Annotated in this window: 50 protein-coding genes, 1 tRNA gene and 1 pseudogene (2 of these 52 running past the window's edge); 31 read left to right on the top strand and 21 right to left on the bottom strand. The window is 59.4% G+C overall.

All coding sequences use genetic code 11. The features are described from left to right. Positions 1–1051: the 5' portion of a transglycosylase SLT domain-containing protein gene (locus tag EQV96_RS05990; RefSeq protein WP_095019371.1), read on the bottom strand. Its footprint begins 878 nt before the window's first position; the window shows 1051 of its 1929 coding nt (coding positions 1–1051); it begins with the start codon at positions 1049–1051; the stop codon falls past the left edge of the window. A gap of 215 nt (positions 1052–1266) precedes the next feature. On the opposite strand from EQV96_RS05990, the gene EQV96_RS05985 reads away from it, so the two are divergent. Then, positions 1267–3183 carry an ATP-binding cassette domain-containing protein gene (locus tag EQV96_RS05985; RefSeq protein ID WP_016780043.1) on the top strand — a complete coding sequence of 639 codons (1917 nt, stop codon included), beginning with the start codon at positions 1267–1269 and terminating at the stop codon, positions 3181–3183. A 76-nt stretch (positions 3184–3259) separates the two neighbouring features. On the opposite strand, the gene EQV96_RS05980 is transcribed toward EQV96_RS05985, so the two are convergent. Beyond that, positions 3260–3700 (bottom strand): universal stress protein, encoded by a 441-nt coding sequence (locus EQV96_RS05980; protein ID WP_016780044.1) that lies wholly within the window; start codon positions 3698–3700, stop codon positions 3260–3262. A gap of 103 nt (positions 3701–3803) precedes the next feature. On the opposite strand from EQV96_RS05980, the gene EQV96_RS05975 reads away from it, so the two are divergent. The 7 genes from EQV96_RS05975 (at position 3804) to EQV96_RS05945 (ending at position 12159) form a co-directional block, all read left to right on the top strand. Further along, positions 3804–4241, top strand: coding sequence for a hypothetical protein (locus tag EQV96_RS05975; protein ID WP_088379313.1), 438 nt, complete (start codon positions 3804–3806; stop codon positions 4239–4241). Between the two features lie 406 nt (positions 4242–4647). Next, positions 4648–6795, top strand: a complete 2148-nt coding sequence (fadB, locus tag EQV96_RS05970; protein ID WP_240881560.1) for a fatty acid oxidation complex subunit alpha FadB — start codon at positions 4648–4650, stop codon at positions 6793–6795. A 27-nt stretch (positions 6796–6822) separates the two neighbouring features. After that, positions 6823–7998, top strand: a complete 1176-nt coding sequence (gene fadA / locus EQV96_RS05965) for an acetyl-CoA C-acyltransferase FadA (protein WP_095002214.1) — start codon at positions 6823–6825, stop codon at positions 7996–7998. A gap of 87 nt (positions 7999–8085) precedes the next feature. Continuing rightward, a complete protein-coding gene (locus tag EQV96_RS05960) occupies positions 8086–8322 on the top strand; it encodes a DUF1653 domain-containing protein (RefSeq protein WP_095002213.1) in 237 nt (78 codons plus the stop codon). A gap of 114 nt (positions 8323–8436) precedes the next feature. Then, on the top strand, positions 8437–11064 hold the full coding sequence (gene topA, locus EQV96_RS05955; protein ID WP_095019369.1) for a type I DNA topoisomerase: 2628 nt from the start codon (positions 8437–8439) through the stop codon (positions 11062–11064). 221 nt (positions 11065–11285) lie between these two features. After that, positions 11286–11807, top strand: coding sequence for a DUF6586 family protein (locus EQV96_RS05950; RefSeq protein WP_095020292.1), 522 nt, complete (start codon positions 11286–11288; stop codon positions 11805–11807). A gap of 118 nt (positions 11808–11925) precedes the next feature. Beyond that, a complete protein-coding gene (locus tag EQV96_RS05945) occupies positions 11926–12159 on the top strand; it encodes a hypothetical protein (protein WP_003446620.1) in 234 nt (77 codons plus the stop codon). Positions 12160–12228: 69 nt separating this feature from the next. Here EQV96_RS05945 and sulA read toward each other — a convergent pair whose 3' ends face one another. Together sulA and lexA are read right to left on the bottom strand one after the other, a co-directional pair. Continuing rightward, the gene (gene sulA / locus EQV96_RS05940; protein WP_095002210.1) at positions 12229–12702 is read right to left on the bottom strand and encodes an SOS-induced cell division inhibitor SulA; all 474 of its coding nucleotides are present in this window, start codon (positions 12700–12702) and stop codon (positions 12229–12231) included. 11 nt (positions 12703–12713) lie between these two features. Then, positions 12714–13322, bottom strand: a complete 609-nt coding sequence (gene lexA, locus EQV96_RS05935; protein ID WP_029611310.1) for a transcriptional repressor LexA — start codon at positions 13320–13322, stop codon at positions 12714–12716. Positions 13323–13582: 260 nt separating this feature from the next. Here lexA and EQV96_RS05930 point away from each other — a divergent pair, with 260 nt between their 5' ends. From EQV96_RS05930 to EQV96_RS05920, 3 genes are all read left to right on the top strand, one after another. After that, positions 13583–14290, top strand: coding sequence for a TetR/AcrR family transcriptional regulator (locus EQV96_RS05930; protein WP_095002208.1), 708 nt, complete (start codon positions 13583–13585; stop codon positions 14288–14290). Between the two features lie 183 nt (positions 14291–14473). Beyond that, on the top strand, positions 14474–15472 hold the full coding sequence (gene nagZ / locus EQV96_RS05925) for a beta-N-acetylhexosaminidase (RefSeq protein WP_169916728.1): 999 nt from the start codon (positions 14474–14476) through the stop codon (positions 15470–15472). A gap of 13 nt (positions 15473–15485) precedes the next feature. Then, entirely contained in the window at positions 15486–16223 is a 738-nt protein-coding gene (locus tag EQV96_RS05920; protein ID WP_095002206.1) for an S-methyl-5'-thioinosine phosphorylase, read from the top strand. Between the two features lie 81 nt (positions 16224–16304). Here EQV96_RS05920 and EQV96_RS05915 read toward each other — a convergent pair whose 3' ends face one another. Continuing rightward, entirely contained in the window at positions 16305–19007 is a 2703-nt protein-coding gene (locus tag EQV96_RS05915) for a DEAD/DEAH box helicase (protein WP_240881558.1), read from the bottom strand. An 11-nt stretch (positions 19008–19018) separates the two neighbouring features. Then, the gene (gene mfd / locus EQV96_RS05910) at positions 19019–22468 is read right to left on the bottom strand and encodes a transcription-repair coupling factor (RefSeq protein ID WP_095019366.1); all 3450 of its coding nucleotides are present in this window, start codon (positions 22466–22468) and stop codon (positions 19019–19021) included. A gap of 285 nt (positions 22469–22753) precedes the next feature. On the opposite strand from mfd, the gene EQV96_RS05905 reads away from it, so the two are divergent. Next, complete coding sequence (locus tag EQV96_RS05905) at positions 22754–24217, top strand: glyceraldehyde-3-phosphate dehydrogenase (RefSeq protein ID WP_083369829.1); 1464 nt, start codon at positions 22754–22756, stop codon at positions 24215–24217. 152 nt (positions 24218–24369) lie between these two features. Here EQV96_RS05905 and EQV96_RS05900 read toward each other — a convergent pair whose 3' ends face one another. After that, positions 24370–25668: an MFS transporter gene (locus tag EQV96_RS05900; protein ID WP_095002202.1), complete on the bottom strand. Its 1299-nt coding sequence runs from the start codon at positions 25666–25668 to the stop codon at positions 24370–24372. A gap of 155 nt (positions 25669–25823) precedes the next feature. Next, positions 25824–26387, bottom strand: coding sequence for a chalcone isomerase family protein (locus EQV96_RS05895; RefSeq protein ID WP_095020289.1), 564 nt, complete (start codon positions 26385–26387; stop codon positions 25824–25826). A gap of 258 nt (positions 26388–26645) precedes the next feature. Here EQV96_RS05895 and sthA point away from each other — a divergent pair, with 258 nt between their 5' ends. Further along, a complete protein-coding gene (gene sthA, locus EQV96_RS05890; protein WP_095002200.1) occupies positions 26646–28040 on the top strand; it encodes a Si-specific NAD(P)(+) transhydrogenase in 1395 nt (464 codons plus the stop codon). A 42-nt stretch (positions 28041–28082) separates the two neighbouring features. Here sthA and EQV96_RS05885 read toward each other — a convergent pair whose 3' ends face one another. Together EQV96_RS05885 and EQV96_RS05880 are read right to left on the bottom strand one after the other, a co-directional pair. Beyond that, positions 28083–28805, bottom strand: a complete 723-nt coding sequence (locus tag EQV96_RS05885) for a glycerophosphodiester phosphodiesterase family protein (RefSeq protein ID WP_095002199.1) — start codon at positions 28803–28805, stop codon at positions 28083–28085. 36 nt (positions 28806–28841) lie between these two features. Further along, positions 28842–29426, bottom strand: a complete 585-nt coding sequence (locus tag EQV96_RS05880; protein ID WP_095026089.1) for a PilZ domain-containing protein — start codon at positions 29424–29426, stop codon at positions 28842–28844. Positions 29427–29520: 94 nt separating this feature from the next. Between EQV96_RS05880 and EQV96_RS05875 the strand changes: the two genes are divergently transcribed. The 3 genes from EQV96_RS05875 to EQV96_RS05865 all read left to right on the top strand — a co-directional run bounded on the left by EQV96_RS05875 (position 29521) and on the right by EQV96_RS05865 (position 32770). Beyond that, a complete protein-coding gene (locus tag EQV96_RS05875) occupies positions 29521–30771 on the top strand; it encodes a lipoprotein-releasing ABC transporter permease subunit (protein WP_095002197.1) in 1251 nt (416 codons plus the stop codon). A 7-nt stretch (positions 30772–30778) separates the two neighbouring features. Beyond that, positions 30779–31462 carry a lipoprotein-releasing ABC transporter ATP-binding protein LolD gene (lolD, locus tag EQV96_RS05870; protein ID WP_165446489.1) on the top strand — a complete coding sequence of 228 codons (684 nt, stop codon included), beginning with the start codon at positions 30779–30781 and terminating at the stop codon, positions 31460–31462. A 63-nt stretch (positions 31463–31525) separates the two neighbouring features. Continuing rightward, the gene (locus tag EQV96_RS05865; protein ID WP_095032163.1) at positions 31526–32770 is read left to right on the top strand and encodes a lipoprotein-releasing ABC transporter permease subunit; all 1245 of its coding nucleotides are present in this window, start codon (positions 31526–31528) and stop codon (positions 32768–32770) included. Positions 32771–32858: 88 nt separating this feature from the next. Here the strand turns inward: EQV96_RS05865 and EQV96_RS05860 are convergent, their stop codons facing one another. Both EQV96_RS05860 and EQV96_RS05855 read right to left on the bottom strand, forming a co-directional pair. Next, positions 32859–34250: a heavy metal sensor histidine kinase gene (locus tag EQV96_RS05860; protein WP_276616749.1), complete on the bottom strand. Its 1392-nt coding sequence runs from the start codon at positions 34248–34250 to the stop codon at positions 32859–32861. After that, positions 34250–34930: a heavy metal response regulator transcription factor gene (locus EQV96_RS05855; protein ID WP_095002193.1), complete on the bottom strand. Its 681-nt coding sequence runs from the start codon at positions 34928–34930 to the stop codon at positions 34250–34252. The genes EQV96_RS05860 and EQV96_RS05855 overlap by 1 nt, the downstream gene beginning before the upstream one ends. A gap of 155 nt (positions 34931–35085) precedes the next feature. On the opposite strand from EQV96_RS05855, the gene EQV96_RS05850 reads away from it, so the two are divergent. Both EQV96_RS05850 and queF read left to right on the top strand, forming a co-directional pair. Continuing rightward, positions 35086–35622, top strand: coding sequence for a cupredoxin family protein (locus tag EQV96_RS05850; protein ID WP_095019362.1), 537 nt, complete (start codon positions 35086–35088; stop codon positions 35620–35622). A gap of 81 nt (positions 35623–35703) precedes the next feature. Beyond that, positions 35704–36534 (top strand): NADPH-dependent 7-cyano-7-deazaguanine reductase QueF, encoded by an 831-nt coding sequence (gene queF / locus EQV96_RS05845; protein ID WP_240881554.1) that lies wholly within the window; start codon positions 35704–35706, stop codon positions 36532–36534. A gap of 109 nt (positions 36535–36643) precedes the next feature. On the opposite strand, the gene EQV96_RS05840 is transcribed toward queF, so the two are convergent. Together EQV96_RS05840 and EQV96_RS05835 are read right to left on the bottom strand one after the other, a co-directional pair. Next, a complete protein-coding gene (locus EQV96_RS05840; RefSeq protein ID WP_095002190.1) occupies positions 36644–37117 on the bottom strand; it encodes a peroxiredoxin in 474 nt (157 codons plus the stop codon). Between the two features lie 13 nt (positions 37118–37130). Beyond that, complete coding sequence (locus EQV96_RS05835; RefSeq protein ID WP_016780071.1) at positions 37131–37691, bottom strand: glycine cleavage system protein R; 561 nt, start codon at positions 37689–37691, stop codon at positions 37131–37133. 327 nt (positions 37692–38018) lie between these two features. Here EQV96_RS05835 and dapA point away from each other — a divergent pair, with 327 nt between their 5' ends. The 5 genes from dapA (at position 38019) to EQV96_RS05810 (ending at position 41716) form a co-directional block, all read left to right on the top strand. Further along, positions 38019–38897: a 4-hydroxy-tetrahydrodipicolinate synthase gene (dapA, locus tag EQV96_RS05830; RefSeq protein WP_095002189.1), complete on the top strand. Its 879-nt coding sequence runs from the start codon at positions 38019–38021 to the stop codon at positions 38895–38897. A gap of 17 nt (positions 38898–38914) precedes the next feature. Beyond that, positions 38915–40030, top strand: coding sequence for an outer membrane protein assembly factor BamC (gene bamC / locus EQV96_RS05825; protein WP_095002188.1), 1116 nt, complete (start codon positions 38915–38917; stop codon positions 40028–40030). A 4-nt stretch (positions 40031–40034) separates the two neighbouring features. Further along, on the top strand, positions 40035–40793 hold the full coding sequence (locus EQV96_RS05820; RefSeq protein WP_095002187.1) for an MBL fold metallo-hydrolase: 759 nt from the start codon (positions 40035–40037) through the stop codon (positions 40791–40793). Between the two features lie 28 nt (positions 40794–40821). After that, a complete protein-coding gene (gene purC, locus EQV96_RS05815) occupies positions 40822–41535 on the top strand; it encodes a phosphoribosylaminoimidazolesuccinocarboxamide synthase (RefSeq protein WP_019410660.1) in 714 nt (237 codons plus the stop codon). A gap of 91 nt (positions 41536–41626) precedes the next feature. Next, positions 41627–41716 (top strand) — tRNA-Ser (locus EQV96_RS05810). Between the two features lie 86 nt (positions 41717–41802). Here the strand turns inward: EQV96_RS05810 and EQV96_RS05805 are convergent. Further along, the gene (locus tag EQV96_RS05805; protein ID WP_095002184.1) at positions 41803–43377 is read right to left on the bottom strand and encodes a sensor domain-containing diguanylate cyclase; all 1575 of its coding nucleotides are present in this window, start codon (positions 43375–43377) and stop codon (positions 41803–41805) included. A gap of 329 nt (positions 43378–43706) precedes the next feature. Here EQV96_RS05805 and EQV96_RS05800 point away from each other — a divergent pair, with 329 nt between their 5' ends. Then, positions 43707–44756 (top strand): alpha/beta hydrolase, encoded by a 1050-nt coding sequence (locus EQV96_RS05800; RefSeq protein ID WP_240881551.1) that lies wholly within the window; start codon positions 43707–43709, stop codon positions 44754–44756. Positions 44757–44771: 15 nt separating this feature from the next. Then, a pseudogene (locus tag EQV96_RS05795) lies at positions 44772–45251 on the top strand (cupin domain-containing protein); the annotation flags it as partial. 74 nt (positions 45252–45325) lie between these two features. On the opposite strand, the gene EQV96_RS05790 reads toward EQV96_RS05795, so the two are convergent. From EQV96_RS05790 to poxB, 4 genes are all read right to left on the bottom strand, one after another. Next, positions 45326–46219, bottom strand: coding sequence for a LysR family transcriptional regulator (locus EQV96_RS05790; protein WP_095019351.1), 894 nt, complete (start codon positions 46217–46219; stop codon positions 45326–45328). 25 nt (positions 46220–46244) lie between these two features. After that, a complete protein-coding gene (gene map / locus EQV96_RS05785; RefSeq protein WP_240881550.1) occupies positions 46245–47036 on the bottom strand; it encodes a type I methionyl aminopeptidase in 792 nt (263 codons plus the stop codon). Continuing rightward, complete coding sequence (locus tag EQV96_RS05780; RefSeq protein WP_016780087.1) at positions 47033–47275, bottom strand: ParD-like family protein; 243 nt, start codon at positions 47273–47275, stop codon at positions 47033–47035. The genes map and EQV96_RS05780 overlap by 4 nt, the downstream gene beginning before the upstream one ends. Before the next feature lie 227 nt (positions 47276–47502). Beyond that, complete coding sequence (gene poxB / locus EQV96_RS05775) at positions 47503–49224, bottom strand: ubiquinone-dependent pyruvate dehydrogenase (RefSeq protein WP_240881549.1); 1722 nt, start codon at positions 49222–49224, stop codon at positions 47503–47505. Positions 49225–49572: 348 nt separating this feature from the next. On the opposite strand from poxB, the gene EQV96_RS05770 reads away from it, so the two are divergent. Both EQV96_RS05770 and EQV96_RS05765 read left to right on the top strand, forming a co-directional pair. Further along, entirely contained in the window at positions 49573–50952 is a 1380-nt protein-coding gene (locus tag EQV96_RS05770) for a glutamine synthetase family protein (protein ID WP_240881547.1), read from the top strand. Between the two features lie 93 nt (positions 50953–51045). Further along, positions 51046–51696, top strand: a complete 651-nt coding sequence (locus EQV96_RS05765; protein WP_095002177.1) for a class I SAM-dependent methyltransferase — start codon at positions 51046–51048, stop codon at positions 51694–51696. On the opposite strand, the gene ampC is transcribed toward EQV96_RS05765, so the two are convergent. Then, positions 51693–52847 carry a class C beta-lactamase gene (ampC, locus tag EQV96_RS05760; RefSeq protein ID WP_240881545.1) on the bottom strand — a complete coding sequence of 385 codons (1155 nt, stop codon included), beginning with the start codon at positions 52845–52847 and terminating at the stop codon, positions 51693–51695. The two genes, EQV96_RS05765 and ampC, sit on opposite strands and share 4 nt — an antisense overlap. Before the next feature lie 251 nt (positions 52848–53098). On the opposite strand from ampC, the gene rnd reads away from it, so the two are divergent. From rnd to EQV96_RS05745, 3 genes are all read left to right on the top strand, one after another. Then, positions 53099–54232 (top strand): ribonuclease D, encoded by a 1134-nt coding sequence (rnd, locus tag EQV96_RS05755; protein WP_095002175.1) that lies wholly within the window; start codon positions 53099–53101, stop codon positions 54230–54232. Next, positions 54229–54522 carry a YcgL domain-containing protein gene (locus EQV96_RS05750; protein WP_095002174.1) on the top strand — a complete coding sequence of 98 codons (294 nt, stop codon included), beginning with the start codon at positions 54229–54231 and terminating at the stop codon, positions 54520–54522. The genes rnd and EQV96_RS05750 overlap by 4 nt, the downstream gene beginning before the upstream one ends. A gap of 126 nt (positions 54523–54648) precedes the next feature. After that, positions 54649–55581, top strand: coding sequence for a D-2-hydroxyacid dehydrogenase (locus EQV96_RS05745; RefSeq protein WP_095002173.1), 933 nt, complete (start codon positions 54649–54651; stop codon positions 55579–55581). 111 nt (positions 55582–55692) lie between these two features. Here the strand turns inward: EQV96_RS05745 and EQV96_RS05740 are convergent, their stop codons facing one another. Beyond that, positions 55693–56286 carry a nitroreductase family protein gene (locus EQV96_RS05740; RefSeq protein WP_016780095.1) on the bottom strand — a complete coding sequence of 198 codons (594 nt, stop codon included), beginning with the start codon at positions 56284–56286 and terminating at the stop codon, positions 55693–55695. Between the two features lie 155 nt (positions 56287–56441). Between EQV96_RS05740 and EQV96_RS05735 the strand changes: the two genes are divergently transcribed. After that, a protein-coding gene (locus EQV96_RS05735; protein WP_016780096.1) for a YcgN family cysteine cluster protein crosses the window boundary here: on the top strand, positions 56442–56870 show its 5' portion. The gene runs 21 nt beyond the window's last position; 429 of the gene's 450 nt are visible here — the first part of the coding sequence; it begins with the start codon at positions 56442–56444; the stop codon falls past the right edge of the window.

The raw sequence follows: 56870 nt of genomic DNA, 5'->3' as shown, positions 1-56870 counted from the left end.
GGCTGCGGGCCTGCCAGTAGCGCCAGCGGCTGGTGGTTGCCAAGTCTTGTGGGAGTTTGCGGGTGAGCTGGTAGGCATCTTCCCAGCGGCCCAGACGCAGCAGCAGACGCAGGCGCCACTCGGTGACGGTATTGTCCCGCAGTTCGGGGTCGTACTGGGTCATGATGTCCAGGCCGCGGCTGTCGTAGCGGCGGGCGAACGTCAGGCCGATTTCCCGGGCGATGGCGACTTTTTCATCGCGGGAAAAATGCATGTTGGTGGCGTAGGTGTCGAGCAGGGACGCGGCTTTTTCCGGGTCCTGACGTGCCAGGCGGCGCAGGCCCAGGCCTACGGCGTCAGACATGGCCTCGCTGGCCGGGGCAAAACGTGACGGCTGGCTGAGCATGTCGGGTTTTTGCGCCACGTCAATCATCAGCCGGGCTTGTGGGCCAAGCGTATTGAGTCCGTTGGCGAGTTGCGTGGCCAGGGCGTAATTACGTGCTTCAGCGGCCAGTTTGACCCGCTGCCAGCGTTTTTGCTCGGTCAGCTGGCCTGCCGCGGCCCATTGGCTGAACAGGGCATCGCAGGCGGCCGGTTGCGCCTTGCCGACCATCCAGAGTTTTTCTGCGCTGGCATAACCCTCGGCCTTGCGGTTGTGTTGCAACTCATATTGGCCGTTGAGGCAGTCCAGCTCGGTGAAGTTGAGCTTGGGGTCGTAGTACTTTGCGAAAGTGGCCCAGTCGCCACGGTCTGCCAGCCAGCGCAGCCAGCGCAGTTTCATCCAGTTGGCTTGCGGCAGGTCGCCATGTGCGGCGAGAAACTGTTCGATTTCTGTGTTGCTTGCGGACTTCAGGCGTGCGGTCAACTCGTCATAGGCCAGATACGGCGTAAGCGGGTAGCTGCGCAAGGCTGCGGAATTTTGAAAGTAAGGGCCGGAATCGCCTTTGGCCAAGGCGCGCTTGGCCTGGTCGTAGAGCTGGCGTTGTTGGGTCAGGTCTGCGCCATGGGCGGCTTGCACGGCGCAGCTGGTGAGAAGCAGGCAGGATAAAAAGTTGAAGAGACGACTGCGCATGAGGCTTCCGTACTGATAAAAAACGTGACGAGCGCAGGCCGAACCTGCACTGATTATTTCGTAGCTTAGCCTTTTGCCAGCGACGCGTGAACGTCTTGGCGGCCAACCATAGCAACTTGGCACTAAATGAAGGCAAGACGGCACCGTACAAGAAATACCCGGCCGCCCGGGGGTTCAAATCAGGTAGAATGCGCGCCCAGTTTTTGGAGAAGCTCATGACCCTGCTCAAATTCAGCGATGTGTCCCTTGCTTTCGGCTCTATGCCGTTGTTGGACAAGGTGTCCTGGCAGATCGCCCGTGGAGAGCGGGTGTGCATCATCGGCCGCAACGGTACCGGCAAGTCCAGCATGATGAAGCTGGTTAAAGGTGATCAAAAACCCGATGACGGCTCTGTTTGGCGCGCGCCCGGCCTCAAGATTGGCGAATTGCCGCAAGAGTTGCCGGTTGCCGACGAGCGGACTGTATTCGACGTTGTGGCCGAAGGCCTGGACGGTGTTGGCGAGTTACTGGCCCAGTACCATCACTTGAGCCAGAACATCGTCACCGATGCTGACCTGGACAAGCTGATGCACGTCCAGCAAGACCTCGAAGCCCGTGATGGCTGGCGCTTGCAGCAATTGGTGGACAGCACCCTGAGCCGCCTGCAATTGCCTGCCGACAAAACCCTGGCCGAATTGTCCGGCGGCTGGCGTCGTCGCGTCCTGCTTGCACAGGCTCTGGTTTCCGAACCGGATCTGCTGCTGCTCGACGAACCGACCAACCACCTGGATATCGGCGCAATCGCGTGGCTGGAAGAGGCCCTCAAGGACTTCCAGGGCGCGGTTCTGTTTATTACTCATGACCGTTCATTCCTGCAGAACCTGGCCACCCGGATTCTGGAGCTGGACCGTGGCGGCCTGATCGACTGGAATGGCGACTACGCCAGTTTCCTGGTGCACAAGGAAGCCACCCTGGCCGCGGAAGAAACCGCCAATGCGCTGTTCGACAAGCGTCTGGCTCAGGAAGAAGTCTGGATCCGCCAGGGCATCAAGGCCCGCCGCACCCGTAACGAAGGCCGCGTGCGCGCCCTGAAAGAACTGCGCGTAGAGCGCAGCGAACGTCGCGAGCGTACCGGCAAGGCGAATATCCAGCTGGACACGGCAGACAAGTCCGGCAAGCAAGTGATGGTGCTGGAAAACGTCAGCTTTGCTCACCCGGGTGGTCCGTTCCTGCTCAAGGACTTCTCGATGGTGCTGCAGCGCGGCGACCGTATCGGTCTGCTGGGTGCCAACGGTACCGGTAAAACCACGCTGCTCAAGCTGATGCTGGGCGGCCTGGTGCCAACTGAAGGTACGGTTGAAGAGGGCACGCGTATCGACGTGGCTTACTTCGATCAGCTGCGCCATCAGCTGGATCTGGAAAAAACCGTGATCGACAACGTGGCCGAAGGCCGCGACTTTATCGATATCGACGGCCAGAGCCGTCACGTGCTCAGCTACCTGGGTGACTTCTTGTTCAGCCCTCAGCGTGCCCGCACGCCGGTCAAGGCGCTGTCGGGTGGTGAGCGTGCGCGTCTGTTGCTGGCCAAGCTGTTCAGCAAGCCGGCCAACCTGCTGGTGCTCGATGAGCCGACCAACGACCTCGACGTTGAAACCCTGGAGCTGCTTGAGGAGGTGCTGCTGACCTTCAAGGGCACTGTGCTGATGGTCAGTCACGACCGGGCATTCCTCGATAACGTGGTGACCAGCACCCTGGTTTTCCAGGGCGAAGGCAAGGTTCGCGAGTACGTGGGCGGTTATCAGGACTGGCTGCGTCAGGGCGGTTCACCGCGCCTGCTGGGCGTGACCGAGAGCAAGTCGGGCAAAGCCGACCTCAACTCGGCCGTGGTCGAGGCTGCACCGGCACCTGTGGCTGCTCAGCCGGCTCCTGCGGCGAAAAAGAAACTCAGCTACAAGCTGCAGCGTGAGCTGGAAGCCCTGCCGGCCGATATCGACGCCAAGGAACAGGCCATTGCTGCGGTTGAAGCAGAAATGGCTGACGCTGGTTTCTATCAACTGCCTGCGGCCAAAACCGCGGAAGTGATTGCCAAGCTTGAAACATTGCAAGCCGAGCTTGAGCAGCTGGTTGAGCGCTGGGCCGAGCTGGATGCCTGATTGACCCCGTGCTGAACTGAAAAAGCCCGGCCCTTTTATAAGGGGCCGGGCTTTTTTGTGGTTGCTGCAGATAAACTCAGTCAGGTTTTTTCAGGCTGACCGCCAGCACGTCGCACGGTGCGCCATGCAGTACGTCGTTGGCGGTCGAGCCCAGCAGCAGGGCGAGGCCGTGGCGGCCGTGGCTGCCAACCACGATCAGGTCGCAGTTTTGCGCTTTGGCCAGGGCATGGATTTCCTGGCGCGGCTGGCCGTAGTTCAGGTGGCAGTAGTCCTTGTGCAGCTGCGGGTATTTGGCGATCAGGCGTTCAAGGCGTTCCTTGGCCTGGTCGAACTGTTGCTGCTGCAATTGCGAGAGATCCATTGGCACATCGCCGCCGAACGCCATCGCCATCGGTTCGACGATATGGATCAGTGACAATTTGGCGCCGTTGGCCTTGGCGCTTTCACTGGCGCGGTTGATCACGGGGTCACATTCGTCGGTCAGGTCGACGGCGACCAGGATATGTTCGTAGGGCATGTGGGGTGCTCCTGTAGATGGCGATTAATTATGAGTATGGCCCTTTTCCAGAGCCTTGGTTCAAGTCTGGGTCATGCGTTTATCAAGCAGTGAGAGTACAGATATGACGGTATGGATAGTGGTGTCAATCCTGGCACTGGTTCTGAGTCCCCTGGCGTGGTTGCGCCCGTCCCGGGGGCAAAGTGGTCGGATGGACCTGCGCATGGAGGCGCGGCGCATGGGGTTGTCCATGCAGCTGGCGCCTCAGGAGTGGCCGCACTGGCTTGAGCCGCAACCGCCCGGTTCCTGCGCGCAGTACCACCGTCCGCGCCGCAGTACTAAACCTGATGTTTGGTGCTATTGGCAATCGGCACCGGGAAAATGGCTCAATCGCTGGCAGGAAGAATGCGAGGACGAGCGCCTGCTGGCGCAGTTTCGCAAGCTGCCAGCCAATGTCTACAAGGTTGAGGCCGATAAACAAATGATTGTGCTGGTCTGGGGCGAGAAGGGCGAGGCTCAGGTGCTCAAGGCCATTGACGAGGTGCTCAAGGCGCTGGCATGACCCTTGTGGGGGCGGGCTTGCCCGCGATGGAATCGGCGGGGTGTGGCAGACAAACCGCGGCGTCTGAATCCCGAGCAAGCCCGCTCCCACGCTTTTCACCTGCAAGGCGCCTTAATGGTTTCGGGCGCTCATAGCGCAGGTGTCTAAACTGACTGCCGGGTCGTTTTGTCATCATTGTTTTGGACAATTGACAATCGATCGCTTTTCCGTGAAGGTGTCGACACCCAAATCAAACGGGCGTATGAATTGAGTGTTTGTCGTGTCGGACGATGCTTGTTCAATCCCGATTATCGCGTTGGCGGGTGTGCCTGGCGGATTGGCAACAGCATTGACGCAAAGGTCAGTGACAGCCAGACGCTAGCTTCTGACGTGTACTGTTCAGCTTCCATATCCTGGAGATCAGTTGATGATTTACGAAGGTAAAGCCATCACGGTTACGGCTCTTGAAAGTGGCATCGTCGAACTCAAGTTCGACCTCAAGGGTGAGTCCGTCAACAAGTTCAACCGTCTAACCCTGAACGAATTGCGTCAGGCAGTAGATGCGATCAAGGCAGATGCTTCGGTCAAGGGTGTCATCGTTTCCAGCGGTAAAGACGTGTTTATCGTCGGCGCCGACATCACCGAATTCGTTGAAAACTTCAAATTGCCGGATGCCGAGCTGATTGCCGGCAACCTGGAAGCCAACAGAATCTTCAGCGATTTCGAAGACCTCAACGTACCGACCGTCGCTGCCATCAATGGCATCGCGTTGGGCGGCGGTCTGGAAATGTGCCTGGCAGCCGACTTCCGGGTCATGGCTGACAGCGCCAAGATCGGCCTGCCGGAAGTCAAGCTGGGTATCTACCCGGGCTTTGGCGGCACCGTGCGTCTGCCACGCCTGATCGGCGTTGATAACGCGGTTGAATGGATTGCCTCCGGCAAGGAAAACCGCGCAGAAGACGCTCTGAAAGTAGGTGCCGTTGATGCTGTGGTCACCGCTGACAAGCTGGGCGCAGCTGCCCTGGACCTGATCAAGCGCGCCATCAGTGGTGAGCTGGACTACAAGGCCAAGCGTCAGCCGAAGCTGGAAAAGCTCAAGCTCAACGCAATCGAACAAATGATGGCGTTCGAAACCGCCAAAGGTTTCGTGGCTGGCCAGGCCGGCCCGAACTACCCGGCCCCGGTTGAAGCGATCAAGACCATCCAGAAAGCCGCGAACTTCGGTCGTGACAAGGCGCTGGAAGTGGAAGCTGCAGGTTTTGCCAAACTGGCCAAGACCTCCGCTTCAAACTGTCTGATCGGCCTGTTCCTGAACGATCAGGAACTGAAGAAAAAAGCCAAGATCTACGACAAAATCGCCAAAGACGTGAAGCAGGCCGCCGTTCTGGGTGCAGGCATCATGGGTGGCGGTATTGCCTATCAGTCGGCCTCCAAAGGCACGCCGATCCTGATGAAGGACATCAACGAACACGGCATCGAGCAAGGGCTGGCTGAAGCCGCCAAGTTGCTGGTGGGTCGCGTTGATAAAGGTCGCATGACTCCGGCGAAAATGGCCGAAGTACTGAACGGTATTCGTCCTACTCTGTCCTACGGCGATTTCGGCAACGTCGACCTGGTGGTCGAAGCGGTAGTCGAGAACCCGAAGGTCAAGCAAGCGGTACTGGCGGAAGTGGAAAACCATGTTCGCGAAGACGCCATCCTGGCTTCCAACACTTCGACCATTTCCATCAGCCTGCTGGCCAAGGCCCTCAAGCGTCCGGAAAATTTCGTCGGCATGCACTTCTTCAACCCGGTGCACATGATGCCGCTGGTTGAAGTGATTCGTGGCGAGAAGTCCAGCGACCTGGCTGTTGCCACCACCGTTGCCTACGCCAAGAAAATGGGCAAGAACCCGATCGTGGTCAACGACTGCCCGGGCTTTTTGGTCAACCGCGTATTGTTCCCGTACTTCGGCGGTTTTGCCCGTCTGGTCAGTGCCGGTGTCGACTTTGTGCGCATCGACAAAGTAATGGAAAAATTCGGCTGGCCAATGGGCCCGGCGTACCTGATGGACGTGGTCGGCATCGACACCGGCCACCACGGTCGCGACGTGATGGCTGAAGGCTTCCCGGACCGCATGAAAGACGACCTCCGCTCGGCGATCGACGCTCTGTACGAGTCCAAGCGCCTGGGTCAGAAAAACGGCAAAGGCTTCTATGCCTACGAGGCTGACAAAAAGGGCAAGCAGAAGAAAGTCGTTGATTCCAGCGTACTTGAAGTGCTCAAGCCAATTGTTTACGAGCAGCGCGACGTGACCGACGAGGACATCATCAACTGGATGATGATTCCGTTGTGTCTGGAAACCGTACGCTGCCTGGAAGACGGCATCGTTGAAACCGCAGCCGAGGCCGATATGGGTCTGGTCTACGGTATTGGCTTCCCGCTGTTCCGTGGCGGCGCACTGCGCTACATCGATTCGATCGGTGTTGCAGAGTTCGTGGCCCTGGCCGATCAGTACGCTGAACTGGGCGCGCTGTACCACCCGACTGCGAAGCTGCGTGAGATGGCCAAGAACGGCCAGAGCTTCTTCGGTTAAGCGCCCCATTAGAGTGAGAGTGAAATTATGAGCTTGAATCCTAGAGACGTGGTGATTGTAGACTTCGGTCGCACCCCGATGGGCCGCTCCAAGGGTGGCATGCACCGCAACACCCGTGCTGAAGACATGTCTGCGCACTTGATCAGCAAAGTGCTGGAGCGCAACAACAAGGTTGACCCGAGCGAAGTGGAAGACGTGATCTGGGGCTGTGTGAACCAGACCCTGGAGCAGGGCTGGAACATCGCGCGCATGGCGTCGCTGATGACCCAGATCCCGCACACCAGCGCTGCACAGACCGTAAGCCGCCTGTGCGGCTCGTCCATGAGTGCCCTGCACACGGCTGCGCAAGCGATCATGACCGGCAACGGTGACGTTTTCGTGGTTGGCGGCGTCGAGCATATGGGCCACGTGAGCATGATGCACGGCGTTGACCCTAACCCGCACATGTCGCTGTACGCGGCGAAAGCCTCGGGCATGATGGGTTTGACCGCTGAAATGCTGGGCAAGATGCACGGCATCACCCGCGAACAGCAGGACGCATTTGCAGTGCGCTCGCACCAGTTGGCGCACAAGGCGACGATTGAAGGCAAGTTCAAAGACGAAATCATCCCGATGCAGGGATATGACGAAAACGGCTTCCTGAAGATTTTCGACTACGATGAAACTATTCGTCCAGATACCACCCTGGAAAGCCTGGCGGCGTTGAAACCTGCTTTCAACCCTAAAGGCGGTACAGTGACTGCGGGCACGTCGTCGCAGATCACCGATGGTGCTTCGTGCATGATCGTGATGTCGGCTCAGCGTGCAAAAGACCTGGGCCTGGAGCCTTTGGCCGTTATCCGCTCCATGGCCGTTGCCGGTGTGGATCCTGCGATCATGGGCTATGGTCCAGTACCGGCTACGCAAAAAGCGTTGAAGCGTGCGGGCTTGAATATGGCTGATATCGACTTCATCGAGCTTAACGAAGCTTTCGCTGCACAGGCCCTGCCAGTGCTGAAAGATTTGAAAGTGCTCGACAAGATGAATGAGAAGGTTAACCTGCACGGCGGTGCCATCGCTCTGGGTCACCCGTTTGGATGTTCGGGCGCTCGTATCTCTGGCACTTTGCTCAATGTAATGAAGCAAAATGGCGGCACCTTCGGGTTGTCCACCATGTGCATTGGTCTTGGCCAGGGCATTTCCACCGTCTTCGAACGCGTCTAAGCGTTGCGATGATGGAAGCCGGGGCCTTGTGCCCCGGTTTTTGTTTTTAAGCGTTTTTATTTTTTTATTTTGCAGAGGGGCCGCAACATGCCGCTACAACCCGGGCTCTATCAACATTACAAAGGCCCTCAATATCGGGTATTCAGTGTGGCTCGCCACTCCGAAACCGAAGAGGATGTAGTGTTCTACCAAGCCCTGTATGGCGATTACGGCTTTTGGGTGCGCCCGCTGAGCATGTTCCTGGAGTCAGTCATTGTCGAGGGCGAACAGGTCCCGCGCTTTGCCCTGATTCAGGCCGAACCCAGCGTTTTTTCCCGGCCATAAGGCATGGTCGCGCAGAACCCTGTGCTTGACCTCACCTTGTAGCCACTATATATAGCGGTGCCGCGTCAGGCGCGAACCGCCTTTCACTTCTAGAATTCAGGAATTTTCTGATCCATGGGCAAATCGCTGGTCATTGTGGAATCCCCGGCTAAGGCCAAGACCATCAACAAGTACTTGGGTAACGAGTACGTGGTGAAGTCGAGTATCGGCCATATCCGAGACCTGCCCACCAGCGGTTCGGCTAGCGCCAGCAAAGAACCTGCTGCCAAGCGTGGTAAGGCTGCGGCCGGCGAGGCGCCGGCCCTGTCGCCAAAAGAGAAAGCTCAAAAGCAGCTGATCTCGCGCATGGGCGTCGATCCGGAACATGGCTGGAAAGCCAAGTACGAGATCCTCCCGGGCAAGGAAAAGGTCATCGAAGAGCTGCGCCGGCTCGCCAAGGATGCTGACACCATCTATCTCGCAACCGACTTGGATCGCGAGGGGGAAGCCATTGCCTGGCACCTGCGCGAAGCCATCGGGGGTGATGACAGCCGCTACAAGCGCGTGGTGTTCAACGAAATCACCAAAAAGGCGATTCAGGAAGCTTTTTCCAAGCCGGGTGAACTGGATATCAACCGGGTCAACGCTCAGCAGGCACGCCGTTTTCTCGACCGTGTAGTGGGTTACATGGTTTCGCCGCTGCTGTGGGCCAAGGTTGCCCGTGGCCTGTCGGCAGGCCGTGTGCAATCGGTGGCGGTGAAGCTGGTGGTGGAGCGTGAGCGCGAAATTCGTGCGTTCAACCCCGAAGAATACTGGGAAATTCACGCCGACCTTGGCACCGCCAAGGGTGCCAAGGTGCGCTTCGACGTTGCCCGCGAAAAAGGCGAGGCGTTCAAGCCGCTGAACGAAACCCAGGCCATGGCTGCCCTGGAGAAGCTCAAGGCTTCCAGCTACAGCATCGTCAAGCGTGAAGACAAACCGACCAGCAGCAAGCCGTCGGCGCCGTTTATCACGTCCACCCTGCAGCAGGCAGCGAGCAATCGCCTGGGCTACGGGGTGAAGAAAACCATGATGATGGCCCAGCGCTTGTATGAAGCGGGCTACATCACGTACATGCGTACCGACTCCACCAACCTGTCGGCCGATGCGGTCGAAATGGCACGCACCTACATTGAAGGCGAGTTCGGCGCGGACTACCTGCCGCCGGCAGCCAACGTGTACAGCAGCAAGGAAGGCGCACAGGAGGCTCACGAAGCGATTCGTCCTTCCGACGTCAACATGCACCCGAGCAAGCTGACGGGCATGGAGCGCGACGCTGAGCGCCTTTACGAGCTGATCTGGCGCCAATTCGTGGCATGCCAGATGCTGCCGGCCAAATACCTGTCGACCACCGTCACTGTGGCGGCCGGTGATTTTGAGCTGCGTGCCAAAGGTCGCATCCTCAAATTCGACGGTTACACCCGTGTGATGCCGCAAATTGCCAAGCCGGGCGACGACGACGTGCTGCCGGACATGGCCCAGGGCGATAAGCTCAAGTTGATCGAGCTCGATCCGAGCCAGCACTTCACCAAGCCACCTGCGCGTTACTCCGAGGCCAGCCTGGTAAAAGAGATGGAAAAACGCGGTATCGGTCGTCCTTCGACCTATGCGGCGATTATCTCGACCATTCAGGATCGTGGTTACGTGGCGTTGCACAACCGCCGTTTCTACTCCGAAAAAATGGGCGATATCGTTACCGAGCGCCTGTCTGAAAGCTTCTCCGACCTGATGGACTACGGTTTTACCGCCGGCATGGAAGAGAACCTCGATGACGTTGCGCAAGGTGAGCGCGACTGGAAAAACGTCCTGGACGAGTTCTACGGCGACTTCAAGAAGAAGCTTGAAGTTGCTGCTGCGCCGGAAGGTGGCATGCGCGCCAACCAGCCAGTCATGACAGATATTCCGTGCAAGGAATGTGGTCGTCCGATGCAGATTCGTACGGCATCGACCGGCGTATTCCTGGGTTGCTCGGGCTACAGTCTGCCGCCGAAAGAACGCTGCAAGGCCACGGTCAACCTGGTGCCGGGCGATGAAATTGCCGCCGACGACGAAGGTGAATCCGAGTCGCTGGTACTGCTGGGCAAGCACCGTTGCCCGATTTGCAGCACGGCCATGGACGCTTACCTGCTGGACGAGAAGCACAAACTGCATATCTGCGGTAACAACCCGGATTGCGTTGGCTACGAGATCGAGGAAGGCAACTACCGGATCAAGGGCTACGAAGGGCCGAGCCTTGAATGCGACAAGTGCGGCAGCGAGATGCAGCTCAAAACCGGTCGTTTCGGCAAGTTCTTCGGCTGTACCAATGCCGAATGCAAAAACACCCGCAAACTGCTGAAAAGCGGTGAAGCGGCGCCGCCGAAAATGGATCCGGTGAAGATGCCGGAGCTCAAGTGCGAGAAGGTCAACGACACGTATATCCTGCGTGACGGCGCTTCGGGGTTGTTCCTGGCGGCCAGCCAGTTCCCCAAGAACCGCGAGACCCGAGCGCCGCTGGTGATTGAAATCATTCCGCACAAGGACGAGATCGATCCCAAGTACCATTTCCTGTGTGAAGCACCGAAGAAAGACCCGGATGGTCGCCCGGCGGTGATTCGCTACAGTCGCAAAACCAAAGAGCAGTACGTACAGACCGAAGTGGATGGCAAGCCGACTGGCTGGCGTGCGTTCTACGATGGCAAGAGCTGGAAGGTTGAAGACAAGCGTAAAGACAAAGACGCCTGACCCGAGCTGATAGCTGAATAAAAAACCGCGCAAGGGCTGCATGCCTTGCGCGGTTTTTTTTTGCCGGTTCCGGTCGTGGTTGTCGCCGCTGGAGCACTTTTTGTGGGAGCGGGCTTGCTCGCGATGGCACGTGACGCTAGGGAACGTGGGCCTTGCGCCAGCACGCCCTGATCCCTGAGACTGCACGACCTGCCTTTACCCATCCGCTGTGGAGCGCCCGCATGGCTCACGAACTCTATACCCGCACCAATCAGAAGATCTATTTCGCCGGTCTGGCCCTGGAGGCCATGAACAAGGCGAGCGAAGGTCGGGCCATGAATGCCCAGGCGCTGGTTCAGGCCGAGCGCGAGGCGGCGGTATTCCATTTATATGGTGCCTTGCTAGGCCTGTGTCATGAAATTGCAGGCTTTTATCGCCTGTCACAAGCCAGCGCACCACGGGTTGAGTTGTTGCTCACCCGGCAGGTGCTGGACGAGAAAGCCATCCCTGAACTGGCAGAGCTGGTCGAGCTGGCTTGCGCGCCGCAAACCTGGCTGGCGCAGCTGGTGGCCACCCATGCAGCGCTGTATCAGCCGCTGCAGGCGCCGAAAAAGGTCAAGGCAGATGTATTCCAGCCTTTGATCGATACGGTCAGCCTGGAGGACGAGGCGCCACATGAGCTAAGCCGCGAAACCATGGAAGAGTGGCGCCAGAATCTCAAGGCGCTGGCCATTCGGTTCCGTGATGGACTCAATGAGTGCTGAGGGTCATAAGCGAAACGGTACAGTCATTCATCAGTCTGTAGTACAAAGCGCACAGATCCTGGGAATTTCCCATAGGATGGCTGATATACTCCCACGCTTTCGTGGAGAACAAATTTATATGCCAACGTCCTTTCTAGAAATTGTCGAGTTGCCAGACGGCCGCATCGAGTTGCGCCGTGCTGAGGACGAAGGGTCTTTGGTCACGCTGAATTTTTCTGAAGATGCCAAGGCTTTTCTTCAGGGTCAGCACGTAGAGGTGGCCAAGGCCATGCTCAGCGTCGGCGTGCAAATGGCGGGTCGGCTGGCAGAAGGCGAGCTGGAAAAAGACGACGGGCCGCGCATTCTTCATTAATCGCCCCGCAACCCTGTGCCGCAGCCAGGCAAGTGCATTCTGCACTGGCCCTGTGGCAGCGTTGCTTGTTTAGCCCAGGCGAATATTCAGGCTTTGCCCGTGACCGGTGCGGGCTGCGCTGATCAACTGTTGGCGTGCAGCGCTGTTCAGCGGGTTGATCCAGCTGACAACGGTGTGGCTGCGGCCCAGGCGTAGCGCTTCGCAGGTGAGCTGCAACGCGCTTTTATTGCCGTTGGGCTGCAGCAGCAAAATTCGCTCGCGGTTCAGCCCTGCATCGCGCAGCCAGCTTTGGGTCAGGCTGGCCGGTGGTGCGATAAGGGTCAACCAGCGGGCGTTTTGCTGCTCGCTCAGTTCGCGCAGCATGGGGGCAAGCAGGTTCAGGCAGTTTCCGGCAGCACCGCGTAGCGACAGCTCACTGAAGACTTCAGGTTCGGCGCTCCAGGGTGATTCGAGCACGTCCTTGATCGCAGGGGCCATGGGCTGTGCCATGAACGCCTCGAACAGGGTCAGTTGTGCGGGCAGCGGTGTGTGGGGGAACTGCATGACGCCTCCTATTAGCGGCGAATAACGCCGACGCTCAGGCCTTCAATAACCAGTTCCTGCTCCTTGAGATTGACTTCAATAGGGGCAAAATCCGGATTTTCAGCGATAAGCCAGACTTTGCTGCCTTCACGCTTGAAGCGTTTTACGGTCACTTCGTCGTCGATGCGGGCTACCACGATCTGGCCGTTGCGCGCTTCGCGGCAGGTATGCACAGCCAGCAGGTCGCCATCGAAGATGCCGACGTCCTTCATGCTCATGCCCTGTACGCGCAGCAAGTAATCAGCTCGCGGATGGAAGAAGGTCGGGTTGATGTTGCAGGACTCTTCAACGTGTTCCTGCGCCAGGATCGGCGCACCGGCAGCAACCCGGCCGATGATGGGCAGGGTGGATTCGTCAGCCTTGGCTTCGAAGCCGGGAATGCGAATGCCTCGTGAAGCCCCAGGGGTCATCTCGATGGCACCCTTGCGGGCCAGGGCCTTGAGGTGCTCTTCGGCAGCGTTGGGTGACTTGAAGCCCAATTCCTGTGCGATCTCGGCACGGGTGGGCGGGTATCCGTTGTCATCCAGGCATCGCTTGATGAAAGCCAGGATCTCAGCTTGGCGTGGCGTCAGTTTTAACATGATGATCGCTCTGTCTTTTTATACAGTGACTGGGATTATATACAGTGAAGGCGTATTGGCAATCATCCATTTCCGGCAGTCCGCTGGACGGTCGTCGATAAGCGCTGTGGCCCGTACCTTATCAGTTGGGGCCGGGCTGGCCGAGGCTGTGGTTAAATGCGAAACCGACCGGTCGCAAAACGAATAGGTCATCTTGACTTTTGACTGGCTGAAACGTATGTTTCAAACAAGTGTTTAAATGTTTGTCAGGCGGAGTAGTCATGGCCCAGTCGGAAACCGTTGAACGTATCCTTGATGCTGCCGAGCAGCTGTTCGCGGAAAAAGGGTTTGCTGAAACTTCATTGCGGCTGATTACCAGCAAGGCCGGGGTCAATCTGGCGGCGGTCAATTACCATTTTGGTTCAAAGAAAGCGCTGATCCAGGCGGTGTTCTCACGCTTCCTGGGGCCTTTCTGCGCCAACCTGGACCGTGAGCTGGAGCGCCGTCAGGGCAAGCCGGAGAATCGCCCGACTCTTGAGGAGTTGCTGGAGATGCTGGTCGAGCAGGCGCTGGTGATTCAGCCACGCAGTGGCAACGACCTGTCGATCTTCATGCGTTTGCTGGGTCTGGCCTTCAGCCAGAGCCAGGGCCACTTGCGCCGCTATCTTGAAGACATGTACGGCAAGGTGTTCCGCCGCTATATGCTGCTGGTCAATGAAGCGGCTCCGCAGATCCCGCCCATCGAGCTGTTCTGGCGCGTGCATTTCATGCTCGGCGCGGCGGCCTTCAGCATGTCGGGGATCAAGGCGCTGCGTGCCATTGCCGAGACCGATTTTGGCGTTAACACCTCGATCGAGCAGGTGATGCGCCTGATGGTGCCGTTTCTCGCCGCCGGCATGCGTGCCCAGAGCGGCGTCAGCGATCCGGCCATGGCCAGTGCGCAGATGCGTCCTCGCAGTAAAACTGCACCGGTCAGCGTCAAGGTTTGACCCGCTGCGGGTGGGCGCGGCAGCTTTGATCCGCTAAGCTAGCTGTCATGCCCAGCCCTGTCTTGTTCCCGTCTGCCAATTCGCCGCCGCCTCTCTGGAGTGCGGTGCGCAGGCCCGTGCCTGCGTATCCGGACCGGTTAACAAGCGCTCTCTCTTTCTAAAGGATTTCCCATGAGTTCTGCCTTGCAAGGCTCCTTGATGGTGGACGTCGCCGGTACCTGGCTGACGGCTGAAGACCGGCAATTGCTGCGCCAGCCTGAAGTGGGCGGATTGATCATCTTTGCACGCAATATCGAGCACCCGCGCCAGGTGCGTGAGTTGAGTGCTTCTATTCGGGCCATACGACCGGACCTGCTGCTGGCGGTCGATCAGGAAGGTGGCCGCGTGCAGCGCCTGCGTCAGGGCTTTGTGCGCCTGCCTGCCATGCGCGCCATTGCCGACAACCCCAATGCCGAGTACCTGGCCGAGCAATGTGGCTGGATCATGGCCACTGAAGTGCTGGCGGTGGGGCTGGACTTGAGCTTTGCCCCGGTTCTGGACCTGGACTATCAGCGCAGTGCTGTGGTCGGCAGCCGCTCGTTCGAGGGTGACCCCGAGCGCGCCGCTGTATTGGCCGGGGCATTCATTCGCGGGATGAACGACGCGGGCATGGCTGCCACCGGCAAGCACTTTCCGGGGCACGGGTGGGCTGAAGCTGACTCTCATGTAGCCATCCCTACGGATGAGCGCAGCCTGGAGCAGATCCGTGCCCATGACCTGGTGCCGTTTGCCCGTTTGAGCAAGCAACTGGCGGCGGTCATGCCGGCCCATGTGATCTATCCGCAAGTCGACAGCCAGCCCGCAGGTTTTTCCCGGCGCTGGCTGCAGGACATCCTGCGCGGTGAACTGCAATTTGATGGTGTTATTTTCAGTGACGACCTGTCGATGGCTGGTGCTCATGTGGTGGGTGATGCCGCCAGTCGTATCGAGGCTGCCTTGTCGGCCGGTTGCGACATGGGCCTGGTATGCAACGACCGCGCCGCGGCAGAGCTGGCACTCAGTGCTGCGCAGCGCTTGAAAGTTACGCCATCGCCACGGATTGCGCGCATGCGTGGCCAGGCCTGGGCCAGTACCGATTATCGCCAGAGCCCGCGCTGGCTGGTGGCGATGGGCGCACTCAAAGATGCTCAATTAATTGATTAAGGGATCTGCCTCAATGACGGTTTACGCAATTATCGGCGGTACGGGCCTTACCCAGCTGGAAGGGTTGACCATCAGCCGCGCGCTGGCGCTGGACACGCCCTACGGGCCGACCTCGGCAGATATCCAGATCGGTGAGTTTGGCGGCCGCGAAGTGTTGTTCCTGGCCCGTCACGGCCATCCGCACCGGGTGCCTCCGCATCAGGTCAACTACCGCGCCAACCTGTGGGCGCTGAAGCAGGCCGGGGCCGAAGCGATTCTCGCGGTAAATGCCGTGGGCGGGATTCATATGGCGATGGGCACCGGGCATTTTTGTGTGCCTCATCAGTTGATCGACTACACCAGTGGCCGCGAGCATACTTTTTTTGCCGGTGATCTGGAGCAGGTGACCCATATCGACTTCAGCTATCCCTACACCGAATCGTTGCGCGAGCAATTGATTGGCGCATTGGCGGCCGAGGGCTGCTCCTACAGCAGTCATGGTGTTTATGCCGCTACTCAGGGCCCGCGTCTTGAGACAGTGGCAGAAATCGCCCGTCTTGAACGTGACGGTTGCGACATCGTGGGCATGACCGGCATGCCGGAAGCGGCACTGGCCCGCGAGCTGGAACTGGATTACGCGTGCCTGGCGCTGGTGGTCAACCCGGCAGCGGGCAAGTCGACAGCGATTATCACCATGGCCGAAATCGAGCAGGCGCTGCATGAGGGTATGGGCAAGGTAAAAGCGACGTTGGCGCGGGTGCTGGCGGGCTAATCAAGTCCGTAGCAGCCGCCGAACGCAGCCTCGCGGAGCTCGGCAGCTGCTACAGAATCAAGCCGCAAGTTGCGTCAATTTTCAGCGCTTTTCAGTTTTAGGCGGCAACGGCGCAAACAATGCGTCGATGTCGTCATCCTGCAGTTTCCAGTCCCCTGCGACGCGTCCGTCCAGTACGCCTGCCGCCAAATCTGACTTTTCCTGCTGCAAATGCTGGATTTTTTCTTCCACAGTGCCGCGGGCAATCATTTTGTACACAAACACCGGTTTTTCCTGGCCTATACGATAGGCGCGGTCAGTGGCCTGGTTTTCTGCCGCCGGGTTCCACCAAGGGTCGTAGTGAATCACCGTGTCGGCCTCGGTAAGGTTCAGGCCTACACCACCCGCCTTGAGGCTAATCAGAAAAATCTGCAGCTTGCCGCTCTGGAAGTCCTTGACCGGTGTACGTCGGTCCCGGGTTTGCCCGGTGAGGATGGCGTAGGGCACCTTGCGCTTTTTCAGCTCGGCCTCGATCAGCCCCAGCATCGAAGTGAACTGCGAAAACAGCAGGATGCGTCGGCCTTCGGCAAACAGCTCTTCGAGCATCAGCATCAGGCTGTCGAGCTTGCCCGAGGTGCTGCCTTTTTTCGGCGGGGTGTCGCTGACCAAGCGCAGGTCGCAACATACCTGGCGCAGTTTGAGCAGCGCTTCGAGGATAATTATCTGGCTGCGTCCCACGCCCTTGCGGGTGATTTCGTCGCGAACCTTTTTGTCCATCGCCAGGCGCATGGCTTCGTATACGTCGCGTTGGGCTTCGTTGAGGTCCACCCAGTGGATGATTTCGGTCTTGGGCGGCAGTTCGGTAGCGACCTGCTCCTTGGTGCGGCGCAGCAAGAACGGTTTGATCCGCGCATTGAGATGCTGCAGGCGCTCGTTGCTGCCCTGGCGTTCAATGGGCACCCGGTAGTCGCGATTGAAAGTCTTGACGTCGCCCAGCCAGCCGGGCAGCAGGAAGTGGAACAGTGACCACAGCTCACCCAGGTGGTTCTCCAGCGGGGTACCACTCAGGCACAGGCGCTGGCGGGCAACCAGCTCGCAGGCGGCCTGGGTGGCCTTGCTGCCGGGGTTCTTGATGTACTGTGCTTCGTCCAGCACCAGCAGGTGCAGCGGCAGTTTTGCCAGATGCTCGATGTCCTTGGGCAGCAAGGCGTAGGTGGTCAGGATCACGTCGTAGTCGTTGAGGTGCGCGAAATATTTTTTGCGTGTGGCGCCATACAGCGCCAGTACCTTGAGCTGCGGCGTAAAGTGCGCCGCTTCGTCGAGCCAGTTGGGGATCAGGCTGGTGGGCATCACAATCATGGCCGGGCGATCAAGGCGGCCGGCATTTTTTTCGCACAAGATATGCGCCAGGGTCTGCAGGGTTTTGCCCAGGCCCATGTCATCGGCCAGCACGCCGCCCACTTCCAGCTGACGCAATGACTGCATCCAGCTCAGGCCTTCGAGCTGATAGGGGCGCAGGTTGGCATTGAGCCCTTCGGGGGCTTCGACGCTGAAATTCTTGATATCTCGCAGGCGCTGGGCGAAGCCGCGAATCTGCTCGCCACCTTCCCAGCGCAGGGGGAGTGCATCCAGGGCGTTGAGCCGCGGCGCGTCAGCACTTTTGATCCGCAGAGAAGTGGCGTCCGGCTCGCCCAGATAAAACTCGTCCAGAGTGGCCAGTACCGGTTTCAGCCGCCCGTACGGCAGCGCAACCTGCAGCGGACCATGGCCGCTGGCAGGGTTGGCCGGAATATTCACCAGGATCAGTTCGTCGTCCCTGCGCCGGGCGAGTTTTTCCGGGTTGAGGATGTCGCTGTGGGAGCGCATCAGGTTGAGCAGTATCGGCAGCAGGCTCAGGTGCTGGCCGTTGACGATAATCCCCAGCTCCAGGTCAAACCAGTCGCGCTCCGGGGCTTCGTCGACAGTGGCATACCAGTCTTCTACCGGGGTCAGGTCAAAGCCGAAACCTTCATCGATCTGCAACTCCCAGCCCTTTTCGGCCAGGCCTTGCAACTGGTTGAGGGTGAAATTCAGCCAGGCACTGTCATTGACCAGCTCAAACAGCTCGCCGGCGCTTTCCGGTAGTGCCTTGCTCTGGCGCGTGGCAATTTTAAAGCCCAGGCTGCGCAGTTGTTCGCGGTAAAGGTTTTCGACCTCGGGCTTGCGCTTGATGCGCAGGGTTTGCTGTTCCTGGCGCAGCAGGATGTCAGCGTTTTTTTGCCCGCTCACGTACTGGTCCAGGTAGTTGAACGACAGGGCGGCGCGGTGCTGGATATAGCGCTGCATTTTGCCGTTGCGCGGCTCGAAAGCGCTGAATTCGGCACTGGCCAGCCACAGTCGCGGTACTGGCTGGACGTCCTCGACCAGCTGTTCTGGCAGATTGTTGGGGCGACGTGAGTCGAGTACGGCCTGGAGTTTTTCCAGAAGCTCGGCATCCTGAGCAGCGGCGGGGTAGTTCAAGGTTTCTTCAATCTTCAGTAAGACGGCTGCGGTGTGCTTGCAATTAACCCGCACCGGGCAGGTACAGTGGGCGCTGACCAGCAGCAAGGTGCTTTTGGCCGACTCACGCAACTGAATGGTCTGTCGGTAGATGTTTTCGCCAGAGCCCTGACAGCTGGCAGTAATCAGCTTGTCGCCGATCTGGGCGATCCTGACCCGATTTTCCTTGGCGTAGCGGCGGCCACGCTCAAGGCTTTGTTCCTTGAAGCGACTGACCCAGCTTGGTGCCAGCGGCTGGGTCAGTCGGTCGGTGGGGTTCAGGGGCATGGGTTTTTCATTCAGGAAGACTTCGGCGTCAGGCGCTCGAACAGCGCTTCAATGGTATTGAAGCGTTCTTCCGGGCGTTCCATGGGTACCATGAATTTGAACAGGGTCGCGCCTTCGAATTTGTAGCGGTTGGGTTGGCCCTGGATCAATTTGATCAGCACCATCGGGTCAACCGGGGTGTCGGCGGCAAACTCGATGCGCCCGCCCTGCGGGCCGGCGTCGACTTTTTTGATGCCTAGTTGCTCGGCCTGCAATTTGAGCAGGGTGATGCGTACCAGGTTCTTGGTCGGCTCGGGGAGCAGGCCGAAGCGGTCGATCATCTCGACCTGCAAGTCCTTGAGGCCCTCTTCATCGGTTGCCGAGGCAATACGCTTGTAGAGGATCAGTCGCGCATGCACATCCGGCAGATACGACTCGGGAATCAGCGCAGGTACTCGCAGGTTGATTTCCGGGCCGCCGCCCAGCGGCTGGTCGAGGTTGGGTTGCTCGCCCTTGCGGATCGACTTGACCGCACGTTCGAGCATTTCCATGTACAGGGTAAAACCAACCGCCTGAATCTGGCCGCTTTGACCATCCCCCAGTAACTCGCCCGCGCCACGGATTTCAAGGTCGTTGGTGGCCAGGACAAAGCCGGCACCCAGGTCTTGGGTGTTGGCGATGGCTTCCAGGCGTTTTTGCGCGTCCCCGGTAATCTGCTGGCGCGGTGGCGTCAGCAGGTAGGCATAGGCCTGGTGGTGACTGCGTCCGACGCGGCCGCGCAACTGGTGCAACTGTGCCAGGCCGAACTTGTCGGCGCGCTCGATGATGATGGTGTTGGCGCTCGGCACGTCGATCCCGGTCTCGATGATGGTCGAGGCGATCAGGACGTTGAAGCGCTTGTGATAGAAGTCACTCATCACCTGTTCGAGTTCGCGTTCGCGCATTTGCCCGTGGCCGATGCCGATCCGTGCTTCAGGCACCAGCTCGGCCAGTTCGGCCGCACATTTCTCGATGGTTTTAACGTCGTTGTGCAGGTAGTAGACCTGCCCGCCGCGCAGCAACTCACGCAGCAACGCCTCTTTGACGGTGCTTTTGTTCTGTTCCATGACGAAGGTGCGCACCGACAGCCGGCGCGCCGGCGGCGTGGCGATGATCGACAGGTCGCGCATGCCTGACACGGCCATGTTCAGCGTACGCGGGATCGGCGTGGCGGTGAGGGTCAGGATGTCGACTTCACTGCGCAAGGCCTTGAGCTGTTCTTTCTGGCGCACGCCGAAGCGGTGTTCTTCGTCGATGATCACCAGGCCCAGGTTTTTGATTTTGACATCGTCCTGCAGCAGCTTATGGGTGCCGATGACGATATCGATCTTGCCTTCGGCCAGGTCGGCGACTGCCTGGTTGATCTCTTTGGCCGACTTGAAGCGGCTCATCACCTCGACCGTTACCGGCCAGTCGGCAAAACGGTCGCGGAAGCTGTTGTAGTGCTGCTGGGCGAGCAGGGTGGTGGGTACCAAAATGGCCACCTGACGGCCGCCATGCACCGCAATAAAGGCCGCGCGCATGGCCACTTCGGTCTTGCCGAAGCCCACGTCGCCACACACCAGACGATCCATGGGCTTGGGCGACAGCATGTCGGCGCGTACGGCTTCGATGGTGGTTTGCTGGTCCGGGGTTTCTTCAAACGGGAAGCCGGCACTGAACGTTGCGTAATCCGCTTTCGGATCGGCAAATGCATAACCTTCGCGGGCTGCACGACGAGCGTAGATGTCGAGCAGCTCGGCAGCCACGTCACGCACTTGTTCGGCGGCCTTGCGCTTGGCCTTTTGCCAGGTTTCCGAGCCCAGGCGGTGCAGCGGCGCCAGTTCATCATCGCTGCCGGTATAGCGGGCGATCAGGTGCAGGTTGGCCACCGGCACATAGAGCTTGGCGCCTTCGGCGTATTCCAGGGTCAGGAACTCGGCCACCTGATTGTCGACTTCAAGTGTGGCCAGGCCCTGATAGCGACCTACGCCGTGGTCGATATGCACAACGGGTGCGCCTTCGCGCAACTCGGTGAGGTTCTTGATCACCGCATCGTTGTTGGCATCGGCGCGTTTTTCCCGGCGCCGGCGCTGCATCACGCGCTGGCCGAACAACGGGCTTTCGGCGATCAGCGCCAGCGCTGGATCCTCCAGCAGCAGGCCTTCATCCAGCGGGGCGATAGTAATCGCCAGGCGGTGTTTGCTGGCGACGAAGTCCGGCCAGCTGTCGACTGTTTTGGGGCGCAGCTTCAAGCGTTCCAGCAGTTCGAGCAGTACTTCGCGGCGACCGGCCGATTCGGCGGTAAACAGCACGCGGCCATCAAACTGCTCAAGGAAACCGGACAAAGCCGCCAATGGCTGGTTGGCCTTGGCTTCGATGGCCAGGTTGGGCAGCGGTTGCGCCGGGAAGCGTTCACGGCTGCTGCCGGTGTCGATGTCATCCTGGCTGGCGACCACCCGCGGCCAGTTTTTCAGGCGGGCGAAGCAGTCTTCAACCGGCAGGAACAGCTCGGCAGGCGGTAACAGTGGTCGCGACGGATCGATACGGCGCTCTTCGTAGCGGTTGCGTACGTCAGACCAGAAATTCTCGGCGGCCTGCTCGATGCCTGGCAGCGAGAATACTTGCGTGTCAGCCGGCAAATAGTCGAACAGGGTCGAGGTTTCATCGAAAAACAGCGGCAGGTAGTACTCGATACCCGCGGGTGTAATGCCGCTGCTCAAGTCCTGAAAGATCGGGCAGCGACGGAAGTCGACATCAAAACGCTCGCGAAAGCGCGCCTTGAACCGGGTCACCGCGTCTTTTTGCAGCGGGAACTCACGTGCCGGCAGCAGGCGCACCGACTCAACCTTGTCGATCGAGCGCTGGGTCTCGGGGTCGAAGGTGCGCAGGGTCTCGATTTCGTCGTCGAACAGGTCGATCCGGTAAGGCAGTTTGCTGCCCATCGGGAACAGGTCGATCAACGCGCCGCGCACGGCGAACTCGCCATGTTCATACACCGTATCGACGCAGCGATAGCCACTGGCCTCAAGCCGGGTACGCATTTGCTCCACATCCAGCTTCTGGCCGATGTCCAGCACCAGGCTGCTGCCGAGCAGGAACTTGGTCGGGGCCAGGCGATGTAGGGCGGTGGTCACCGGCACTACCAAAACACCATGACTCAGTTCCGGCAGCCGGTACAGGCTGGCGATACGCTGGGAGATGATGTCCTGGTGCGGCGAGAACAGATCGTAAGGCAGGGTTTCCCAGTCGGGAAAATGCAGTACCGGCAAGTCAGGGGCAAAGAATCTCAGTTCCTGCTCAAGACGCTCGGCGCTTTGGCTGTCAGCGGTCAGGAGCAGGGTGAAGCGCCTGGCGGCGCTGGCAGCCTCGGCAATCGCGAGGCTCAGGGCGGCACCGGGCAGATTGCTCCAATGCTGTTTACCTGCCGTGGCAGGGAGTTTCGGTAGACGCAGGACGGGCACGGAAGGTTGAGCTCCAAGCGTTGCGACAAAGTTGGCGATTGTAACGGGCCAAGGGGCTGGCTGTCAGTTGCAGCCTTTAACAGCGGCGCAAATCAGCGCATAACACTGACATGGGGGTGCCAAAGGGGCTGTGCAAGGGCAGCAGACTGATGAAATGGCAGTTGTTATAAAATTTTTCGCCTATATTTGTTGATGCTTAATCGTTTCAGTAACGGCGTATGACAGGCGTGCATTGCCCCTGCATGGGCGCAGCGGCATAATGTAGCCCCTTTTTTCAGCCCCTACATGTGGAAGGTTCCCGTGACTCAGAAGCCCGACCAGTGTCTTGGTGAATGGATCGACCGTGAAGCACTCGCAGAAGCGATGATTCCGCTTATCGGTCAGCTTTACCGCAATAACAATGTGGTTAGCTCGATCTATGGCCGCAGCCTGATCAACCGTTCAGTCATTGCGATTCTCAAGGCTCACCGCTTTGCTCGCCATCGTCAGTCCGATGATATCGAATTGTCCGTGCACGAAACTTTCCCGTTGCTCAAGGCAATGAGCGAGCTCAAGCTCGGCGCTGCTTCGGTAGACCTGGGCAAGCTGGCCGTGAAGTTCAAGGCCGAAGGCAATGGCCGCACGGCTGAGCAGTTTGTGCGCGAAGAACTGGCCGATGTTGTGGGTCAGCAAAACGCTTCTGCACGTAAAGGTACTGACGTTGTGCTGTACGGCTTCGGTCGTATCGGCCGTCTGCTGGCACGCATCCTGATTGAAAAAACCGGTGGTGGCGACGGTCTGCGTCTGCGTGCCATCGTTGTGCGCAAAGGCGCCGACAACGATCTGGTCAAGCGTGCCAGCCTGCTGCGTCGTGACTCGGTGCATGGCCCGTTCGATGGCACCATCGTGGTCGATGAAGCCAACAACACCATCACCGCCAACGGCAACCTGATTCAGGTTATCTACGCGAAAAACCCTACCGAAGTGGACTACACCCAGTACGGTATCCAGAACGCCCTGCTGGTGGACAACACCGGTGTATGGCGTGATGCCGATGGCCTGGGCCAGCACTTGCAGTGCCCTGGTATCGATCGCGTGGTCCTGACCGCTCCGGGCAAGGGCAAGCTGAAGAACATTGTTCACGGCATCAACCACGGCGAAATCACCGCAGACGACAAGATCGTTTCGGCGGCATCCTGCACCACCAACGCCATCGTGCCGGTGCTCAAGGCTGTCAACGACAAGTTCGGCATCGTCAATGGTCACGTTGAAACGGTTCACTCGTACACCAACGACCAGAACCTGATCGACAACTTCCACAAGGGCGACCGCCGTGGTCGTAGCGCTGCGCTGAACATGGTGATCACCGAGACCGGTGCTGCTACCGCTGCTGCCAAGGCATTGCCTGAGCTGGCCGGCAAGCTGACCGGTAACGCGATCCGTGTGCCGACGCCGAACGTGTCGATGGCCATCCTCAACCTGAACCTTGAGAAGCCGGCTACCCGTGAAGAAATGAACGAGTACCTGCGTCACATGGCTCTGCACTCCGATCTGCACAAGCAAATCGACTTCGTCAGCTCCCAGGAAGTGGTGTCCACTGACTTCGTGGGTTCGCGTCACGCCGGTGTGGTGGATGCTGAAGCGACGATCTGCAATGACAACCGCGTTGTGCTGTACGTGTGGTACGACAACGAATTCGGTTACAGCTGCCAGGTAGTACGCGTGATGGAAGACATGGCCGGGGTCAACCCGCCAGCGTTCCCGCGCTAAGCAACCGCCGCAACTGAAAACGCCCCGACTTGTCGGGGCGTTTTTGTTTGTGCAGGAAACCTGTGGGAGCGGGCTTGCTCGCGATGGGATCGGCGCGGTTGTTCAGTCAGACCGCGTTGCTGGCATCGCGGGCAAGCCCGCTCCCACAGGGGTCAGGCATTACCCGCCACCGCCGATTGCGCCGTACGCAACTGATGCTGATTGCCACGGAACAACACCACGGTCGCAATCAGGCCCAGTATCGCCGCCCCGGTCAGCCACAGACCGGGGGCGGCCTTGTTGTCCAGGGCATGAATCAGGTAAGTGCAAGCCGCCGGAGTAAAGCCACCAAAAGTGGCGGTCGCCAGGCTGTAGGCCAGGGAGAAACCGGTGGTGCGCACTTCAACTGGCATGATTTCGGTCAGGGCAACCACCATCGCGCCGTTGTACGAGCCATACAGGAACGACAGCCACAGTTCGACAATCAGCAGATGACTGAAGCTCGGGTTGGCCACCAGCCAGGACAACGCCGGGTAGGCGGTCAGGATCGCCAGGATGGTCGCACCCAGCAGCAGCGGTTTACGCCCGATCTTGTCCGACAGCGAGCCCATGACCGGCAGCCAGAAAAAGTTCGACAGGCCAATGCACACTGTGACCAGCAAGGCATCGAAGTCCGACAGATGCAGCTCGGCCTTGCCGAAGGTCGGGGTATAGGCAGTGATCAGATAGAACGACACGGTAGTCATCACCACCAGGGCCATGCCACCCAGCACCAAGCCAAAGTTCTGACCGACTGAGCGAAGGATTTCACGCAGGGTAGGGTGATGTTTGCGGGCTTCGAACTCAGGAGTTTCTTCCATCGAGCGGCGGATCACAAAGATCACCGGCACGATCATGCAACCCAGCAGAAACGGAATCCGCCAGCCCCATTCACCCATTTCTTCAGGGCTTAGCCAATGGTTGAGACCAACCCCCAGCAACCCTGCGAACACCACGGCAGCCTGCTGGCTAGCCGACTGCCAGCTGACGAAGAAACCCTTGCGGCCCGGTGTGGCGATTTCTGCCAGGTACACCGACACCCCGCCCAGTTCCACGCCTGCCGAAAAACCTTGCAGCAAGCGCCCGAGCAACACCAGCAGGGGTGCGGCAACACCCAGGGTGGCGTAGCCCGGCACGCAGGCGATGAGTACGGTACCCATGGCCATCAGGGCCAGGGTAATGATCAGGCCCTTGCGACGGCCGTGGCGGTCAATATAGGCACCGAGAAAAATCGCACCCAGCGGGCGCGCGAGAAAACCGGCACCGAAGGTGGCCAGGGCGAGCATCAGTGAGGCAAAAGCGCTATCGGTTGGGAAGAAGGTTTTGGCAATGGCCGTGGCGTAAAAGCCAAAGACCATAAAGTCGAACATCTCTAGGAAGTTACCGCTGACAACGCGAAAAATCGCCTTGCCTTTGCCCGTACTGGAGGCCATCAGAAATCACCCGCTCTTATCTGTTTTTATGCGTTATCCGTGTTTTTACTCGTCCACACTGCCAGGCAATGACCTGCGCCATTGCGCAAAACAGTTTTGTAACCATATGTGTAACAAAGTGTGTAGGCAACATTTGTTGGCGCTACACGGCCGGGCTAGGGCCTTTGCGCAAGCAGGCTCAGGCGCAGTGGGTCGGGCAGACCTTCGGGTGCGAGCCAGATGCCCAGGTAGATTTTGGCCAGTTGATGATTCTGGCTGGTGAAAATGACCTGACCATTGCGCTCCAGCTTCAGCCCGCGTTGCGGGTTGTAGTCCAGGGCGTAGCGATCGCCGCGTTTGATATCGCCAAAACTGGTCTGAAGTTGTTTTAGCGGGGCGTCGAGGCGAGCCAGGGTGGCTGCCGGTTGCTGGCGCTTGAGGATGGTGGCCGAGGCCCGGGTGATATCGCTGTGCTCCAGATCGCGCAGATAGAACAGCTCAAGGCGCAGCTCGCGCTGTTCGTCAAAGGCCTGTTGCGGTTGGATGCCTGGCTGGGTGAAAAGGGCTGCGGCATAGATATCGGCCCAGAGGTAGGTCAGCACGATCTGGCCTTTTCGTTCCATGAGTTGCGTGCCATCGCGCCATTGGGCGGGAAAGTTGGCTTCTTTTAGCCGAGCGGACTCATCGGCCAGGCTGGTGGTGGAGTAAAGCAGCAACAATACGATCAACAACTGGCGCATGGTGGATGGCTCTGATCGATGGGTTGTTAGAGGTTATGCCAGTTTTGCTAAGTGTGCGGCAGCTGCTAGGCAGGCTCTCGCGCGCGATGAGATGTAGTGAACACAAAAATAGCCAACGACCAGACCAAGGGTTAATGTTCGCGGCGTTCAGGCTTCTATAGACTGTGCCCCACGTTTTGATCCTTCATGGCGCTGGCCGCGACATGATTTAGCCGTAGGTGCCCAAAGCGGTGCCACGGCCTGTTCTGAGGAGTACGCATGGCTGTCTACAACTACGACGTAGTGGTACTGGGTTCCGGCCCGGCAGGAGAAGGTGCGGCAATGAACGCCGCAAAAGCAGGGCGCAAGGTGGCAATGGTGGATAGCCGGCGTCAGGTTGGCGGCAACTGCACGCACTTGGGCACGATCCCGTCCAAAGCCTTGCGTCACTCGGTTCGCCAGATCATGCAGTTCAACACCAATCCGATGTTTCGGGCCATTGGTGAGCCGCGCTGGTTCTCGTTCCCGGACGTACTGAAAAGTGCCGAGAAGGTTATTTCCAAGCAAGTGGCTTCGCGCACCGGTTACTACGCACGTAATCGCGTCGACCTGTTCTTCGGCACCGGCAGCTTCACCGACGAGCAAACCATCGAAGTGGTGTGCACCAACGGCGTTGTCGAAACCCTGATGGCCAAGCAAATCATTATCGCCACCGGCTCGCGCCCGTATCGCCCGGCTGATATCGATTTCACTCACTCGCGTATCTACGATAGCGACACCATCCTCAGTCTGGGCCACACCCCGCGTAAGCTGATTGTTTACGGGGCAGGCGTGATCGGCTGCGAATACGCGTCGATCTTCAGTGGTCTGGGGGTGTTGATTGAGCTGGTGGATAACCGCGAGCAACTGTTGAGCTTCCTCGATTCCGAGATCTCGCAAGCGCTGAGCTACCACTTCAGCAACAACAACATCACCGTACGCCACAACGAAGAGTACGAGCGGGTAGAAGGCGTCGAAAACGGCGTGATCCTGCATCTCAAGTCCGGCAAGAAGATCAAGGCCGACGCCTTGCTCTGGTGCAATGGCCGTACCGGCAACACCGATCTGCTGGGTCTGGAAAACATCGGCATCAAGGCCAATGGCCGTGGCCAGATCACGGTTGATGAAAACTACCGCACCACCGTGCCGAACATTTTTGCCGCAGGTGATGTAATCGGCTGGCCAAGCCTGGCCAGTGCCGCCCACGACCAGGGGCGTTCGGCAGCGGGCAGCATCGTTGATAACGGCAGCTGGCGCTTCGTCAATGACGTGCCGACCGGCATCTACACCATTCCGGAGATCAGCTCGATCGGCAAGAACGAGCAGGAGCTGACCCAGGCCAAGGTGCCGTACGAAGTGGGCAAGGCGTTTTTCAAGAGCATGGCGCGTGCACAGATTGCCGGCGAGCCCCAGGGCATGCTGAAAATCCTGTTCCACCGTGAAACCCTTGAAGTGCTGGGCGTTCACTGCTTCGGTTATCAGGCATCAGAGATCGTGCACATCGGCCAGGCGATCATGAACCAGCCGGGCGAGCTCAATACCCTGAAGTACTTCGTCAACACCACGTTCAACTACCCGACCATGGCCGAAGCCTATCGGGTAGCCGCCTACGATGGCCTCAACCGGCTTTTTTGAGCGGCTCCGGCCGGTGGCCTGAGCCGGCCGGGGAGACCGATTTCAGCTATTCCCGAGGGTGGCAGTGGCCAAACCGGGAAAGTCTGTAATCAGGCTATCTACGCCGAAGTCGGCGAGCCTGCGCATCAGCGCAGGTTCGTTGACTGTCCATACCGACACATGCAAACCCTGACGCTGGGCCTTCTCCAGGCGTTCAGGCGTGCACAGTGTCCAGTTCAATGCCAGCATCTCGCAGCCATAACTCTGGGCGACCTTGATCGGGTCGAGCCAGGCGTATTCGGCCACCAGGCCGCGGGACAGGTCTGGCGTCAACTCCAGCGCAGCCTTGAGCACCTCACGCGAGCTTGACGTGACCGTGACCTTGTCCATCAGCCCGTGACGTACCGCCATTTCGCGGATTGCCAGCACGGTGGTTGCTGCGCGGGTGCGCGAGGCGCTCTTGACCTCCAGCTGCCAGTGCTCGAAGTCGCACTTTTCAAACAGCTCCTCAAGGCGCGGGATCGGGCACGGCTGCATCCAGCCCGGGCCACCCTTGCGCGCGTCATAGGTCACCAGGTCGGCAGCCGTGTGCTCGATAACCTTGCCGCGCCGGTCCGTGGTGCGCTTGAGGGTCGGGTCGTGGATGACCATCAGCTCACCGTCCTTCGACAGGTGCAGGTCGAGCTCACAGCGCCGTACGCCATGCTTGAGGCATTGCTCAAAGCTGGCAAGGGTGTTTTCCGGTGCTTCGCCTTTGGCGCCGCGATGGCCATAAATCAGGGTCACATTTGCTCCTTGTACAGAGTGATCACGGCCCGGTGCTTACTCGGGCGCGGATGTTTGTTGTTCGCGGGCCAGGCGGCGCGCCTGTGCCTGTTTTTGCAAAATGTAGCGCGCCAGCAACTGGCGCTGTGTATCGGTCAGGGATTCAAATTCGGTGTTGACGCGGTAACCGGCATTCTGTGCCTGGCAATCGATGACGCGGGCGCGTAACAACAAGCCCAGCGCCTGGGGCATCAATACCAGCTTGATTGCAAGATGGCTGTCAGGCAGGCAGGGGTGCGGGTGCTGAAATTCGATACCGCCCTCGGACAGCTGCACCGGCTGTAACTCACCGATCTGACCCAGCACCGTTTGCGCAACGATCTGGCTCAGCAGTTCGACACGTTTGTTCAGGGTTTTAAGGTAGCTGGAAAGGGTGCGGTCGCGTTCGCTGATCTGGCGCAGCAAGTGCTGGGACTCGAATTCGCTCAGGTGCAATTCGCTGAGCAAATTGAACAGCGGTGACTCATCCTGCAACACTTCACTGCTCGCGGCTTCGAGGGCCGACAGCGGGGTTATTTCCAGTGCGATCATATCCTCGATACGGTAGTATTCGCGGCGATCTGCTTCATCTAATGTCGACATGGCGAACCCATGATGGCGGCTGTGGTCTGAGTGTAAAGCTGCTTATCAGGCCCCGCCACAAGGACGTCTTCTTTTCCCTCGAACAAGCCCCGACATGTTCAGACCTCTCTCTTTATTTATCGGCACGCGTTATACCCGTGCAAAGCGTCGCAATCATTTTGTGTCGTTTATTTCCCTGACCTCGATGATCGGGCTCGCCCTTGGCGTGGTCGTGATGATTGTCGTGTTATCGGTGATGAACGGCTTCGATCATGAGATGCGCACCCGCGTGCTGGGCATGGTGCCCCACGCGACCATCGTCGGCGACCAGCCGATCAGTGACTGGCAAAGCCTGGCGGCCAAGGTCAAGCAGAACCCCAAGGTGGAGGCGGTTGCGCCGTTTACCCAGATGCAGGGCTTGCTGACCAATGATGGCAACGTGCAGAAAGTCCTGCTCAATGCCATTGACCCGGCGCAGGAACGCAATGTCTCGATCATTGACCGGTTTATGCAGCAGGGCCAGCTCGACTCGCTGACCCCGGGCAGCTTCGGCATCATCATTGGCGACAAGGCCGCGAAAAAGCTGGGTGTGAGCGTCGGCGACAAGCTGACCTTCGTTGCGCCGGAAGTCACGGTGACACCGGCCGGCATGTTCCCGCGCATGAAGCGTTTTACCGTGCAGGGCATTTTTCATGTCGGTGCCGGTGAGATCGACGGCTACCTGGGCATCACCAACCTGCAGGACCTGGCGCGTTTGCAGCGCTGGAAACCTGACCAGGTACAGGGCCTGCGGCTGAAGTTCGATGACCTGTTCGAAGCGCCGCGCACTGCCTGGGAAATCGCCCAGCAGCTGGGCGAGAGCCAGTATTACGCCCGTGACTGGACCCGTACCCACGGCAACCTGTACCAGGCCATCCGCATGGAAAAAGCCATGATTGGCCTGCTGTTGCTGCTGATTGTGGCCGTGGCCGCGTTCAACATCATTTCCACGCTGGTGATGGTGGTCAATGACAAGAAAGGCGACATCGCCATCCTGCGTACCCTGGGGGCGACGCCGGGCACCATCATGGCCACCTTTATGGTGCAGGGCACCGTTATCGGTGTGGTCGGGACGGCCATCGGCGCGGTGGTCGGGATGCTTGCTGCGCTCAATGTCAGCGCTGCGATCTCGGCCCTTGAAGGCCTGATCGGGCACAAGTTTCTCAATGCCGACGTGTATTTCATCGACTACCTGCCCTCGCAGTTGCAGGCACAGGACGTGTTGATGGTGTGCGGTGCGGCATTGGTTCTGAGTTTCCTCGCGACCTTGTACCCGGCCTGGCGTGCTGCGCGCACCCAGCCTGCGCAGGCGCTTCGTTATGAGTGAGTTGGGCATGAAAGAACAAGCAGTGTTGAGTTGCCGCGACCTGGGCAAGTCCTACGAGGAAGGCCCGGAATCCGTGGTGGTGCTGTCGGGGCTGCAGCTAGAGTTGCACCCTGGTGAGCGGGTGGCGATCGTCGGGACTTCGGGTTCGGGTAAAAGTACCTTGCTCAACCTGCTCGGCGGGCTTGATACCCCGACCAGTGGCAGTGTCTGGCTGGCGGGTGAAGAGCTATCGGCCCTGGGCGAAAAGGCCCGTGGCCTGTTGCGCAACCGCTCGCTGGGTTTCGTGTATCAATTTCACCACTTGTTGCCCGAGTTCACCGCCCTGGAAAACGTCTGCATGCCGCTGTTGATCGGCAAGACGGCGATCCCCGAGGCGCGTGAGCGGGCCACGGCGCTGCTGACCCGGGTGGGCCTGGGTCATCGCCTGGAGCACAAGCCGGCCGAACTGTCGGGCGGCGAGCGCCAGCGTGTGGCGATTGCCCGGGCGCTGGTCAACAAGCCGGGGCTGGTGATGCTCGATGAGCCCACCGGCAACCTCGACTCGCACACGGCCCAGGGCATTCAGGACCTGATGCTGGAACTCAGCACGTCAATGCGCACTGCGTTCCTGGTGGTAACCCACGACATGAACCTGGCCCGCCAGATGGATCGCGTGTTGCACCTTCAGGAAGGTCGCCTGACCACGATCTGACTGGCCAGCATCTGACGCCTGCAAGCGGGCGTCAGGTCTTCAATTTTTATACGGTGCCCGCGAATGTTCAGACCGTTATCGATTTTTATCGGCACGCGCTATACCCGCGCCAAGCGCCGCAATCGTTTTGTTTCGTTTATCTCCATGACCTCGATGATCGGCCTCGCCCTCGGCGTGCTGGCGATGATCGTGGTGTTGTCGGTGATGAACGGCTTCCAGCGTGAAATGAGTAACCGCATCCTCGGCATGGTGCCCCACGCGACCATCGTGGGCGTCAAGCCCATCGATGACTGGCGCCCGGTGGCTGACGCGGCGATGAAAAACCCCGAGGTCACGGCAGCCGTGCCGTTTACCGAGCTGGACGGCATGCTGTCCTATAAAGGCTCGATGCAGCCGATCCAGATCAGCGGCATCGATCCGGAGCAGGAAGGCAAGGTCTCGATCGTGACCCAGCACATCGTGCAGGGCAGCCTCCAGGACTTGAAAGCCGACGAATACGGTGTGGTGCTGGGCGATATTGTTGCGCGGCGCTTCCGTCTGGGCGTGGGTGACAAGATCACCCTGATCGTCCCCGAGGCCAGCACCGCGCCTGGTGGCATTACTCCGCGCCTGCAGCGGTTGAATGTGGTGGGTATCTTCAAGGTTGGTGCTGAACTGGATGGCACCATGGGCCTGATCCATATGGCCGATGCTGCAGCCATTCAACACTGGGAGCCGAACCAGGTGCAAAGCGTGCGCCTGGCGGTCAAGGATCTGTACGCGGCACCGCAGGTTTCACAGCAAGTGGCGGCCGGCCTGGGGGATGGTTACAAGGCTGACGACTGGACTCACACCCAGGGCAGTCTGTTCAGCGCCATGAAAATGGAAAAAACCATGATCGGTCTGTTGTTGCTGATGATCGTGGCCGTGGCAGCGTTCAATATCATCGCCACGCTGATCATGGTGGTGAACGACAAGGGCGCCGACATCGCGATCTTGCGCACCATCGGTGCGACACCGCGGCAGATCATGGCCATCTTTATGGTGCAGGGCACGGTGATCGGTATTGTCGGCACCTTGATCGGTGGCGTGCTGGGGGTGATTGCGGCGTTGAATGTCAGTGAACTGGTGGGCTGGATGGAGCGGGTGACCGGGCAGCATATCTTCAGTTCCGACGTGTATTTTGTCAGCAACCTGCCATCCGAGCTGCAGGGCGGCGATGTGGCGCTGATCTGCGGTGCGGGCTTTGTACTGAGCTTTCTGGCTACGCTGTATCCGGCGTATCGGGCAGCGAAGATTCAACCGGCCCATGCGTTGCGGTATTCCTGAAAGTTGAAGAGCAAAAGCCCCTCACCCTAACCCTCTCCCGGAGGGAGAGGGGACTAAAGGCAAAAGCAGTTCTGCGCAGCGCCACAAATCAGCTCCCTCTCCCTCCGGGAGAGGGCTGGGGTGAGGGCAGCTTTGCTGGCAGCTCCACGACAAACCGCGTTACCCCCTCTTTCGACTCACAGCAGATCTGCCCGCCATGGGCACGAATGATCGACTGGGTGATCGCCAGCCCCAGCCCCGCATGCTCACTGCTGCCTTCACGGCGTGCCGGATCTGCCCGGTAAAACCGGTCAAACAGGCGTGGCAGCAGTTCTGCAGGGATTCCCGTGCCCGTGTTCTCGATGCTGATGCGCGCAGTGCCCGGCAAAGCCTCAATCAGCACTTTGATCGCGCCACCCGCCGGCGTATAGCGCAAGGCGTTATCCAGCAGGTTGGAAAGGGCGCGGCGCAGCATGCTGCGGTCGCCTGCAAGAAGTGCATTGCCTTCGCGGGTCAGTTCAATGTGCGAGTCTTCGGCCAGCAGCGCATAAAACTCCAGTAATGCCTCCACTTCCTGACCCAGATCCAGGGCTTCGCGCCGAGGCGTAAGCAAGCCGTGATCGGCCTTGGCCAGATACAGCATGTCGTTGACCAGTTGCGCCATCCATTGCAGCTCTTCAAGGTTGCTATGCAGTGCCTCGCGGTATTCTTCAATGCCCCGGGGGCGGGTCAGGGTGACCTGGGTGTGGGTCAGCAGGTTGGACAATGGCGTACGCAGTTCATGTGCGATGTCGGCGGAGAATGCCGACAATCGCTGGAATGAATCGTCCAGTCGCGCAAGCATGGCGTTAAAAGCCGTGGCCAGCTCTGCCAGTTCAGCGGGCATTTGTTCCTGGGGCAGGCGGGCGTTAAGCGAGTCGGCCGAAACGCTGGCTGCGATCGCGCTCATGCGGCGCAGAGGGCGCAAGCCGCTGCGGGCTGCCCACGCACCGAGAATCGCCGTGGCCAGTGCCGACAGGCCTACAGTCATCCAGATCAACCTCTGCATGCGCTGCAGGAAGTGCTGGTGGTGGGTGATATCCAGCAACAGGGTCAGATGCGGCGCATCGGGGCTGTCGGTCTGCGGTACCAGAACACGGTAATCGGTGCCGTTTATTTGCAGGCTGCCCAAGCCCGGGCGGGTCTCAAGCGCCAGTGGCAGGCGCGATGAGCTGTCAAACCATAGATGCCCGTCCGGGCCGCGCACCCGTATCGCCAGGTCCGGCTGGTGGGCCAGATCCTGCATCAGGGCGGGCAGGCGCAGGGTGAAGTGTTCAAGGGTGTCAGCCCCTTGCAGTGTACTGCGTAGTACGGCGAGGCGACTTTCCATCAGTTGCTGGTCGAGCTCGACAAAATGCACCTCGCTGGCGCGCCCGAACAGCACCCCGGCAAACAGCGATACCACGGCGGTACAACCGGCAAACAGCAGCGCCAGGCGGCTGCTCAACGACAGGCGGCGCATCAACTGCTGCGCTCTTCAAGCACATAACCCATGCCGCGCACGGTGTGGATCAGCTTCTGCTCATGGTTGTCGTCGATTTTCAGGCGCAGGCGGCGAATCGCCACTTCGATGACGTTGGTGTCGCTGTCAAAGTTCATGTCCCATACCTGTGAAGCAATCAAGGACTTGGGCAGCACTTCTCCCTGACGGCGTAGCAGCAGCTCCAGCAGGGCGAATTCCTTGGCGGTAAGGTCGATGCGCTGGCCGTTGCGCTCAACACGGCGGCGGATCAGATCCAGGCGCAAGTCGGCCAGTTGCAGGCTGGTCTCCTGGGGAGTGTTGCTGCCGCGGCGCAACAGGCTGCGAACCCGTGCCAGCAGCTCGGAAAAGGCGAACGGCTTGACCAGATAATCATCGGCCCCCAGTTCCAGGCCGTGGACGCGGTCAGCGACCGCATCCCGTGCGGTCAAAAACAGCACCGGCATGCTCAGTCCGGCGCTACGCACCGCTTGCAGGATTTGCCAGCCATCACGGCCGGGCAGCATGACGTCGAGAATCAGCAGCGAGTAATCCCCGGTCAGGGCCAGGTGTTGCCCGGTAATACCGTCGGCCGCCAGTTCGGTGGTGAACCCGGCCTCGCTCAGGCCCTGGCGCAAGTACTGTCCGGTTTTGACCTGGTCTTCGACTATCAGCAGTTTCATGGTCGACTCATCATAAAAATTAACCTCAGCCTTATACCTTGGTGCAGGTTATGCAGGGTCAAGCTGACAAAGTTGTAATCTTGCAGTCAGTTGAATGCCAGTGCCGAGACTTTAAAGTAGCGCCAAGCCTGACATTTTTGTTTCTGGGAGTAAGTATGACCGCACGTATCCGTTTGTCGCTTGCTGGCTGTTTTTTGGCCTTGAGCCTGCCGGTAATGGCATCGCCTGCCGGGCATTTTGATTTTGGTCAGCCCGCACCTGCCGCCAGCGCCACGCGCACGGTTGAAATCGACATGACTGATATTGCCTTCACGCCAAAGTCGCTGGATGTGAAAGCCGGTGAAACGGTGCGTTTTGTCCTGGTCAACAAAGGGCAGTTATTGCACGAGTTCAACCTGGGCAATGCCGCGATGCACGCGGCACATCAGAAAGAAATGCTCGAAATGCAGCAAAGCGGCATGCTTACCCCGACCGGTATGGGGCATGACGGCATGGATCACTCGGCAATGGGCCACGGCGCCATGAATATGCCGGGCATGAAGCACGATGACCCCAACAGCGTGCTGGTCGAGCCGGGTAAAACCGCGGAGTTGACCTGGACCTTCACCCGCGCCGACAACCTGGAATTTGCCTGTAATGTGCCGGGTCACTATCAGGCTGGCATGGTCGGCAAGGTGAAAGTTGCGCCTTAAAACGTCCTGATTGTCGGTGAACGCTGAAAGCCTGGCTTAAACCCGATAGAATTACCGGGTTTTTCTAGCCAGGTTTTTGTCATGCATCCCGCCGCCGAACATTCCCCGCTGGGCAAGTCCAGTGAATACATCAGCACTTATACCCCGTCCTTGCTGTTCCCGATCCCGCGCGCGGCGAAATGGGCCGAGCTGAGGCTGAGCGCCGAAACGCTGCCTTATGTCGGCGTGGATTTCTGGACCTGCTTCGAGCTGTCCTGGTTGTTGCCATCGGGCAAACCGGTGGTGGCCATTGGCGAGTTTTGCTTTGCCGCCGATTCGCCGAATATCGTCGAGTCCAAGTCGTTCAAGCTGTATCTCAACTCGCTGAACCAGACGGTATTTGCCGATACCCCGAGCCTTGAGGCTACATTGCGTGCAGATTTGTCGGCCGCATCCGGCAAGCCTGTCAGCGTGCGCGTACGCAGTCTGGATGAAGTTCAGGCTGATGGCGTAGCCGTATTGCCGGGTGTGTGCATTGATGACCTGGATATCACGGTCAGTGATTACGCGCAGCCGCGTCCTGAATTGCTCAAGTGCGACGATTCCCAGGTGGTTGAAGAAAGCGTCTACAGCCACTTGCTCAAATCCAACTGCCCGGTCACCAGTCAGCCGGACTGGGGCACGGTGGTGGTCGAGTACCGTGGGGCGGCGCTGGATCACGCCAGTTTGCTGGCGTACCTGGTGAGCTTTCGCCAGCATTCGGACTTTCATGAGCAGTGTGTGGAGCGGATCTTTCTCGACCTGCAGCGTTTGCTCAAGCCCGAGAAGTTGACCGTGTATGCGCGCTATGTGCGCCGTGGTGGGCTGGATATCAACCCGTACCGCAGCACCGAAGCGGTCGAGTTCCAGAATGTGCGGTTGGTGCGTCAGTAATACGCTGTGACTCATGTGGGAGCGGGCTTGCTCGCGATAGGTCTATGCGGTTTGCCTGACAAACCGCGTCGCCTGAATCGCGAGCAAGCCCGCTCCCACAGAGTTTTGCTTAGCCGTTATTCAACGCCTTGGCCTGCTCAAGTACCGCCTCGACATGCCCCGGCACTTTCACGCCGCGCCATTGGTGACGCAACACGCCATCCTTGTCGATCAGGAAGGTGCTGCGGTCCACGCCGAGGTACTCCTTGCCGTACAGTTTTTTCAGCTTGATCACGTCAAACAGCTGGCACAGGGCTTCGTCCTTGTCGCTCAGCAACTCAAACGGAAAACCCTGCTTGGCCTTGAAGTTCTCATGGGACTTGAGGCTGTCGCGGGACACACCAAACACTTCGGTATTGGCCGCCTGGAACTCGGCGTAATGGTCGCGAAAACCCTGGCCCTCAGTGGTGCAGCCCGGCGTGCTGTCCTTGGGATAGAAGTAGATCACTACCTGCTTGCCCTTGAGCTGCGACAGGCTGACGGTTTTTTCACTCGTCGCCGGGATCTGGAAATCGTCTACGGGTTGGTCAATTGCAACAGCCATTGAGTCGGTTTCCTTACATCGGGTTCTGTGGGCGCCAAGGTTCGATCAGTGCGTCCAGGTTCAGCGCGTCGGCGAAGTCGAGGAACTGATCACGCAGCCAGCTGATTTGCACGCCGGCCGGCAAGGTCACGGTGAAGGTGGCGTTGAGCATGGTGCCGCCGGTTTGTGGCGCCTGGTAGGTATCGCACGTCAGGTTTTCCAGCTCGACGTTGTGGTCCATGAAGAACTGGCACAGCTCGTTGATGATGTCCGAGCGGTAGGCCGAGCTGACATAGGCCACGTACGGCAGCGCCTGCGGGCGGGTTTCAAGGGCCGCACTGCGTACTACATTGACGCTGAACGCGTGCTTTTTGGCCAGCGCAGGCAAGCCAGCTTCAAGGCGTGCCAGGGCGTCCCAGCTACCGGTAACTTCCAGGACCAGGGCACTGCATTCGCCGTGGCGAGTCAGGCGCGAGGTCACGACAGCGCAGCGATTTTCATGGCTGGCGCGGCACAGCACGTTAGTCAGCTCCATTGGGTTGGCGCCAAGGGCACTGATGACAAGGAATTGTTCGCGAACTGTGGGGGTGGACATTCAACCTTCCTAAAACGATGAGCGGTCAGTACGGTCGATGGCAGGCAAGTTGAGTATCAGGTAACACTTGAGCGTCAGAAGCCCGTCAATACTGCGTTCCAGGCGGTTTGCAGGCTCTGCAAAACGTGCTCGGTGGCGTTTGGGCGGGGCTTTTGGCGCTTGCTGAGGGCCTGTGAAACAGACTTGCGTACACATCAGTACCAATCAAAGGCTGAAGGGTAGCGAAAAGCAACGCGAAGGGGAATGCTCATCGGGCGCGCTGTTGCTTGTGCAAGGGTCATGGCGCCAGTACCATTACGGCTCTCTTTTTCCGGCAGGAGCGGTTGCATGATTGCGGGCAGTATGGTGGCACTGGTCACACCTATGGATGCACAAGGTCGTCTTGATTGGGACGCTCTTAGCAAACTGGTGGACTTTCACCTGCAAGAGGGCACCAACGCCATTGTTGCCGTTGGCACTACAGGTGAATCGGCAACTCTGGATGTGAACGAACACATTGAAGTGATTCGTCATGTCGTCAAGCAGGTTGCAGGGCGCATTCCGGTGATTGCCGGCACGGGCGCCAACTCGACGCGTGAAGCGATCGAACTCACCACCAATGCAAAGGCCGCTGGCGCCGATGCATGTCTGCTGGTGACACCGTATTACAACAAGCCGACCCAGGAAGGCCTGTACCAGCACTTCAAGGCGATCGCCGAAGCGGTCGATATCCCGCAGATCCTGTACAACGTTCCGGGCCGTACCGCCTGCGACATGCTGCCGGCTACCGTCATTCGTCTTTCCACCGTGCCGAACATCATCGGCATCAAGGAAGCCACCGGCGACCTGACGCGCGTACCGGCCATTCTGGCAGGGGTGAGCAGCGACTTCCTGGTGTACTCCGGCGACGACGCCACCGCAGTCGAGCTGATCCTGCTCGGCGGCAAGGGCAATATCTCGGTAACCGCCAACGTTGCTCCGCGTGACATGAGCGACCTGTGCGCTGCTGCGATGCGTGGCGATGCCGACACTGCCCGTGCGCTGCACGAAAAGCTGATGCCGCTCAATAAAACCCTGTTTATCGAATCCAACCCTATCCCCGTGAAATGGGCGCTGCATGAGATGGGCATGATGTCGGACGGTATCCGTCTGCCACTCACCTGGCTCAGCGAGCCTTGCCACGAACCACTGCGTCAGGCAATGCGCCAGTCCGGTGTCTTGGTTTAATTGAGGAAGCACTACGCATGAAGCGATTGGCCGGACTTTCCGCACTAGCCGTGATTATTTCCAGCACCAGCGGCTGCGGTTGGCTGTGGGGTCAAGAGGGTTACTTCCGCGACCGTGGCAGCGACTACCTGGAGGCGCGTCAAACCGCTCCAATGCAGTTGCCGCCAGGTGTCCAGACTGACAAGCGCCTTGTGCCGCTGTTGCCGATCCCCAGCAATGTGCCCGACGACAACGTCAAGGGCGAGTTTGAAGTACCGCGTCCACAGCCGTTGGCTGTAGCCGCCAGTGCCAGCGATTTCAGCCTGCAGAAAAGTGGCGACAGCCGCTGGGTCATGGCGCAGCGTTCGCCGTCAGAAGTCTGGCCGGTAGCGATGCAGTTCTTCCAGGACAATGGCTTCCGCATCGACGAACAGCGCCCGCAAACCGGCGAGTTCACCACGAGCTGGCAGCGTGCTGACGAGCTTTCCGCTCCGATCGCCCGCCATGTGGGCAGCAGCGGCCTGGCCTCCGACAGCGAAACCCGCCTGCGGGTACGCATCGAGCCGGGTGTGCAGCGCAATACCAGCGAAATCTACGTGGTCAGTGCCAACCGCCCGGCCGGTAGCAGTGCCAACGTCGACTTTGGCAACCGCTCGGTCAACACCGGTCTGGATGCAGCCCTGGTTGATGAAATGCTGATCAGCATGAGCCGCAACGCCGAGAAGGGCGGTTCGGTTTCGCTGCTGGCTGCCCGTGATTTCGACACCCCTGCGCGTGTGAGCCTGAACGAAGACGGCAGCGGCAACCCGGTGCTGACCCTGACCGAAGACCTCGACCGTGCCTGGTCCAGCGTAGGTCGTGCACTTGAACAGGGCGAATGGCGCGTTGAAGACATCAACCGCACGTTGGGCCTGTACTACATCAACCTCGCCGAAAAAGCCGAGAAGAAGGACGAGAAACCTGGTTTCTTCTCCGGTCTCTTTGGCAGCAAGCCGGACAAGGAAGAAGTTGAAGCCCGTGCCCAGCGCTATCAGGTTCGCCTGAGCAAGGTGGGTGAAAGCGTGCAAGTGACCGTCGAAGAAAACATCAACACCGTTGCCTCGCCAGAAGTGGCGCGCAAGGTGCTGGGCGTTATCCAAGACAACCTGGGCTGATTGTATGCGTTTTGCCGTTCTCGGCAGTGGTAGCCAAGGGAATGGCACGCTGATAGCCAGCGACAGCACCTATGTACTGGTCGATTGCGGTTTCTCGTTGCGAGAAACCGAGCGTCGTCTCGCCAGGCTGGGCATCAGCGCTCACCAGCTGAGCGCGATTCTGGTCACCCACGAACATGCCGACCATGTGCATGGCGTGGGTTTGCTGTCGCGGCGCTACAATTTGCCGGTGTACATGAGTCGTGGTACCCAGCGCGGGATGCGCAAGCCTCTGGAGGCCGCCGGTTACGTGGCGGGTGGCCAGACGCTGCAAATCGGAGCCTTGAATATCAGTGTGACCCTGGTCGCCCATGATGCCCAGGAGCCCACCCAGTATGTATTCAGTGACGGCAAGCGGCGGTTCGGCTTGCTGACCGACCTGGGTTCGTATTGTGCTGGCGTGCTGGACAGCTATCGCGACCTGGATGCGCTGATGATTGAAGCCAACCACTGTCGGGACCTGCTTGCCCGTGGTCACTACCCTGCGTTTCTCAAGCGCCGGGTAGGGGGCCAGGAAGGACATTTGAACAACCACCAGGCCGCAAGCCTGGTGGCCGAGTTGGGCTGGCAAGACCTTCAACACCTGGTACTGGCCCACCTCAGCAGCAAGAACAACCTGCCGCAGCTGGCCCGGCAATGTTTTGTCGACACCCTTGGGTGCGACCCGGACTGGCTGCAACTGGCCGATCAAGATTCAGGGCTCGACTGGCGCACAATCGCCTAGCCCACCTACTTAGCATGCGGAGCCCATCATGGAAAAACGTGAAGAACTCTATCGCGGTAAAGCGAAATCGGTTTACAAGACCGACGACGAAAACCGCTTGATCCTGCTGTTTCGCAACGACACTTCGGCGTTCGACGGCAAGCGTATCGAACAACTTGATCGCAAGGGCATGGTGAACAACAAGTTCAACGCCTTCATCATGCAGAAACTCGAAGAAGCCGGCGTGCCGACCCAATTCGACAAACTGCTGGGTGACAACGAGTGCCTGGTGAAGAAACTCGACATGATCCCGGTCGAGTGCGTTGTGCGTAACTACGCAGCGGGCAGCCTGGTCAAGCGTCTGGGTGTGGAAGAGGGCATGAAGCTCAACCCGTACACCTTCGAACTGTTCCTCAAGGACGACGCCAAGGGCGACCCGTTCATCAACGAATCCCACGTCGTGGCTTTCGGTTGGGGCACTGCCGAGCAACTGGTTCGCATGAAAGAACTGTCGCTCAAGGTCAACGACGTACTGAACAAGCTGTTCGATGACGCTGGCTTGCTGCTGGTCGACTTCAAACTTGAGTTCGGCGTATTCCACGACGGCTCCATCGTCCTGGGTGACGAATTCAGCCCGGACGGCTGCCGTCTGTGGGACAAGGCTACCGGCAAGAAAATGGACAAGGACCGCTTCCGTCAGGGTCTGGGCGACGTAATCGAAGCCTACGAAGAAGTTGCAAACCGCCTCGGCGTCCCGCTTTAAGCAGTAAAGGCGCGCAAGCAACTGATACAGCGCGGTTTTTTTGAAAAAAGGCTTTGCCATAATCAAAAACCGCGCTATTATTCGCGCCGTTGGAGAGATGCCAGAGTGGCCGAATGGGACGGATTCGAAATCCGTTGTACTGGCGACAGTACCTAGGGTTCGAATCCCTATCTCTCCGCCATTATTGAACAAGACGAAGCCCCTGAAATGGTTAAACATTTCAGGGGCTTTTTCGTGGGCGTCGATAAATGCGGTGCCCATTTCCCCTCAGGCAGACACCACCCGGTTGCGCCCGCTTTCCTTGGCACGGTAAAGGCGTTCGTCGGCCAGTTTTAGTACTTGCTGCGGTGTCATTGGCGCGCCGGCCTTGCTGGCAACACCTATGGAGATTGTCAGGTTGCCGACTTGCGGTATGCGAGCGTCTGCGATGCTTTGGCGTATGCGTTCGGCGATGGCTCTGGCCGTTTCTTGCGTGGTATCCGGTAGCAGCAGCGAAAATTCCTCCCCACCGCTGCGACATGCCAGGTCGTTTGCCCGTGAGTTCTGCTTGAGGATTTCGGCAACCTGCTTGAGTGCAACGTCGCCAGCGTCATGCCCGAATGTGTCATTGACCCGCTTGAAATGATCAATATCCAGCGCCAGTACCGTGTAGGGCTGCTGGGTCTGCTCCAGCACGCTCAGTAGTTCTTCCATGGCCCGGCGATTGGCCAGGCCGGTGAGAGGGTCACTTTGCGCCTCGTGGCTGAGGCGGCCAAGCTTTTGCTGCAGCAGTTGCACGCCCGCCAGCATGGCCTGGCGGATGGCCGAAGCATCGTGGTACCAGGCGTTGATACGTTGCAGCAACTCCGTAGTCTGCGGCGCGGACAGCTGTTGTGCCGCGGCAGACAGCAGGCGCAGGGGCCGGGCGATCAGCGTTGTGCCGACGAATACCAGTACCATCCCCAGAAGCCCGGCCGGAATCATGCCCATGATCATGTCGTGCATAAGCCGGCGCAAGGTCGCCTGACTATGCTCCCTGGGTTGTTGCACCACTACCGCCCAATTGGAGTCCGGGACCTGGCTGTAACCTGCCAGCATTTCGACGCCTTCGGAATTCCTTATTTCCATCGAACCGCGTTCGCCGCCCAGGGCGGCATCAACCGCAAGGTTTTCACCAAGCACTTCAGAGATACGCGCAGGATTGGGGTGGTAGAGCAGTCGACGATTGCTGTCGGCCACAAACGCAAAAGTGCCTTCGTGATGAAAGTGGCTGCTGATGACGGTGTGCAAGGCACTTTGATCAAGCAGGTAAATAGACCCGACCACGGCGCCGAGAAACACACCGGCCTTGCTGAAAACAGGTTCTGATACGAATACGATCAAGTTGCCCTGGCGGGATACATAGGTCGAGCTGACCAGTGCCCGGCGCTCTTGGAGTGCTTGCCTGATACCGCTGGCCGGAACGTTGGAGCCGACAATCTGCGCCTGCGGCGGATTCGAGGCCAGGACCTTGCCGTTGGCATCGAGGATTTCGACGGAGTTGAAATACTGATCCTGTGCCTCCAGCCTCAAGGCTTCTTCATGCAGCACCTGAGGATCGTCCCAGTGCTTGCCGAGTATTTTGGCGCTGTAGTTCAGGTTGTTGTGGGCTGCGCGCAAGAACTCACCAATGCTGGAGGCAACTTTTGCCGCATAGGCAGCATTGGACTCCAGGGTCGAATGGATCAGGGCGTCGCGTTGTACGCGATAGGCCACCACAAGGCTGTTGCACAGGGTCGCCAGGACTGACGCCAGAACAATGCAGAGGATCAGGCCGCGCAGGTTTACGGGCAATGGGCGTGATGGTTTAAAGCTGTCGGTCATGGGCATGTTCGATAAGCGCAAAAAAACTTGAATAGAGGTTTGGACTCCAGAACCTGGCGGTGCGCAGGTCACTAGCAGAGTAGGTAGGGGTGAGCGCTCTGTCACACCCGTAAACAAGAATAATTGCTGAACTGCGGCTATCGCCCGCTTGCGGCCGACGGCGGGTGCCAATCACCAGTCGGTGGATTTATGCGTCATTGGTATAAGTGCTATCAATAAAGCCGCGTTTATCAATGAATTCCTACGCGCTAAGTTACTTCTGTATTGAATACGCGCACGCCTCTGGTGGCCGTTTCCTACAGAAGTTTTAACTTGAAAGGGAGATTACTGTGACGTTTACGGTGCTTAAAGCCACGTTTATGGCCGCAATGGTCGGCATGTCCGCCGCGGAAGCGGGGGACTACAAGACCAACCCGTTCACCCTGACCTACGCGGGTGCGATCACTCGCAACGAGCCGGGCAAGGTCAATATCCACCCGGTTGCCTACCAGCTCAATGGCCTGGACATCGCCGCCAATGTGTACACCCCGGCGAACTATGATGCTGGCAAAAAATACCCCGCCCTAGTGGTTGCGCACCCCAACGGCGGTGTTAAAGAGCAGGTGGCGGGCTTGTATGCTCAGCGTCTGGCGGAAAAGGGCTACATCACCATTACCGCCGATGCGGCCTATCAGGGCGCCAGCGGCGGCCAGCCGCGCAATGTCGACAAACCTGCCAACCGTGTTGAAGACATCCACGGCATGGCCGATTTTATTGCCAGTTACCCCGGTGTTGACCCCCAACGTCTGGGCTTGCTGGGTATCTGCGGCGGTGGTGGCTATGCCTTGAAAGCCGGGCAGAGCGACAAGCGTTTCCAGTCGATTGCCACTGTGAGCATGTTCAATTCAGGTCTGGTACGCCGTAATGGTTTTATGGATTCGCAACTGGACACCCTCCAGGAGCGTCTGCAGCAGGCCTCCGCTGCCCGTGCCCAGGAAGCGGCAGGTGGCGAAGTAATCTACACCGGCGATGTCAAACTCACCGACGAGCAGATCGCCAAGCTGCCCTTTGATCTGTATCGCGAAGGTTTCGAGTATTACGGCAAAACCCACGCCCACCCCAACTCGACCTTCAAATACACCCTCAGCAGCCTGATGGACCTGATGAGCTTCGACGCCACCAACCAGCTCGAATTGCTCAACAAACCGTTGCTGATGATTGCCGGCAGCAAGGCCGACACCCTGTATATGACCGAGCAGGCGTTCGCCAGGGCCACGGGCACCCAGGACAAGACACTGTTCAAGATCGATGGTGCGACCCATATCCAGACCTACTGGGTGCCTGAATATGTGGACACTGCCATTAACCAGCTGGCTGATTTCTATGCCAGAACACTCTGATTCCGGGAGGTTTGCATGAAGCGGACACTGTGGACACTTGCCATGTGTGTTGCGGCCCCCCTGGCGGGTGCCGCCGGATCGTCAGCCGTTGACGACAAGGCTCGGGCGCAGCAGATCACCCGCAGCGCCGACCAGGCCTCGACAGCGGGTCCCGAGGACTACTTTACCGGGCAGGTACGGGTCGATCCGCTGTTTGCCGCCAGCGAGGAAATCAACGCTTCGGGTGCCTACGTCACCTTTGCGCCGGGCTCCCGCTCCGCCTGGCACACTCACCCGGCCGGGCAGCGGCTGGTGGTGGTGTCCGGCGTGGGACTGACCCAGGAGTGGGGCAAGCCGGTGCAGCAAATCCACCCCGGCGATGTGGTGGTTTGCCCACCGGGCGTCAAACACTGGCACGGCGCCGCAGCGGACGGTGCCATGACTCATCTGGCCGTCACCGGCAGCGTGGACGGTAAAAGCGTGACCTGGATGGAGAAAGTGACGGATGAGCAATACCAGAACCGTTAAGTTTCAGAGCCCTGCCATGCTGGCTGCGGAGTGGACGGGCAAAGCCGTGAGCTGGCACCTCCTCAGCCTGGGTAGCGCAAGGCTTCACGCAGCAGGGTGAAGGCCGGGGAGGACTGGCGTCGGCTCGGGTAGTAGAGGTGGTAGCCGGAGTAGGGTTCGCACCAGTCCTCCAGCACTCGGATCAGGCGGCCCTGCTCGATATAGGGCCGCACCACGTCTTCCGGCATATAGGCCAGGCCCAGCCCCTGCAGGACTGATTCCAGACGCATGGCAATGTTGTTGAACACCAGTTGGCCTTCGATCCGCACGTTGAGTGCCTGGCCGTTTTTTTCGAATTCCCACATAAACAGGCCGCCGTGGGTAGGCATGCGCAGGGTGATGCAGTTGTGCGCCATGAGATCGGCCGGGATCACCGGCTTGGGGTAGTGGCTGAAGTAAGCGGGGGAGCCGATCACCGCCATGCGCATATCGGGCCCGATGCGCATGGCAATCATGTCCTTGGCCACCTGTTCGCCCAGGCGCACGCCAGCATCGAAGCCCTCGGCGACGATATCGGTCAGGCCGTAGTCGACGATAATCTCGATGCTCAAGTCCGGGTGGTCGGGCAGCAGCCGCGCCAGCACCGGCTGCAGCACCGCAATCGCCGCATGCTCCCCTGCGGTGATGCGCAATTTGCCCGCTGGCCGGTCACGGAACTTGCTGAGCAGCGCCAGCTCGCTGTTGATCTCGTCGAAGCGTGGGGCGATCACCTGCAGCAGGTGCTCGCCCGCCTGGGTCGGGGCAACGCTGCGGGTAGTGCGCGCCAGCAGGCGCACCCCCAGGCGTTCCTCGAGCTGGCGCATGGCCCGGCTCAGGGCCGGTTGCGACATGCCCAGGCGGGCGGCGGCGCGGGTAAAGCTGCGCTCCTGGGCAACTACCGCGAAGATCGCCAGTTGGTCGTAGCTTTCAACCGTCATATCGCCGTCCCTGTGCAGTGGCCCGTCAAACGATGGCGGGGTACTCGGCCAGGGTGTCCGGCCACGGGCTCAGAACCTCAAAGCCGTCGTCAGTCACGGCCACCATATGCTCCCACTGGGCCGACAGCGAGCCATCCCTGGACACGACAGTCCAGTGGTCAGGCAGCGTCTTCACATGGCGCTTGCCAGCGTTAAGCATCGGTTCGATGGTGAAAATCATGCCGGTCTTGAGCTTCATGCCCTGGCCCGGATAACCGTAGTGCAGCACCTGCGGTTCGTCGTGATAGACCTTGCCGATGCCGTGGCCGCAATACTCGCGTACCACACTGAAGCCTTCTTTCTCGGCCAGGGTCTGGATGACGTGGCCGATATCGCCCAGGGTTGCGCCCGGGCGGACCATGCGGATCCCGGCACACATGGCTTCGTAGGTAGTTTTCACCAGATGCCGGGCTGCGGGGCTTGGCTCGCCGACAAAGTACATGCGGCTGGTATCGCCGAACCAGCCATCCTTGACCACGGCGATATCGATATTGACGATATCGCCGTCGCGCAGCACGCGGTTGGACGGGATGCCGTGACATACCACTTCATTGACCGAAGCACATACGGTTTTGGGGAAACCGTGATAGCCCACGTTGCCGGGGATGGCCTTTTGCACGTTGACGATGTAATCGTGGCAGATCCGGTCGAGCTGGTCGGTGGTGACCCCGGCCTTGACGTGCTCGGCGATCATGGCCAGCACTTCGGCGGCCAGCTTGCCCGCGACCTTGGACTGGGCGATTTGCGCCGGGGTGTTGATAACGACGCTGGCCTTCATGAATGTGCTCCGGTTGCGAGGGGGGTGTCTTGCAGTGCCACATTCAAGTCCAGGCCGCCAGCCTGCTCGGCCCGCACCAGCAGGCGGCAGATCTGGTTGTGATCAAGGTTGGGGTGCAGTTCGGACAGCATGCCGATCCGCATCCAGTGCTCGGCTTGTGCATTGATCGAGCGGCTCAGCGCGTTGCTGGCGACCCGCAGGTTTTCGTGCATCTGCTCGGATATCTTGACGATGCCCATCAGCGTTCCAATATGAAATGTATATGGAACGTATATTAGGCGAGAGCTGCTCGTGATCGCAAGCTGTAGCGGTTTTCAATCGTGTAGAAACTCTGTTTCCGGTCAAGGTCTCCCTGTGGGAGCGGGCTTGCTCGCGATGCATGCGGCGCGGTCTGTCAGGTAAACCGCGTCAATTTCATCGCGAGCAAGCCCGCTCCCACAAAGTACTGCGGTTATTGGAGAGTTAATCAGCGCCACAAGTTGACTTTGGCCAGGTCGATCAGCTCCCGGGCGCGGCCGTCCATCACGGTCTTGAGCATAAACAGGCTGAAGCCCTTGGCCTGTTCGAACGTCTTGGTCGGCGGCATGACCAGCTCCTGACGGGCGCTGACCACATCCACCAGCACCGGGCCGTCATGGGCGAAGGCTTCGCGCAGCGCCGCTTCCAGTTCGGATGGATGCTCCACGCGAATCCCTTTAACCCCCATGGCCTGGGCCATTGCCGCAAAGTTCGGGTTTTTCAGGTCGCAACCCACATCCGGGAAGCCCGCTGCCTTCATTTCCATTTCGACAAAACCCAGGGTGCCGTTGTTGAGCACGATGACCTTGACCGGCAAGCCCACCTGGCTGAGGGTGAGGAAGTCACCCATCATCATGGTGAAACCACCGTCGCCGGACATTGAGATAACCTGGCGATCCGGGTATGTCGCCTGTGCGCCGATGGCCTGCAGCATGGCATTGGCCATCGAGCCGTGGTTGAACGAGCCGATCAGGCGCCGTTTGCCGTTCATTTTCAAATAGCGGGCTGCCCACGCAGTGGGGGTGCCAACGTCGCAGGTGAAAATCGCATCCTCTGCCGCCAGCTCACTGACCAGCCGGTTGAGGTACTGGGGGTGGATGATAGAGCTGCCAGGGCCACTTTCCGCCAGGGCGTCGAGGTCTTCCCGGGCTTTTTGGTAATCGTCCAGCGCCTGGTCGAGGTGGTTGCGGTCGGGGTTTTGCATCACCTTGGGCAATACTGCCTCAAGCGTCAGCTTCACATCACCGAGCAGCCCCAGTTGCAGCGGGCAGCGATTGCCCAGGGCTTCGGGGCGCAGGTCGATCTGTGCGATATAACTGTGCTCGGGATAGAACTGGCGGTAAGGAAAGTTGGTGCCCAGCATCAGCAGGGTGTCGCAGTTCATCATCGCCTTGTAACCCGAGGCGAAGCCGATCAGGCCGGTCATGCCGACGTCATAGGGGTTGTCGTATTCGACATGTTCCTTGCCGCGCAGGGCATGCACGATGGGCGCGTTCAACCGCTCGGCCAGGGCCAGGATTTCGCTATGGGCACCGGCGCAGCCTGCGCCGCACAGCAGTGTGACTTTCTTGCCGTCATTGAGAAACGACGCCAGCCGGTCGATATCGGGCGGGGCGGGACAGACCAGCGGCTGGGCAGGCTTGAGCCATTGCGCCACCTTGGCCTCGGTCGCTTGCAGCGCCACATCCCCCGGAATCACTACCACCGCCACTCCGCGTTTGGCGATGGCTGTGCGCATGGCCCGATGCAAAATCTGCGGCAGCTGCTCAGGGCGGGACACCAGTTCAACGTAGTGGCTGCATTCCTTGAACAGGCTTTCGGGGTGGGTGGCCTGAAAATAGTCGATACCGATTTCGCTGCCGGGGATGTGAGCGGCCAGTGCCAGCACCGGTACTCCGCTGCGATGGGCGTCGAACAGGCCATTGATCAAGTGCAGGTTGCCGGGGCCACAGCTGCCGGCGCAAACCGCCAGCTCGCCGGTCAAATGGGCTTCGGCCCCGGCGGCGAATGCGGCGGACTCCTCGTTGCGCATATGGATCCACTCAATCTGCTCCTGGCGACGCAAGGCGTCGGTAAAGCCATTGAGGGAATCACCCACCACGCCAAATACACGCTTTACGCCGGCTTGCTGCAGGGTTTCGGTGATGAAATCGGCAACCGTTCTGGTCATGGTGCGGGCTCCTCGAAGCAGTAGGGTGGATCAAGCAGGATAGACACTGCATGCGACCTTGCCGGGGATTGAAACGTTCACAGAGCCCGCTTCCACAGAGGCTTGATTGTTTAGCGCCGATGTAACCAAAGGTATAAATCCCTGCATTTAAACAACCCACCCGGGCGTGTGAGGCTGGGTTCCCTTTTTGGCAACGGTTGCAGGTATGAGCAGCATTCAGTGCCCCTGGCAGGCCTTTTGGGCCCTGTTTCACTGCCGTCATGCCCGCCCGCCGGATCTTCATCGTGCCGTCAAATCCTGAATATGTGCGCCCCGGCGCCTGTCTGATACGAACCGATGAGTATTGCCATGAGTGCTGCAACCGCGTTTGCCCCGCTGCAACAAGCCCTGGATTTTCTGGAATTACATCCCCACATCGAGATGTTCGAACTGTTCATCATCGACAATAACGGCGTGCCTCGCGGCAAGTTGCTGCACCGCGACGAGTTGCTGGCGGTCTACGAGAGCGGTCGGCCGCTGCCGAGCACGATTCTGGGCTTGAGCATTAACGGCGATGATGTGGAAAACACCGGCCTGGTGTGGGATGTGGGCGATATCGACTGCCGTGCCTATCCCGTCAGTAGCAGTTTGCAGCCCATGCCGTGGCGCCTGATTCCCACGGCGGCAGTACAGGTCAGCATGCATCCCCAACAGGGCATGCCCGCCACAGTGGCCGACCCCCGGCACTTGCTGGCCAAGGTTATCGATGGCCTCAAGGCCGATGGCTATTACCCGGTGATGGCGGCGGAGCTGGAGTTTTATCTGCTCGATCAGCAGCGCGACAGCAACGGTCGCCCGCAACCGGCCCGTGATGCTGATGGCCAGCGCCCGCGGGCGACCCAGGTTTACGGCTTGCGCGAGCTGGAACAGATCGAGCCGTTTCTGGCCGACTTGTACAGCGCTTGCAAGCTCCAGGGGATACCTGCACGCACGGCGATTTCCGAATATGCGCCGGGGCAGGTGGAAATTACCCTGGAGCATCGCAGTGACGCGCTGCAGGCAATGGACGAAGCGGTGCGCTACAAGCGCCTGGTCAAAGGCGTGGCGCACAAGCACGGGATGGTTGCCTGCTTTATGGCCAAGCCTTTCGATGATCTGGCCGGTACCGGCATGCACATGCATGTGAGCCTGGCCGACAAGGACGGCAACAACCTGTTTGCCAGCGAGGCAGCGGACGGTACGCCGTTGCTCAGGCAGGCGGTGGGCGGAATGCTCAGCACTTTGCTCGATTCACTGTTGATGTTTTGCCCCAATGCCAACTCCTACCGCCGATTCCAGAGCAACAGTTATGCGCCGCTGGCCGCTACCTGGGGCGTGGACAACCGTACGGTGAGCCTGCGGGTGCCCGGTGGTCCGGCGTTTTCACGGCATATCGAACACCGCATATGTGGTGCCGATGCCAATCCGTACCTGGCCGCGGCAGCTATTCTGGCCGGAATCCATCGTGGCATTCGCGAGCAACTCGACCCGGGTGCGCCGGTCGAAGGCAATGGCTATGCCCAGGCCAGCGAGCGGTTGCCGACCGACTGGCTGACCACCTTGCGGGCGTTGCAGGCTTCGGAGTGGGCAAAAGAAGCCTTCGGTCCGGAGTTTCTCAAGGTCTACCTGGCCGTGAAAAACGCGGAATACCGTCAATTCATGGGCGAAGTGGGCGAGCAGGACTGGCGCTGGTATTTGCAGCAGGCGTGACCCGCCTGTTTTCATGGTTTTGTGACAATTTTTTCACTGGTGCCCCGATAATCTCTGCGTTGATCATCATCAAACATAAGAGTTCGCGGGCCCATGTCATCGCAGCCACCTTCCACCCCTATAGAGCATGAGCTCGCCGAGCAGTTTGACCGCGAGCATGCGAAGGTTTGCCTGCAAGTACAGCCCCAAGGGCTTGCCCGCAGGTTCGTGTTGTGGCGCGAGCGGCGCCTGGTGCGCCGGGCGCTCAAGGTTGCGGGCGAGCCTGGACTGATCCTGGATCTGGCTTGCGGAGCCGGGCGTTTCTGGCCGATTTTGGCCGAGCATGGCAATCGGGTGATCCTGGCCTGCGACTCGTCGCAGGCCATGCTCGATCACGCACAAACCCACCATCCCGTCGGCCTGCTGGCGCGCATCAAGCTGTTTCAAAGCTCGGTGTTTTCCATCGATATTTCGGAAAACGCCGTGGACTGCATTTTTTGCATGCAGTTGTTCCACCATGTGCGCGACAGCGATCATCGCCAGGCCATTTTGCGCGAGCTGCACAGGGTCAGTCGTGACGGCCTGATCCTTTCTGTGCCCCTTGGTCGTGCGGCGGAGCAGGGCTGTGACCCGCTCCGTATCGTGGTGAACAAGGATGAAATTGAAGGTCAATTTGAGCGGGCAGGCTTCAGTATCCTCAAACAGTACGAAGTGCTGCCCGGTTGTGGCATGGGCAGCATCTACATCTTGCGCAAGGACATTTAGTCCAGAGCCTTGAGCACCTCGTATGCCAACTTGACCCGTGCGTCGTTGGGGTAGTTCTTGTTGGCCAGAATGACGATCGATTTTTGCTTGGCAGGCACAAACACTGCGTAGGCACCAAAGCCGCCGGTTGAGCCGGTCTTGTTGACCCATACCGCCTGTTGTGGGGCCAGAGGCGGATTCAGGGCGATGGCGTCATTGTTTTCATAGGCCATGTTGTTCGAGTTGCCTTCCAACAGCGATTTGAGCTCGACAGGGTAAGGGTACTGTTCCCAGATCAGATCCTGCGTCATGGGCCCCACGCGGAAATAACCGGTGTGCGTGTCAGCCAGAGCCTTGCGAATCTGCGGGCTGGTTTCGCCCTGGCCCAGGTTGAGCTCGGTAAAGTGGATCAGGTCGCGGGCGCTGGTTTTCACGCCATAGGCTTCATTGCCGAGCACGCCGGAGTTAAGCCTGACCGGTGCATCCTGCTTGTCGTAGCCCTGGGCATACAACGTCATTTTGCTGGCGGGCACGGTGTAGTAGGTGTTGTGCAGCCCCAGTGCCGGGAACAGTTGTTGCTCCATTGCCTGGGTGAACGGCAGGTTCAGGCTTTTGGCGGCAATCACGCCGAGCATGCCGATGCTTGGATTGGCGTAGCTGCGCTGGGTGCCCATCGGGTAGGCGGGTTTCCAGCGTTTGAGGTAATCCATCAACTGGCGCTCGTCCTGCACGCTGTCCGGCAGCTGCAAAGGGAAGCCGCCTGCAGTATGGGTGGCCAGATGGGCCAGGGTTACCTTGCCAAAGGGCGTGCCTTCAAGTTCCGGCTCGTGTTTACCGACGGTATCGCTCAGTGAAAGTTTGCCCTGGGCCTGGGCATAAGTGGCCAGGGTTGCGGTAAACAGTTTGCTGACCGAGCCAACCTCGAACAGTGTGTCGGGGGTCACTGGCTCTTTACTGGCCTTGGACGCGACACCGAAGCTGTAAAAGTGTTGCTTGCCGTTAGCGCTCACGGCGATGACCAGGCCGGGCACGGCGTATTCTTGCATTACGTGCCTGGCGCCGTTTTGCACCACTGTATCCAGGTCAGAACCCTTTGCCAGTGCACTACTGGCAAAAGAGCAAAGGCCTATCAGCGAAAGTGCCAGTGCTGACAGTTTGCAGGTCATTTTCATGGGGTATCCTCGGTTTTTAGTGCGCAAATCTACTCGTGCCCGCTCACAGTGGCCCGACTGGCTTGTCACATAATGTGTTGTAACAAATCTTCAATGGCGTTGAGCCAGGCAATTTATAGAGGAAATCACTCTAGGGATGCGGGTTTTATATGGAAGTTTCGTAGGTTTTTTCGCGCACAACATGACGAGGCAATGTCCGGTAATCCCTGGCGGCGATATATACTGCGCGCCATTCTTCAAGGGAGAGCCGTGTGGCCATCGATATTCACTGGATTCGCGACAACGATAGCCTCGGCCAGCATTGCGCCGAATGGCAACAATTGCCGTTCGTAGCCCTCGACACCGAATTTATGCGGGTCGACACCTTTTACCCGATTGCCGGCCTGATCCAGATTGGCGACGGCACGCGGGCGTACCTGATCGACCCGTTGACCATCGACAACTGGCAGCCCCTGGCCGACCTGCTGGAAAACCAGGCGGTGGTCAAAGTGCTGCATGCCTGCAGTGAAGACCTTGAGGTTTTACTGCGCCTGACCGGCAGCCTGCCGGTGCCACTGTTCGACACCCAACTGGCAGCCGCCTATCTGAACCTGGGCTTCTCCATGGGCTATTCGCGCCTGGTCAAGGAAGTCCTGGATATCGATCTGCCCAAGGGCGAGACCCGCTCCGACTGGTTGCAGCGTCCGTTGTCGGAAACCCAGATCAGCTACGCCGCCGAAGATGCCGTGCACCTGGCTGAAGTCTACAAGTTGCTGCATCCGCGCCTGTCGGCGGAAAAGTACCGCTGGGTGCTGGAAGATGGCGCCGAACTGGTCGCCAACCTGCGCCGCGAAACAGATCCTTACGAGGTGTACCGCGAAGCCAAGCTGGCGTGGAAGCTGTCACGGGCCCAACTGGCGGTATTGCGTGAAATCTGCGCCTGGCGCGAGCACGAAGCCCGTGCCCGGGACCTGCCGCGCAACCGCGTGATACGCGAGCATGCATTGTGGCCTCTGGCCAAAACCCAGCCTGATAACCTGGTGGCACTGGCGCGCATTGAAGACATGCACCCGCGCACCGTGCGTCAGGACGGTGAGTTTTTGCTTGATCTGATCAAGCGTGCTGGCAGTCTGCCGCCGGAACAATGGCCGCCCGCCGTGCCCGAGCCGTTGCCGGTTGAAGCCGCGTTGCTGATCAAGCGTCTGCGTGCCATCGGCCAGGCTGAAGCTGAGCGCCTGAACATTGCGCCGGAACTGATGCTGCGTAAGAAAACCCTGGAAGCCCTGCTTAAAAGCGGCTTCCCCAATGGCCCTTATCAATTGCCGGAATCACTGCGCGGCTGGCGCCGTGAGTTGATGGGCCAGGCCTTGCTCGATTGCCTGGCCACCGCTGGAGAACTGTCTTGAAACGTATTTGCTCGATCTACCGCAGCACCAAACGCAACGAAATGTACCTGTATGTACTCAAGGCCGATGCCCTGGAGCGCGTGCCGGAACCGCTGATGCTGGCTTTTGGCAAGCCGATCCACGCCTTTGATCTGGTGCTGACGCCCGAGCGCAAGCTGTCGCGCGAAGACATCACCAAGGTTCTGGAAAACCTCGAGAGCCAGGGCTATCACCTGCAAATGCCGCCGGCCGAAGACGAATACATCGAGCACTTGCCTGAAGAGCTGTTGCGTCGCAACGACCCGATGTAAGTGCGGCGCCAGGTGCCCGGTTCCGGGCGCCTGTCTGAAACGGACTCATTTTGATTGGCGCTGGCCGAACGCGACGGGGCAAACCTCGGCGACGGGCGCTGGCAGTGTTTTGGAAAGGTTAGAAACATGCGCGTCCTGATTGCCGAGCACGATTACCCGCTGTACACCCAACTGCTGCAGCGCCTCGCCCCGGATCTGCAACTGCAGTCCAGCGGCGATTCCGAGGAACTGTCGCGCATGGCCGGTGAATGCCCGGTGTGGCTGGGCCAGCCGGACCTGCTGGCGACCCTGCTGCGCCAGGGCCACAAGCCTGCTTGGTTGCAGTCGACCTGGGCGGGCATCACACCGTTGTTGGCCGAAGGTCTCAAGCGTGACTATCGACTGACCCGCGCCGTGGGTATTTTTGGTCAGGTGATGGCTGAATACGTTCTGACCTACATGCTCGGCCACGAGCGTGAAGTCATGGCCCGGCTGGTCAGCCAGGTCGAGCGCAAGTGGGATAACCGCATGGGCCAGAGCCTGGTCGGGCGTAAGGTGCTGATCGTCGGGGCCGGGGATATTGGCCAGACCGTGGCGCAGTTTCTGCTGCCTTTTGGCGTTGAGTTGCATGCCATCGCCACAACCGCCCGCGAGCTGGCACCGTTCAAGGAAGTGGGTGTGCTGAGCGACTTGCCGCGCCTGGTGGGGCAGGTGGATTACGTGATCAACCTGTTGCCCAACACCCCGGACACCCATGATGTGTACGATGCCGAGCTGTTTGCGCAGTTCAATCCCAATGCCGTATTCATCAATGCCGGGCGCGGTGTGTCCGTGGTTGATGCCGATCTGGTCGAGGCTTTGCGCGTGGGGCATCTGGCGGGCGCGGTGATTGACGTCTGTCGTCAGGAGCCGCTGCCGGCCAAGCATCCGTTCTGGACGGCCTGGGGCTTGCTGTTGACCGGGCACAGCTCGGCGCCGACCTCGCCACCGATGATGGCCCAGCTGTTTGTCGACAATTTGCGTGCGTATCAGGCGGGTGAGGCATTGCGTGGCGAAGTGGATTTCGACCGCGGTTACTGATCCTGTAGATACTCTGTTGCCGGTCAAACCACTCCTGTGGGAGCGAGCCTGCTCGCGAAGGCCATTCGCGAGCAGGCTCGCTCCCACAGATGAAGTATTTCTGTAGCCGGGTTACAGGCTGAAATCGCCTTCAGCCACCAGCTTGCTCAGCGGTTCGCGCTGGCTTGGCACTTCCTTGGCTTGCAGGTAATCCACCAGGCTCGACTTGTCACCGATCTTGCCGATCGCAACCATTGCCTGGACCTGGTAGCCCTCAGGGATTTTCAGCTCCTGGCGCGCCCGTTCAAAATCCAGACCGCTCATGCCGTGGGTGTGCCAGCCGCTCAGGTGAGCCTGCAGGGCCAGGTGGCCCCAGGCGGCGCCAGTGTCGAAGGCGTGGGTCGGTGCGGGTTTTTCTTCGGTGGTGCCCGGTGCCGCGAAGGTGGTCTTGGACACAATCACCACCAGCGCGGCAGCATGCTTGGCCCAACCCTGGTTGAACTCCACCAGCAGGCTCAGGTAACGGTCGAACTCCGGGGTGCCGCGCAGGGCGAACAGAAAGCGCCAGGGTTGTGCGTTGTAGGCCGACGGTGCCCAGCGTGCCGCCTCAAAAAAGCTCAGCAGGGTGGCTTTGTCGATGGTCGCATCGGTAAAGGCGCGGGGCGACCAGCGCTGGGTAAATTGCTCGTGAATGCTGTGATCGGCTTTACGGCTGCTAGCAGGCATGGCGGTTTCCTGAGGTAAATGTAACGGCTCAATTCAGGGGCTAAAACTACTGGGATGCCGTCAAGCTGACAAGTCTGACGACAAGCCCTTGGCCCGCGGGGTCTTGGGCACTAGACTGGCGGCCTTTTCCACTCCCTGATGTTGATGTTTGAACCATGGCCGCAATCGTTGAACCGTTCTGGATCCGCAAAACCCTCGATCAACTTGATCAGGAGGAATGGGAGTCGCTGTGCGACGGCTGCGGATTGTGCTGCTTGCAAAAGCTCGAAGATGAAGACGACAACAGCGTCTACTACACGCGCATCGCCTGCAAACTGCTCGATCTGAAAACCTGCCAGTGCACCGACTACCCTAATCGTCGTGATTCAGTCCCTGACTGCATTCAGCTGTCGCCGGGCAAGGCCGAAGAGTTCAAGTGGCTGCCGCCGACTTGCGGCTACCGGCTGGTGAGCGAGCGCAAGGACTTGCCGCTGTGGCATCACCTGGTGTGTGGCGACCCGGACGCTGTCCACCATGAGCGCATTTCACAGTCCGGGCGCATGCTGGCCGAAGGCAGCGTGCCTGAAGATGACTGGGAAGATCAT

Source organism: Pseudomonas sp. TMW22080 (genome assembly GCF_022496745.1).
Taxonomy (GTDB): Bacteria; Pseudomonadota; Gammaproteobacteria; order Pseudomonadales; family Pseudomonadaceae; genus Aquipseudomonas; species Aquipseudomonas bubulae.
This window is presented reverse-complemented; position numbering and strand designations above follow the sequence as displayed.

Excerpts from the sequence above, each read along its gene's own strand:
- EQV96_RS05985 (WP_016780043.1), top strand. The coding sequence starts at position 1,267 with ATGACCCTGCTCAAATTCAGCGATGTGTCCCTTGCTTTCGGCTCTATG.
- EQV96_RS05980 (WP_016780044.1), bottom strand. The coding sequence starts at position 3,700 with ATGCCCTACGAACATATCCTGGTCGCCGTCGACCTGACCGACGAATGT.
- EQV96_RS05975 (WP_088379313.1), top strand. The coding sequence starts at position 3,804 with ATGACGGTATGGATAGTGGTGTCAATCCTGGCACTGGTTCTGAGTCCC.
- fadB (WP_240881560.1), top strand. The coding sequence starts at position 4,648 with ATGATTTACGAAGGTAAAGCCATCACGGTTACGGCTCTTGAAAGTGGC.
- fadA (WP_095002214.1), top strand. The coding sequence starts at position 6,823 with ATGAGCTTGAATCCTAGAGACGTGGTGATTGTAGACTTCGGTCGCACC.
- EQV96_RS05960 (WP_095002213.1), top strand. The coding sequence starts at position 8,086 with ATGCCGCTACAACCCGGGCTCTATCAACATTACAAAGGCCCTCAATAT.
- topA (WP_095019369.1), top strand. The coding sequence starts at position 8,437 with ATGGGCAAATCGCTGGTCATTGTGGAATCCCCGGCTAAGGCCAAGACC.
- EQV96_RS05950 (WP_095020292.1), top strand. The coding sequence starts at position 11,286 with ATGGCTCACGAACTCTATACCCGCACCAATCAGAAGATCTATTTCGCC.
- EQV96_RS05945 (WP_003446620.1), top strand. The coding sequence starts at position 11,926 with ATGCCAACGTCCTTTCTAGAAATTGTCGAGTTGCCAGACGGCCGCATC.
- sulA (WP_095002210.1), bottom strand. The coding sequence starts at position 12,702 with ATGCAGTTCCCCCACACACCGCTGCCCGCACAACTGACCCTGTTCGAG.
- lexA (WP_029611310.1), bottom strand. The coding sequence starts at position 13,322 with ATGTTAAAACTGACGCCACGCCAAGCTGAGATCCTGGCTTTCATCAAG.
- EQV96_RS05930 (WP_095002208.1), top strand. The coding sequence starts at position 13,583 with ATGGCCCAGTCGGAAACCGTTGAACGTATCCTTGATGCTGCCGAGCAG.
- EQV96_RS05920 (WP_095002206.1), top strand. The coding sequence starts at position 15,486 with ATGACGGTTTACGCAATTATCGGCGGTACGGGCCTTACCCAGCTGGAA.
- EQV96_RS05915 (WP_240881558.1), bottom strand. The coding sequence starts at position 19,007 with ATGCCCCTGAACCCCACCGACCGACTGACCCAGCCGCTGGCACCAAGC.
- EQV96_RS05905 (WP_083369829.1), top strand. The coding sequence starts at position 22,754 with ATGTGGAAGGTTCCCGTGACTCAGAAGCCCGACCAGTGTCTTGGTGAA.
- EQV96_RS05900 (WP_095002202.1), bottom strand. The coding sequence starts at position 25,668 with ATGGCCTCCAGTACGGGCAAAGGCAAGGCGATTTTTCGCGTTGTCAGC.
- EQV96_RS05895 (WP_095020289.1), bottom strand. The coding sequence starts at position 26,387 with ATGCGCCAGTTGTTGATCGTATTGTTGCTGCTTTACTCCACCACCAGC.
- sthA (WP_095002200.1), top strand. The coding sequence starts at position 26,646 with ATGGCTGTCTACAACTACGACGTAGTGGTACTGGGTTCCGGCCCGGCA.
- EQV96_RS05880 (WP_095026089.1), bottom strand. The coding sequence starts at position 29,426 with ATGTCGACATTAGATGAAGCAGATCGCCGCGAATACTACCGTATCGAG.
- EQV96_RS05875 (WP_095002197.1), top strand. The coding sequence starts at position 29,521 with ATGTTCAGACCTCTCTCTTTATTTATCGGCACGCGTTATACCCGTGCA.
- lolD (WP_165446489.1), top strand. The coding sequence starts at position 30,779 with ATGAAAGAACAAGCAGTGTTGAGTTGCCGCGACCTGGGCAAGTCCTAC.
- EQV96_RS05865 (WP_095032163.1), top strand. The coding sequence starts at position 31,526 with ATGTTCAGACCGTTATCGATTTTTATCGGCACGCGCTATACCCGCGCC.
- EQV96_RS05860 (WP_276616749.1), bottom strand. The coding sequence starts at position 34,250 with ATGCGCCGCCTGTCGTTGAGCAGCCGCCTGGCGCTGCTGTTTGCCGGT.
- EQV96_RS05855 (WP_095002193.1), bottom strand. The coding sequence starts at position 34,930 with ATGAAACTGCTGATAGTCGAAGACCAGGTCAAAACCGGACAGTACTTG.
- EQV96_RS05850 (WP_095019362.1), top strand. The coding sequence starts at position 35,086 with ATGACCGCACGTATCCGTTTGTCGCTTGCTGGCTGTTTTTTGGCCTTG.
- queF (WP_240881554.1), top strand. The coding sequence starts at position 35,704 with ATGCATCCCGCCGCCGAACATTCCCCGCTGGGCAAGTCCAGTGAATAC.
- EQV96_RS05840 (WP_095002190.1), bottom strand. The coding sequence starts at position 37,117 with ATGGCTGTTGCAATTGACCAACCCGTAGACGATTTCCAGATCCCGGCG.
- EQV96_RS05835 (WP_016780071.1), bottom strand. The coding sequence starts at position 37,691 with ATGTCCACCCCCACAGTTCGCGAACAATTCCTTGTCATCAGTGCCCTT.
- dapA (WP_095002189.1), top strand. The coding sequence starts at position 38,019 with ATGATTGCGGGCAGTATGGTGGCACTGGTCACACCTATGGATGCACAA.
- bamC (WP_095002188.1), top strand. The coding sequence starts at position 38,915 with ATGAAGCGATTGGCCGGACTTTCCGCACTAGCCGTGATTATTTCCAGC.
- EQV96_RS05820 (WP_095002187.1), top strand. The coding sequence starts at position 40,035 with ATGCGTTTTGCCGTTCTCGGCAGTGGTAGCCAAGGGAATGGCACGCTG.
- purC (WP_019410660.1), top strand. The coding sequence starts at position 40,822 with ATGGAAAAACGTGAAGAACTCTATCGCGGTAAAGCGAAATCGGTTTAC.
- EQV96_RS05805 (WP_095002184.1), bottom strand. The coding sequence starts at position 43,377 with ATGACCGACAGCTTTAAACCATCACGCCCATTGCCCGTAAACCTGCGC.
- EQV96_RS05790 (WP_095019351.1), bottom strand. The coding sequence starts at position 46,219 with ATGACGGTTGAAAGCTACGACCAACTGGCGATCTTCGCGGTAGTTGCC.
- map (WP_240881550.1), bottom strand. The coding sequence starts at position 47,036 with ATGAAGGCCAGCGTCGTTATCAACACCCCGGCGCAAATCGCCCAGTCC.
- EQV96_RS05780 (WP_016780087.1), bottom strand. The coding sequence starts at position 47,275 with ATGGGCATCGTCAAGATATCCGAGCAGATGCACGAAAACCTGCGGGTC.
- poxB (WP_240881549.1), bottom strand. The coding sequence starts at position 49,224 with ATGACCAGAACGGTTGCCGATTTCATCACCGAAACCCTGCAGCAAGCC.
- EQV96_RS05770 (WP_240881547.1), top strand. The coding sequence starts at position 49,573 with ATGAGTGCTGCAACCGCGTTTGCCCCGCTGCAACAAGCCCTGGATTTT.
- EQV96_RS05765 (WP_095002177.1), top strand. The coding sequence starts at position 51,046 with ATGTCATCGCAGCCACCTTCCACCCCTATAGAGCATGAGCTCGCCGAG.
- ampC (WP_240881545.1), bottom strand. The coding sequence starts at position 52,847 with ATGAAAATGACCTGCAAACTGTCAGCACTGGCACTTTCGCTGATAGGC.
- EQV96_RS05745 (WP_095002173.1), top strand. The coding sequence starts at position 54,649 with ATGCGCGTCCTGATTGCCGAGCACGATTACCCGCTGTACACCCAACTG.
- EQV96_RS05740 (WP_016780095.1), bottom strand. The coding sequence starts at position 56,286 with ATGCCTGCTAGCAGCCGTAAAGCCGATCACAGCATTCACGAGCAATTT.